57 protein-coding genes and 1 riboswitch are annotated in these 57671 nt (G+C 47.7%); of the genes, 2 read left to right on the top strand and 55 right to left on the bottom strand.

The features are described 5' to 3' along the window. Nucleotides 1-29: 29 nt before the first annotated feature. The 39 genes from spoIID to ACFQ0C_RS28120 form a co-directional block, all read right to left on the bottom strand. Entirely contained in the window at nt 30-1064 is a 1035-nt protein-coding gene (gene spoIID, locus ACFQ0C_RS28310; RefSeq protein ID WP_379371667.1) for a stage II sporulation protein D, read from the bottom strand. A gap of 153 nt (nt 1065-1217) precedes the next feature. Continuing rightward, the gene (murA, locus tag ACFQ0C_RS28305) at nt 1218-2546 is read right to left on the bottom strand and encodes a UDP-N-acetylglucosamine 1-carboxyvinyltransferase (RefSeq protein WP_379371899.1); all 1329 of its coding nucleotides are present in this window, start codon (nt 2544-2546) and stop codon (nt 1218-1220) included. 180 nt (nt 2547-2726) lie between these two features. Then, nucleotides 2727-2978, bottom strand: coding sequence for a DUF1146 family protein (locus ACFQ0C_RS28300; protein WP_258213927.1), 252 nt, complete (start codon nt 2976-2978; stop codon nt 2727-2729). A gap of 30 nt (nt 2979-3008) precedes the next feature. Next, on the bottom strand, nt 3009-5543 hold the full coding sequence (locus ACFQ0C_RS28295) for a S8 family peptidase (protein ID WP_379371665.1): 2535 nt from the start codon (nt 5541-5543) through the stop codon (nt 3009-3011). Between the two features lie 478 nt (nt 5544-6021). Beyond that, nucleotides 6022-7497, bottom strand: coding sequence for an NADH-quinone oxidoreductase subunit N (locus tag ACFQ0C_RS28290; protein WP_379371897.1), 1476 nt, complete (start codon nt 7495-7497; stop codon nt 6022-6024). A gap of 43 nt (nt 7498-7540) precedes the next feature. Beyond that, nucleotides 7541-9175: a complex I subunit 4 family protein gene (locus tag ACFQ0C_RS28285; RefSeq protein WP_379371663.1), complete on the bottom strand. Its 1635-nt coding sequence runs from the start codon at nt 9173-9175 to the stop codon at nt 7541-7543. Further along, the gene (gene nuoL, locus ACFQ0C_RS28280) at nt 9165-11048 is read right to left on the bottom strand and encodes an NADH-quinone oxidoreductase subunit L (RefSeq protein ID WP_379371661.1); all 1884 of its coding nucleotides are present in this window, start codon (nt 11046-11048) and stop codon (nt 9165-9167) included. Before nuoL ends, ACFQ0C_RS28285 begins: the two co-directional genes overlap by 11 nt. Before the next feature lie 35 nt (nt 11049-11083). Next, nucleotides 11084-11401: an NADH-quinone oxidoreductase subunit NuoK gene (gene nuoK, locus ACFQ0C_RS28275; RefSeq protein ID WP_258213923.1), complete on the bottom strand. Its 318-nt coding sequence runs from the start codon at nt 11399-11401 to the stop codon at nt 11084-11086. After that, nucleotides 11398-11922 (bottom strand): NADH-quinone oxidoreductase subunit J, encoded by a 525-nt coding sequence (locus ACFQ0C_RS28270; protein ID WP_258213922.1) that lies wholly within the window; start codon nt 11920-11922, stop codon nt 11398-11400. Before ACFQ0C_RS28270 ends, nuoK begins: the two co-directional genes overlap by 4 nt. A gap of 1 nt (nt 11923) precedes the next feature. After that, entirely contained in the window at nt 11924-12367 is a 444-nt protein-coding gene (gene nuoI / locus ACFQ0C_RS28265) for an NADH-quinone oxidoreductase subunit NuoI (RefSeq protein WP_379371658.1), read from the bottom strand. Nucleotides 12368-12434: 67 nt separating this feature from the next. Next, the gene (gene nuoH / locus ACFQ0C_RS28260; protein ID WP_258213920.1) at nt 12435-13466 is read right to left on the bottom strand and encodes an NADH-quinone oxidoreductase subunit NuoH; all 1032 of its coding nucleotides are present in this window, start codon (nt 13464-13466) and stop codon (nt 12435-12437) included. Then, entirely contained in the window at nt 13466-14566 is a 1101-nt protein-coding gene (locus ACFQ0C_RS28255) for an NADH-quinone oxidoreductase subunit D (protein WP_258213919.1), read from the bottom strand. The genes nuoH and ACFQ0C_RS28255 overlap by 1 nt, the downstream gene beginning before the upstream one ends. Before the next feature lie 6 nt (nt 14567-14572). Next, nucleotides 14573-15310, bottom strand: coding sequence for an NADH-quinone oxidoreductase subunit C (locus ACFQ0C_RS28250; protein WP_379371655.1), 738 nt, complete (start codon nt 15308-15310; stop codon nt 14573-14575). Further along, nucleotides 15307-15825, bottom strand: a complete 519-nt coding sequence (locus ACFQ0C_RS28245) for a NuoB/complex I 20 kDa subunit family protein (RefSeq protein WP_258213917.1) — start codon at nt 15823-15825, stop codon at nt 15307-15309. Before ACFQ0C_RS28245 ends, ACFQ0C_RS28250 begins: the two co-directional genes overlap by 4 nt. Beyond that, entirely contained in the window at nt 15810-16175 is a 366-nt protein-coding gene (locus ACFQ0C_RS28240) for an NADH-quinone oxidoreductase subunit A (protein WP_258213916.1), read from the bottom strand. The genes ACFQ0C_RS28245 and ACFQ0C_RS28240 overlap by 16 nt, the downstream gene beginning before the upstream one ends. A gap of 335 nt (nt 16176-16510) precedes the next feature. Next, nucleotides 16511-16912 carry a F0F1 ATP synthase subunit epsilon gene (locus ACFQ0C_RS28235; protein WP_258213915.1) on the bottom strand — a complete coding sequence of 134 codons (402 nt, stop codon included), beginning with the start codon at nt 16910-16912 and terminating at the stop codon, nt 16511-16513. Nucleotides 16913-17052: 140 nt separating this feature from the next. Further along, nucleotides 17053-18459: a F0F1 ATP synthase subunit beta gene (gene atpD / locus ACFQ0C_RS28230; protein ID WP_379371652.1), complete on the bottom strand. Its 1407-nt coding sequence runs from the start codon at nt 18457-18459 to the stop codon at nt 17053-17055. 102 nt (nt 18460-18561) lie between these two features. Next, a complete protein-coding gene (gene atpG, locus ACFQ0C_RS28225; protein WP_258213913.1) occupies nt 18562-19419 on the bottom strand; it encodes an ATP synthase F1 subunit gamma in 858 nt (285 codons plus the stop codon). 147 nt (nt 19420-19566) lie between these two features. After that, nucleotides 19567-21084 (bottom strand): F0F1 ATP synthase subunit alpha, encoded by a 1518-nt coding sequence (gene atpA, locus ACFQ0C_RS28220; RefSeq protein WP_258213912.1) that lies wholly within the window; start codon nt 21082-21084, stop codon nt 19567-19569. 16 nt (nt 21085-21100) lie between these two features. Then, on the bottom strand, nt 21101-21652 hold the full coding sequence (locus ACFQ0C_RS28215; RefSeq protein ID WP_258213911.1) for a F0F1 ATP synthase subunit delta: 552 nt from the start codon (nt 21650-21652) through the stop codon (nt 21101-21103). Beyond that, the gene (gene atpF / locus ACFQ0C_RS28210; RefSeq protein WP_258213910.1) at nt 21649-22134 is read right to left on the bottom strand and encodes a F0F1 ATP synthase subunit B; all 486 of its coding nucleotides are present in this window, start codon (nt 22132-22134) and stop codon (nt 21649-21651) included. Before atpF ends, ACFQ0C_RS28215 begins: the two co-directional genes overlap by 4 nt. A gap of 80 nt (nt 22135-22214) precedes the next feature. After that, a complete protein-coding gene (gene atpE, locus ACFQ0C_RS28205) occupies nt 22215-22439 on the bottom strand; it encodes a F0F1 ATP synthase subunit C (protein ID WP_028550954.1) in 225 nt (74 codons plus the stop codon). 80 nt (nt 22440-22519) lie between these two features. Then, the gene (atpB, locus tag ACFQ0C_RS28200) at nt 22520-23218 is read right to left on the bottom strand and encodes a F0F1 ATP synthase subunit A (protein ID WP_258213909.1); all 699 of its coding nucleotides are present in this window, start codon (nt 23216-23218) and stop codon (nt 22520-22522) included. Between the two features lie 33 nt (nt 23219-23251). Then, nucleotides 23252-23647, bottom strand: coding sequence for an ATP synthase subunit I (locus tag ACFQ0C_RS28195; RefSeq protein WP_258213908.1), 396 nt, complete (start codon nt 23645-23647; stop codon nt 23252-23254). Continuing rightward, nucleotides 23647-23868: an AtpZ/AtpI family protein gene (locus ACFQ0C_RS28190; RefSeq protein WP_258213907.1), complete on the bottom strand. Its 222-nt coding sequence runs from the start codon at nt 23866-23868 to the stop codon at nt 23647-23649. Before ACFQ0C_RS28190 ends, ACFQ0C_RS28195 begins: the two co-directional genes overlap by 1 nt. A gap of 175 nt (nt 23869-24043) precedes the next feature. Beyond that, a complete protein-coding gene (wecB, locus tag ACFQ0C_RS28185) occupies nt 24044-25192 on the bottom strand; it encodes a non-hydrolyzing UDP-N-acetylglucosamine 2-epimerase (protein ID WP_379371647.1) in 1149 nt (382 codons plus the stop codon). Nucleotides 25193-25250: 58 nt separating this feature from the next. Next, a complete protein-coding gene (gene upp / locus ACFQ0C_RS28180; protein ID WP_258213905.1) occupies nt 25251-25880 on the bottom strand; it encodes a uracil phosphoribosyltransferase in 630 nt (209 codons plus the stop codon). 79 nt (nt 25881-25959) lie between these two features. Further along, nucleotides 25960-26811 (bottom strand): DUF72 domain-containing protein, encoded by an 852-nt coding sequence (locus ACFQ0C_RS28175; RefSeq protein WP_379371644.1) that lies wholly within the window; start codon nt 26809-26811, stop codon nt 25960-25962. Nucleotides 26812-26906: 95 nt separating this feature from the next. After that, nucleotides 26907-28154: a serine hydroxymethyltransferase gene (gene glyA / locus ACFQ0C_RS28170; protein WP_379371642.1), complete on the bottom strand. Its 1248-nt coding sequence runs from the start codon at nt 28152-28154 to the stop codon at nt 26907-26909. Nucleotides 28155-28239: 85 nt separating this feature from the next. Then, nucleotides 28240-28890, bottom strand: coding sequence for a TIGR01440 family protein (locus tag ACFQ0C_RS28165; protein WP_379371640.1), 651 nt, complete (start codon nt 28888-28890; stop codon nt 28240-28242). Between the two features lie 30 nt (nt 28891-28920). Continuing rightward, nucleotides 28921-29379 (bottom strand): ribose 5-phosphate isomerase B, encoded by a 459-nt coding sequence (rpiB, locus tag ACFQ0C_RS28160; protein ID WP_258213902.1) that lies wholly within the window; start codon nt 29377-29379, stop codon nt 28921-28923. A gap of 98 nt (nt 29380-29477) precedes the next feature. After that, a riboswitch (ZMP/ZTP riboswitch) is annotated at nt 29478-29558 on the bottom strand. A gap of 204 nt (nt 29559-29762) precedes the next feature. Then, entirely contained in the window at nt 29763-30335 is a 573-nt protein-coding gene (locus tag ACFQ0C_RS28155) for a low molecular weight protein arginine phosphatase (protein WP_258213901.1), read from the bottom strand. 181 nt (nt 30336-30516) lie between these two features. After that, entirely contained in the window at nt 30517-31080 is a 564-nt protein-coding gene (locus tag ACFQ0C_RS28150) for a manganese efflux pump MntP (protein ID WP_379371637.1), read from the bottom strand. Between the two features lie 137 nt (nt 31081-31217). Then, complete coding sequence (locus ACFQ0C_RS28145) at nt 31218-32294, bottom strand: L-threonylcarbamoyladenylate synthase (RefSeq protein WP_379371635.1); 1077 nt, start codon at nt 32292-32294, stop codon at nt 31218-31220. Nucleotides 32295-32350: 56 nt separating this feature from the next. Next, on the bottom strand, nt 32351-33151 hold the full coding sequence (gene spoIIR, locus ACFQ0C_RS28140; RefSeq protein WP_379371633.1) for a stage II sporulation protein R: 801 nt from the start codon (nt 33149-33151) through the stop codon (nt 32351-32353). A 124-nt stretch (nt 33152-33275) separates the two neighbouring features. Beyond that, the gene (prmC, locus tag ACFQ0C_RS28135) at nt 33276-34202 is read right to left on the bottom strand and encodes a peptide chain release factor N(5)-glutamine methyltransferase (RefSeq protein WP_379371631.1); all 927 of its coding nucleotides are present in this window, start codon (nt 34200-34202) and stop codon (nt 33276-33278) included. A gap of 4 nt (nt 34203-34206) precedes the next feature. Further along, entirely contained in the window at nt 34207-35280 is a 1074-nt protein-coding gene (prfA, locus tag ACFQ0C_RS28130) for a peptide chain release factor 1 (protein ID WP_258213896.1), read from the bottom strand. A 183-nt stretch (nt 35281-35463) separates the two neighbouring features. Then, a complete protein-coding gene (gene ychF / locus ACFQ0C_RS28125) occupies nt 35464-36564 on the bottom strand; it encodes a redox-regulated ATPase YchF (RefSeq protein WP_258213895.1) in 1101 nt (366 codons plus the stop codon). 225 nt (nt 36565-36789) lie between these two features. Then, the gene (locus tag ACFQ0C_RS28120) at nt 36790-37248 is read right to left on the bottom strand and encodes an Lrp/AsnC family transcriptional regulator (protein WP_379371628.1); all 459 of its coding nucleotides are present in this window, start codon (nt 37246-37248) and stop codon (nt 36790-36792) included. 178 nt (nt 37249-37426) lie between these two features. Here ACFQ0C_RS28120 and ACFQ0C_RS28115 point away from each other — a divergent pair, with 178 nt between their 5' ends. Beyond that, entirely contained in the window at nt 37427-38596 is a 1170-nt protein-coding gene (locus tag ACFQ0C_RS28115; RefSeq protein ID WP_379371895.1) for a serine hydrolase domain-containing protein, read from the top strand. A gap of 176 nt (nt 38597-38772) precedes the next feature. After that, nucleotides 38773-39981 carry an MFS transporter gene (locus ACFQ0C_RS28110; RefSeq protein ID WP_379371626.1) on the top strand — a complete coding sequence of 403 codons (1209 nt, stop codon included), beginning with the start codon at nt 38773-38775 and terminating at the stop codon, nt 39979-39981. A 103-nt stretch (nt 39982-40084) separates the two neighbouring features. Here the strand turns inward: ACFQ0C_RS28110 and dmpG are convergent, their stop codons facing one another. The 16 genes from dmpG to ACFQ0C_RS28030 form a co-directional block, all read right to left on the bottom strand. After that, complete coding sequence (gene dmpG / locus ACFQ0C_RS28105) at nt 40085-41098, bottom strand: 4-hydroxy-2-oxovalerate aldolase (RefSeq protein ID WP_379371893.1); 1014 nt, start codon at nt 41096-41098, stop codon at nt 40085-40087. Then, nucleotides 41098-41997 carry an acetaldehyde dehydrogenase (acetylating) gene (locus ACFQ0C_RS28100; protein ID WP_379371624.1) on the bottom strand — a complete coding sequence of 300 codons (900 nt, stop codon included), beginning with the start codon at nt 41995-41997 and terminating at the stop codon, nt 41098-41100. Before ACFQ0C_RS28100 ends, dmpG begins: the two co-directional genes overlap by 1 nt. 26 nt (nt 41998-42023) lie before the next feature. Further along, nucleotides 42024-43202: a UxaA family hydrolase gene (locus ACFQ0C_RS28095; protein WP_379371891.1), complete on the bottom strand. Its 1179-nt coding sequence runs from the start codon at nt 43200-43202 to the stop codon at nt 42024-42026. Continuing rightward, a complete protein-coding gene (locus tag ACFQ0C_RS28090) occupies nt 43186-43497 on the bottom strand; it encodes a UxaA family hydrolase (RefSeq protein ID WP_379371622.1) in 312 nt (103 codons plus the stop codon). The genes ACFQ0C_RS28095 and ACFQ0C_RS28090 overlap by 17 nt, the downstream gene beginning before the upstream one ends. Nucleotides 43498-43569: 72 nt before the next feature. Beyond that, entirely contained in the window at nt 43570-44535 is a 966-nt protein-coding gene (locus tag ACFQ0C_RS28085; protein WP_258213891.1) for a sugar phosphate isomerase/epimerase family protein, read from the bottom strand. 37 nt (nt 44536-44572) lie between these two features. Further along, nucleotides 44573-45751: a Gfo/Idh/MocA family protein gene (locus ACFQ0C_RS28080; RefSeq protein WP_379371620.1), complete on the bottom strand. Its 1179-nt coding sequence runs from the start codon at nt 45749-45751 to the stop codon at nt 44573-44575. After that, on the bottom strand, nt 45745-46770 hold the full coding sequence (locus tag ACFQ0C_RS28075; protein WP_379371618.1) for a Gfo/Idh/MocA family protein: 1026 nt from the start codon (nt 46768-46770) through the stop codon (nt 45745-45747). The genes ACFQ0C_RS28080 and ACFQ0C_RS28075 overlap by 7 nt, the downstream gene beginning before the upstream one ends. A gap of 88 nt (nt 46771-46858) precedes the next feature. Further along, nucleotides 46859-48109 carry a nickel pincer cofactor-dependent isomerase, group 22 gene (locus ACFQ0C_RS28070; protein ID WP_379371616.1) on the bottom strand — a complete coding sequence of 417 codons (1251 nt, stop codon included), beginning with the start codon at nt 48107-48109 and terminating at the stop codon, nt 46859-46861. Between the two features lie 19 nt (nt 48110-48128). Then, entirely contained in the window at nt 48129-49121 is a 993-nt protein-coding gene (locus ACFQ0C_RS28065; RefSeq protein WP_258213887.1) for a PdxA family dehydrogenase, read from the bottom strand. Nucleotides 49122-49176: 55 nt separating this feature from the next. After that, nucleotides 49177-50199 carry a Gfo/Idh/MocA family protein gene (locus ACFQ0C_RS28060; RefSeq protein WP_379371614.1) on the bottom strand — a complete coding sequence of 341 codons (1023 nt, stop codon included), beginning with the start codon at nt 50197-50199 and terminating at the stop codon, nt 49177-49179. Nucleotides 50200-50233: 34 nt separating this feature from the next. Then, nucleotides 50234-51064, bottom strand: a complete 831-nt coding sequence (locus ACFQ0C_RS28055) for a carbohydrate ABC transporter permease (protein WP_258213885.1) — start codon at nt 51062-51064, stop codon at nt 50234-50236. Further along, nucleotides 51064-51942 carry a carbohydrate ABC transporter permease gene (locus ACFQ0C_RS28050; RefSeq protein ID WP_379371612.1) on the bottom strand — a complete coding sequence of 293 codons (879 nt, stop codon included), beginning with the start codon at nt 51940-51942 and terminating at the stop codon, nt 51064-51066. The genes ACFQ0C_RS28055 and ACFQ0C_RS28050 overlap by 1 nt, the downstream gene beginning before the upstream one ends. Before the next feature lie 95 nt (nt 51943-52037). Beyond that, nucleotides 52038-53318, bottom strand: a complete 1281-nt coding sequence (locus ACFQ0C_RS28045) for an ABC transporter substrate-binding protein (RefSeq protein WP_379371610.1) — start codon at nt 53316-53318, stop codon at nt 52038-52040. A gap of 100 nt (nt 53319-53418) precedes the next feature. Further along, a complete protein-coding gene (locus ACFQ0C_RS28040; RefSeq protein ID WP_379371608.1) occupies nt 53419-54993 on the bottom strand; it encodes a response regulator transcription factor in 1575 nt (524 codons plus the stop codon). 2 nt (nt 54994-54995) lie between these two features. After that, a complete protein-coding gene (locus ACFQ0C_RS28035) occupies nt 54996-56741 on the bottom strand; it encodes a sensor histidine kinase (RefSeq protein ID WP_379371605.1) in 1746 nt (581 codons plus the stop codon). 213 nt (nt 56742-56954) lie between these two features. Continuing rightward, complete coding sequence (locus ACFQ0C_RS28030; RefSeq protein WP_379371603.1) at nt 56955-57668, bottom strand: PilZ domain-containing protein; 714 nt, start codon at nt 57666-57668, stop codon at nt 56955-56957. Nucleotides 57669-57671 lie beyond the last annotated feature (3 nt).

The raw sequence follows: 57671 nt of genomic DNA, 5'->3' as shown, positions 1-57671 counted from the left end.
GCATAAACAGCTTATTTTTTTAGAAACTTTTATTTTTTTACTAGGTTCGATGCTCTATCTATTTCAATACCGGTATAATAGTACTTCACAATCTGCTCCGCGGTTTTCCCTTCCTTCGCCATTCCATTGGCTCCCCATTGACTCATACCAACCCCATGCCCGTAGCCGAAGGTAGTAATTTGAAGGTCTGAGCCCTTCCAGCTCCATTGAAACTGAGAGGAATTCAAGCCAAGCCGCTCACGGACCTCGCGACCTGTAAACGTTTTGCCTCCAACAACCATTTTCTTGATACGGTGGCCTTGTGTCATCTCCAGTACCTTTAACCCATTGCTGCTGTTTGTAGAGACAGGAAGGACTCCTGTGGTCCCTAGCTTCCGCTGCAGGTCCTTAAACGGAACCGTAATAGTCTCCTTATATCTTGGAGAAAGCTTAATATCCCAAGGACTCGGAACGCTTCGCAAATAAGGAATGTATTCATTCCAATAATCCTCGGAATTTTCCGTAAATCCATTGCTTGTTGAAAAAAAGTTGGCTTGGATCGGCTTATCCTTGTAGGTCAGTATCAAATCTTTCGTTTCGTTCACTGCATGGTCCAGCTTGTCCGAATTCGCCTTATACGCTTCAGGGCCCCAACGTTTCTTCAAGTCCTCGTTTGTTACATACGCTTGATGAGCTACGGTATCGGTAACCCAAGCGCCTACAACCGGTACATTACTGGAGTCCTGCTCTATCATTCGTCGAATGATATAAGTCCTTGCTGCTATCGCCTGAGCCTTCATCGCTTCCAGCTCAAACTCTATCGGCATTTCTGCCGCGAGCACGCCTCGGACATACTGCTCCAGAAGCAGCATTTCTACCTTCTTTTGCTTGGACATATAAACGGGGATTTGAAAAGCAGGCTGCTCCGCCAGTTGGCTCTGCTGCAAGCCTGGCGGGGGCAGTACACCTACAGATGAAGGATCACGTGGATTGCTTTTTACAAGAATGGAAGGAACGATCACTACTACGGCAACAAAACTGGACAGGCATATTGCTGCCCATCGAATTGCTTTCTTTTTGTCCATATTGGTTCCTCCGTCTTTCTGTCGGCGCTAGATTCCATAATGACAGGTAACATCATCATATGAGCCAAAAAGATAGAATAGAACCCGGACATAGAAAAGAGGAGACTCTCTATCATGCAGAGAATCTCCTCTTCGTTTGGAATGATCAAGCTCCTAAGCCATGCTCGGACTTACGGCGAAGATTGATATAGTTGCTTCCTCTTCTTCTTCCTCGGCAACTACCTCCATGGACATACGTTGAATATCCGCTCCCAGCAATCTAAGCTTGTTCGCAATATCCACGTAACCCCGGTCGATATGATGTGTACCCGTGACCTCGGTCTCACCTTCAGCTGCAAGCGCAGCTAAAATCAATGCAGCTCCTGCGCGCAGATCTGTTGCACATACTTTAGCCCCACGCAGTCTGCTGCCTCCGCTAATAACGGCCGTTCGACCATCAACCTTGATCTGAGCATTCATATTGACCAGCTGCTCGACATGCATAAAACGGTTTTCGAATACCGTTTCTGTTACAATACCGGTGCCATCTGCCGTTAACAGCAGCGCCATCATCTGAGACTGCATATCGGTAGGAAATCCGGGATACGGCAGCGTCTTCACATCAACCGTACGCAGCGGCTTGTCTGTATATACACGTAGTCCATTCTCATCTTCCTCGATCTGCACGCCCATTTCCTGCATCTTGGAAATAACCGGACGCAAATGATCGCCAATAGCTCCTTCAATATAAACATCGCTATTAGTGATTGCTGCAGCAATCATGTAAGTACCTGCTTCGATCCGATCCGGTATAACCGTATGTACAGTTCCGCCCAGCTTTTCGACGCCTTCGATGCGAATCAATCCGGTTCCAGCCCCGCGAACTTTGGCACCCATAGCATTCAAATAGTTCGCTAAATCGACAATTTCCGGTTCTTTCGCCGCATTTTCAATGGTGGTAGTCCCTTCAGCGAGCGATGCAGCCATCATTATATTTTCCGTCGCGCCAACACTAGCAACATCCAAATAAATTTTGGCACCTTTGAGCCTGCCATTGATCCTGGCCTCAATGTAACCGTGGCCTAACTCAATTTCGGCCCCCATCGCCTCAAAACCTTTGAGATGCTGGTCGATAGGACGAGTTCCAATAGCACATCCACCCGGAAGCGAGATTCTAGCCTGACCCATACGGGTCAATAAAGGTCCCATCACAAGAAAGGAAGCCCTCATTTTCCGGACTAATTCGTATGACGCCTCGCATGTCTGGATATTTTGAGCGTTGACACGTATCGTTTCATTCTTATATTCAACTTCAATACCTAAGCTTTCTAAAACTTTATTAATTACAATGACGTCATCCAATGGAGGTGCATCATAAATCATGCTTTCTCCGTCTGAACCCAATATAGAGGCGGCAATAATTGGAAGCACTGCATTTTTTGCGCCATGTATTTTAACTCTGCCTGACAACCTTTGGCCGCCGCGGACGATAATTTTGCTCATCATGGTCCCCCTCCGCGCTGTATTCTTTGCACACTGTAACAGTTTAGCATTGAACCTTCAGCATGTAAATTTTCATTTTGTGAAAAACCGGTCACGATAGTATTCGGAGCTAACACAAGGATTTACAACGGTCGTACTATCCATTGTTGACAATATTCACCTTGGTTATTCTGAAATCACTTAAAACATCCCTGGAAGCCAAGTTGACCAATGAAAATAATCAATAACAAAGCGAGCAACCTGATAGCCCAAGGCAATAGAAAGCAAGATTTGAAGCAGCTTGCTTTGCACGCTTCTCGGACGCTTCAGTATTTTTTCCAGATGAATCTCTTGAAGCGCCCACCAGGAGCAGCCTATGCATATCAATACGATGACTATATTCAACAATCCATTCATGCCCATGGAAGTACTCATTTGTTCTGCATAATCCATTCATTTATCCCTACTTTCTTTATTAAAAGGTTATGGCGTCATTTGGGCAAGCATAGTCACAAACTCAGCCCTCGTGGCTTGCTGGTCAGGGCGAAACGTTCCATCCGCATATCCCCCAATCCAACCTTCGGCCTTCAACTGCTTCAAAATACCAACGCCCCAGTAATTATTATCCACATCCGTAAAAGGGACGTCTCCCCGTTGTTTACCCGTTTTATTCAAGCTGCGCGCAAACATGGAGATCATTTCCATACGGCTGACCGGCTGATCGGGTGCAAATGACTGATCTGGATAGCCGTCAATAATTCCGCTTTGTGCTGCCCTGGCAATGTGAACGAAGGCCCAATGCTTCGGTGAAAGATCTGTATAAGCGATATTCTTTTGCTTAGTAAGGTTAAACGCCCGGCTCAAGATGGTAGTCGCTTCTGCTCGGGTTATCGTCTGATTAGGACGAAATGTATAATCGTCATACCCTTCTATAGCTTTATTCCCGCTCATTTCCAGAATGCTGTCCTGCGCCCAGTGTCCCCGAATATCTGTAAAATTACCCATTAGCGGCTTGGCGCTCACTTTAAATTGATACAGATTTCGATCAAATGCCTGATTCGCAGTTAACTTTACGTAATAGGTGCCTGCCGGCAGCCGTTGTTGAAGCTGAACCGCATTCCATCCATCTGTATTTGTCATAGACCGCATACTTCCGTCATACAAGTACATGTACATGGTAACGTCATCCGGAATGTCCGTCAGGTTGATTTGAACCAGACTATCCTCCAAGACCTTGAATTGAAACCAATCCTGATCATCCAACTTATCTATGAGGCCATAATACGCTGTTTCCAGCGAAACTGTCGTAGCTTGATAGGATCGATTATTCGGTTCATTCGGGTCTATTTGTTTAACGTCATAGTCTATAGTCAATGTATACTCTCCCGTCACCGGGAACTGATACTCTTTCACATTCGATACTCGAATATAATAGCTTCCTGGAAACACTTCAGGTAATATCAACGATTCTGTAATCCCATCATCGCCTTCGTCCACCGTATAAGATTTCTCCCCCTGCTTTTGTACAAACAGAACAGGATCGATCCTGGCAGTATCTACACTTAAACTTATGCTAAGAGATCCTGATTGCTTTATAGGCAGTTCAAACCAATCCTGATCACCTATTTGATGAAAGGTCCCCTTGAGGATCTGGCTCCTGGACGGTAATACATAGGCGCTGTATTGACGGTCGTTATCCTCGAATTGATCCCGGTAAATATCAAAAGAAGTGGTTAGCTTGTAGAGTACCTCTTGCTTAAAATTGCGGTTGGCTAGCTGCAGCTGCACATAACTTCGACCTTTACTCACCTGAACGCTTGCTGGCTGCCCCGGCTTGGCCGTTAGACTGGAGAAAGTACCCTTTGCATCGGTGTGCTGGATGGCTACTTGCTGCCCTTCCGGAATGTCAAAGGTGAAGTTAACCTTACCGTTGTATGGAGCATCAAAGTAATACCAGTCTTGATCTGCGCCATCCGTAAAAGAGGCAGAAATCATTTTGCTGACAGAGATTGATTTGGCTTGATCTTTACGATTATTAGGTTCGTACATATCGGCTAAAGGCATTTCCTTTAAAGCGCGGTCTGCCCGCAGCAAGCCATAACCGGTAGAGCTGTCCCATCCGGGCGCCTCCAGATCATCAGCGGTTTGCCTTAGAAGCTGGCGTATTTGATAAGCTTTCATGCCCGGGTATTTGCTCCAAGCCAATGCAGCGACAGCCGCAACCTGAGGCGCAGCCATAGAGGTGCCATCCTTATATTCATAGGAGCCTCCCCTTGCAGTGGTAAACACATCCCACGGTGCAACCAGGTCAATCTCCGGGCCTGTATTGGAACGTGAATCCGCGGTATTTCCTGTCGTCATACCTCCTACGGCAAGCACTGTTGGGTATGCGGCAGGATATTTCACCCTGTTCCCCTCATTGCCGGTTGCGGCAACTAACAGTACATCTTTTTCCTCTGCATACTGCACCACATCATTCATGTAATTGGAATATTTATTCAAGCCAAGTGACAAAACAACGATTTTGGCCCCATGGTCAACAGCATATCGAATGCCTTCACCTAGTTTAGCTTCTCCTCCGGATCCATCAGCTTCCAACGCTTTAACAGGCATAATTCGGGCTTTCCACAATATCCCCGAAACACCCCTGTCGTTATTCCCGACAGCACCCACGACGCCTGCGACATTCGTCCCATGGCCGTTATCATCCTGAGGTGGACGGCTTGGATTAATTAAGTTAACACCGCTCACCAGGTTCGGCTTAAGATCCGGGTGGTTTAAATCGACTCCAGTATCTACAATGGCTATAGTTATATTGGTGTTGCCTGTTGCAACGTCCCAAGCATCATTTACATGAATTTGCTCTAAATATGTTTGCTTGGGGACAAACGGATCGTCGGCAGCCGCTGCTATAACGGTCGGACTCTTCGCATAAATAGACCCTAAAAAAGCCATGAAAACGATAATTCCTGCAACCCCATAACGTATGAAATGATGAATGATCTTTTTATACTGCATTGTCCATGATCCTTTACGCTAAATTAGGAGTAGCCTTATACTGTTCGATAAAACCTTACCATTTCCCTGCAAAAGATAAATAGAAAGTACGTAGTAAAAAGTGGAAGTTTTATGAACAAACTCGGGTGGACAGCAGCTATCTTCTATTTTCTCCCTATCTATTACCCATTTACAAGATCATTACACATGAACTGCCCTTTATTTCTTTTTTCATCTGCTTGTTCGATCTACATTTGTACGTTGGGTGGAACCCCGAAAACTTATAATTTCTTGTCCATTAAAAAAAGCTCAGCGGTCTGCAATTTGCAGATCACTGAGCTTTTTTCATACATTACCTAGCCACCTAGGAATCGGTCTGATGCCTCTCCAACACCTAATTTTCAATTTGTAGGGTGGGGAAGAGGTTGCCTTCCATCAGTTTCCCGAAATAACCGTAACTGCGAATACATATTCGCTTTCTGCTTCTTTTGTCTGTCTTCTATCCAAAAAAGAACAAGTCCTGCGTTAAGGAGAAGATACGTTCAATCCAACTCAGCACCAGCTGCGGTACAATACCCAGCAGCACGCTGATCCCCGCACATAACCACAAGGTTATTCCCAATGGCAGCGGCACATTAATCTCACGCGATTCAAAATCGCTGCGCATAAACATTTGCCTAATAAAACCAAAATAGTAGTAGAAGGAGACTACGCTTGTTCCGATCATGATAGCCGCTAACCAGTAATTGTGAGTCTGCAGCGTTCCGAGCATAATGTACAGCTTTCCGAAAAAGCCGCCCGACAACGGTAGTCCCGCAAGCGATAGAACGAGCAGTACCGTAGCTACCGCAGTACCTGGAGCACGATAATAAAGACCTGCCAGCCCGCTTATCTGCTCATCTCCTGTAGAATGCTCAATAATCATCAGTACAGCGAAAATCCCGATGTTCATAAACAAGTAAGCAATCAGATAAAAAGCGAACTCCGAAAAGTTGGAGAAATGCACCATCGAAAATTGAGTGGCGATCGGTACAAGTAAATATCCAGAATTAGCGATACCTGAGTAGGCCAGAAGTCTCTTCAGATTAGTTTGGCGCAGTGCTATAAAGTTACCGAGCACCATTGCCAAAGCAGCAACTACCATTAGAGAGAGCAATACATCCTTATGAACAGGAAGCTCCATTAATTGTCCGATTCCAAATACACCGTAAAGGATGCGGAACATAACGGCGAATGCTGCAGCCTTGGAGACGACAGCTAGAAACGCAGTAACCGGCGTTGCTGAGCCCTGATACACATCGGGTGCCCACATGTGAAACGGAGCCGCCGCAATTTTAAAGCAGAAGCCCGCTAACAGGAGGAAGAAAGACAAGTAGATGAACGGCAATACCGCTTCCGCATTTTGGCCTATGACTGTATTGATTACTGATATGTTTGTGGAGCCGGATATACCGTACAGAAAGGACATTCCGTATAAAATTATTGCCGAGGAAATACCTCCCAGCACAATGTACTTGAACGCTCCCTCGTTAGACCGGTGATCTTTCTTACGCATAGCCACCAGGATGTAGGAGGTAATGCTTAAGAGCTCCAAACCAACGAAAAGAGTAATCAAGTCTCCCGAGGAAGCCATGATCATACCGCCTAGCGTTGCCGGAAGCAGCAGGTAATAAAATTCCCCAATATGCGGAATTTCATCTTTCTTCAAGGAACCGATGCTCATAAAAGTGACGAAGCCTGCACCGGTCAACAAGACAAGCTTAATAATATTTCCGAAATCATCAATTCGATAGCTTAAATTAAGCAGCTGCTTTGTTTCTACCGGGTTGAGATAGCTTACCACAAAAAGTCCGGATACTACGATACTAACCAGCGAAAGCCAGCCTAGCAGAGTACGGTTCGTTTGCTTCGGCAGCAGCAGGTCTAGCAATGACAACACCACAGCAGCTATAACCAGAGTCAGCTCCGGCGCCATATATCCGAGATCGCTCCATTGGAGACGTAGTTGTTCCACCGGTCTAACCTCCTATTTTAGCGACGCTTTTGATGAATTGATCAAAGCTGCTCACAGTTTGATGTAAAGGATCCGTCAATACTGCCGGATAAATCCCAAGCACGATAATAAAAGCTACTAACGTTATCATTGGTATGGCTTCTATCAGCCTTGCGTCCTTCATAACTTCTGATGGAGCTTTGAGCGGTCCATAGGTTATGCTGAGTACCCCGCGCAATACATATATCGCTGTTAAAATTACACCTAAGGTACCAATGACCGTTAATACTTTTGCTGTTTCGAACAAGCCAACGAAAGCCAGGAACTCGCTCACAAAGCCAGACAAGCCTGGGAGCCCCAGCGACGCCATCCCTGATACGAGCAGGATGCCCGAGATAAAAGGAATGCTTTTGGCCAAACCGCCAATTTCGTCCAGCATCGTGGTCTGCGTTCTTTCATAGATGGCACCCACTAACAAAAACATAAGCGCTGAGATTAGCCCATGAGATACCAATTGGAAGACAGCGCCTTCCATACCTACTGTGTTAAAAGCAGCAAGCCCCAGCAAAACGATCCCCATATGGCTAATACTGGAGTAAGCTAGTACCAGCTTGAAGTCTTTTTGCACCAAAGCAAGTACAGCTCCGTACAAAATATTAATAACTCCCAATATCGCAAGCACTGTAGCCCATTGCGTGGCCTGCTGAGGGAAGAGCAGGATGCCGAACCGAATCATACCGTACGCACCCATTTTCAGCAAAATCCCCGAGTGGATCATAACAACGGAAGTTGGAGCCTCCGTATGCACTTTAAGCATCCAGGTGTGAAAGGGGAATATCGGAAGCTTAATGCCGAAAGCTACCAGCAGCATAATGAACAGCGTCCATTTCATAGCATCGCTAAGGTAAAATGGGCTAGGCCCCTCTCCCAAAGTGCTCTGGTTAACGAAAGAAGCTTGACCTTGGAATAAATTTTCCATAATCAGATGCAAGTTGCCGCTATAATAAAGCGATGTTCCGGCATCGTTGGAAATTTGTCCGAACCCTGCCGTACTAATGAGAATCAAGAAAGCTACCAGCATAATAGCAGAACCAATTCCATTATAAATCAAGAATTTGTTTGCCGCTCGTTCACGCTCAATGAAGCCCCAAATTCCAATTAGGAAAAACATCGGAACAAGCGTCACTTCGAAGAATACGAAGAACAAGAATAAATCCTGAGCCATGAACACGCCGAACATTCCCGTTTCTAACAGCAAGAACAAGATATAATAAGACTTCCATCTCTTCTTGATGTAGACAGACGCCAGAGCAGCCATAGTGCTGACCAGAGCGGTTAGAAATACAAGCGGCAAGGATAGACCATCCACAGCCATCACATATTTGAATTCAAAAAAGAAGGACGTCAATTGATTCAATCCGCCAGCTTCATGATTGAGCGGTATTTGAATCCAACCCAGCTCCTCGGAGAACTGCGGTCCTGGAAGCTGATGATTGAATGAGGCATACAGCCATGCTGATAATGCCAACGGAATCAGTGTTGCGATGATTGCGATAGTTTTAATCCATTGTCCTTGATGCTTAGGCATAAACATCAGTACTAGCACACCCAGCAGTGGAGAGAAGGCAATCAGTGACAAAATATGTATATTATCCGGCATTGATAAATCTCCTTCCCGCTAAAGCCAACACCAATATGAGCAGCCCGAGCAGCATGACTAATCCATACGTTTGCACTTGGCCGTTCTGCAATCTTGAGCCTAGACGTCCAATCCCTACTACCGAGAAGCTAATCAGCCGGACGACCCCGTCTACAACGAAGGTATCAAACAGGTGAAGCACTTCGCCTAGTCCTTTTAGCGGCTTTACGATTACTGCATCATAAAACTCATCGATATAATATTTACGATTAAGCAAGCGGTACAGCCATGGTGCAGGACCTGATACCAAATCGCTTGGAATGGTTCGCTTGATGTAAACCAAATAACCAAGCCCAATGCCCAGTAGGCCTGCGAGTGTTGACAGTATCATCACGACTAGATTCGCATGCTCCTCTTGCGTATGCCCTGTCAGCCAAGTACCTAGCCATGGACTAAATGGTGTGAACACAAAGCCCGCAACAACGGCAAGAACCGCCAATACTACAAGCGGAATCGTCATCGTAGCTGGTGACTCATGAACATGGGCTTGGTGCCGTGGTTTCCCAAAGAAAACTAGGAAAAACAGTCTGGACATGTAGAATGCGGTGAAAAAAGCAGCTACAAGCCCCACCCAGAACAACAACTGATTATGCGTATAAGCCTCCGCTAAAATCGCATCCTTGGACCAAAAGCCTGAAAATGGCGGAATTCCGGATAATGCCAGAGTACCTATTCCGAATGTCCACGCCGTAATCTTCATTTTACTGCCGACACCACCCATTTCATGAATATTCTGAGTGTGTACAGCATGAATAACGCTGCCTGCTCCCAAGAACAGCAGTGCTTTAAAGAACGCATGAGTAAATAGGTGGAAAATACCCGCCGTATAAGCAACCGTCGTACCTATTCCCAAAGCCATCATCATATACCCAAGCTGGCTTACCGTAGAATAAGCAAGAATTCGCTTAATGTCATTTTGTGAAGTACCGATTGTTGCCGCAAAGATTGCTGTGAAGCCCCCGATACAAGCTACAACAGTAAGCGCCGTCGGTGATGCTTGAAAAACATCAAACGTACGTGCCACCAAATACACACCAGCCGCAACCATTGTTGCTGCGTGGATCAGAGCACTGATTGGCGTCGGGCCTTCCATTGCATCCGGCAGCCATGTGTGCAGTGGGAATTGACCCGATTTTCCTGCAGCCCCTACAAAAATAAGAATAGCAATTAAGGTTGCAAGGCCTCCTGAAATTTTGCCGGTTGTAAACGCATTATGAATGGAGCTGAAGTCCATCGCATGATTGGGCATTGCCCAGAACAACAGCAAGATCGCGATTAAAAGCCCTACATCTCCAATCCTCGTTACAATAAAAGCTTTCTTGGCAGCGGCGCGCGCCTCCGGTTTCGCATACCAGAAGCCCACCAATAAGAAGGAACACACACCAACAAGCTCCCAGAAAATGTACAGCTCCACGAGGTTTTCGGATATTACCAATCCTAACATCGAGAAGGTAAACAAGGCTATGTATGCAAAAAATACATTAATGCGCTCGTCATCCTGCATGTAACCTTTGGAATACAGATTAACCAGCAAGCTAACCAACGTAACAATTACGAGCATTAAGGCGTTCAAATTGGTAATCTCAAAGCCCAAGTTCAAGGAAGCCGAGCCCAGCTTGAGCCAAGTGAGCTTATTCCAAGTATAATCTTCGATATGCCCGCCCAACCGCTCAATAAAAATGAGCATAGCTACAATAAAAGAAGCAAACATAGCGATTATGCTTATGTAGGAGCCTGCCTCTTTTAATTGACGTCCCATTGCCGTCAGGATCAAGAACGATAGCAATGGAAATAAAGGTATAAGCCAGGCATACTGCGAGTAGGCCGATATCATGAATTTATGTCCTCCTTCAAGCTTGCGTAAGCTGGCTATCGTTTTAACGAATCCATTTCATTCACGTCAGTCGTTCCTTTATTCCGGTACAGCGTAATTAGAATCGCAATGCCGACAGCTACTTCCGCAGCGGCGACTGTAATGTTGAACAAGGAGAAAATCTGACCTGTCAGTCCCGGGTTAACACCGAGCTTGGAGAAAGCTATAAGATTCAAGTTTACCGCGTTAAGCATCAATTCAATAGATAGAAGCACGATAACCGCATTCTTTTTGGATAATGCTCCATAGAGCCCAATGCAGAACAAAATGGCAGCAAGCGTTAAATAAGGAGTTGCTAATCCGGACAAGGTCAATCCTCCTCTCTCTTCGCGATAACAATTGCACCAATGAAGGCTACTGTCAGCAGAACCGACATTAATTCAAATGGAATAACATGCTGGTTAAACAGCAGCTTGCCGATCTCCATTGTATTATCCTCCGGCGCTTTGAACTCTCCCGTAGGCAAAGTCGCCGTCTGAATCACGTAGAAGATAATTCCGAATAAACCAGCGGCCCCGATAAAAAGCAGTGTATTGTACACGGGACGCTTAGGTTCTTCTTCCTCCCCTTGATGCTTCGTCATCATAATCCCGAAGATCATCAGAATCGAAATCGCGCCAGCATAAATCAGCACCTGTACAAAAGCCACAAATTCAGCGTCTAATATGACGTACAAGCCTGCCATGCTTATAAACGTCAATGCTAACGCCACTACCATGTGCACCACTTTAGTAAAGCTTAACATAAAGATAGCGCCACCGATGGCCAGTAATGCAAACACGAAAAACGCAATATTTTCGCCGCTGGACATGAAAGCTCCAATATTAGCTAACATCTTACTTGGCCCCACCTTTCGGAAGCGCTGAGTTATTTTCTTTCCGTATATTCGCAGTATTTCCGCTTAGCCATTCCATATTTTTGAACAAATCATCACGGCTGTACGTACTCAATTCGAAGTTATTGGTCATTACAATAGCTTCCGTCGGACAAACCTCCGTGCACAGGTCACATAATATGCATAACTCAAAATTGATATCGTATGTGTCGATAACCTTGCCCTTTTTCTCGGGGTCGGGATTCGCTTTTCCTGTCAAGGTAATACATTCCGTCGGACATATACGCGCACACTGGTTACACACAATGCACTTATCCGGGTCAAAGTACTGAATACCCCGGAAACGGTCCGGCATTTGTATAGGTACGTCTGGATATGCGTAGGTCACTTTTTTCTGGGTCATGCTTTTGAGGGTAACACCGAGACCTTTGACTATACCTTTCATGTTTTCTCTCCCTTTCCCAAGCATTATTTACAGTGCAACCATTACTTCAGATGAGCGATGCGGATTGTCATTTTAAAAAGTAAACGGACAGCATCGGTCCAATGCTCATATAAATCGCTGTAACAAAAATATTAATCAACGACAACGGAAGCAGAACCTTCCATCCGAAACCCATCAGTTGGTCAACACGTATTCTAGGTAATGTGGCGCGAATCCAGAACAAGAAAAATACGATCGCTGAAAATTTCAGCAGGAACCATACTAGCCCTGGTATAAAATCAAGGAACGGGAACGGCGAATGCCAGCTACCCAAAAATAAAGTGGTCGTTAGCCCTGCTATCGCAAATACATATACATACTCCGCCAGCATAAAGAATGCAAAGCGAAAGCCGCTATACTCTACATGGTAACCTGCAACCAACTCCGACTCGGCCTCAGGCAAGTCAAATGGCGTCCGGTTAAGCTCGGATACCCCTGCTATTACGAATACAACAAATCCGATGATTTGGGGAAGGAAGTTCCAATGCCAGAATCCTCCTGCTTGCGCATTTGCAATGACGTTAAGGTTCAGGCTTCCCGTAGTCATGATAACCCCTATAACCGAAATAACCAGTGGAATTTCATAGCTGATCATCTGTGCCGCGGAACGCATCCCGCCTATTAAGGCATATTTATTATTGGAAGCCCATCCGCCTAGAATAATACCTATCGTTGAAATGCCAGATAGTGCAACATAATAGAGCAAGCCTGCGTTCATATTCGTACTGATCAAGCTTTGGCTAAAAGGTATAACGGCAATAACCGCAAAGGCCGGAATAAAAGTAATAATCGGAGCCAGCATAAACAGCTCTCTTTCCGCCTTCTTAGGAATCGTATCCTCTTTAATTAGAAGCTTGGTAACGTCCGCCACACTTTGCAACAGCCCCAGTGGCCCAACCCGGTTCGGTCCGATACGCATCTGCATCCATCCGATAACTTTACGTTCGAAGTAGATCGCATACGTAACAAAACCTAATACGACCAACAACATTACTACGCCCCATGCGAAAAATATACCGAAATTCATCCATGTTAACTGCTCCTGCAAAAAGCCACCCATCAGCAGTCCACCTCCCCGACGACAATATCAATGCCTCCGAGTATTGTAATCATGTTCGTCATCGTTTCTCCGACCAGCAGCTTCGGTAAAATTTGCAAATTGACAAACGAAGGTCTACGGAACTTCAAGCGATACGGCTTATCTTTCCCTTTGGAAACGATGTAACAGCCTATCTCGCCGCGCGGCGATTCAATACGTGCATAAACTTCGCCCTCAGGCGCCCGAAGCACACGAGGCACTTTGCCCATCGTCTCTCCCTCAGCCGGGAACTGTTCGACTGCTTGCTCGAGTATACGCAAGGATTGTCTCATTTCTTCAAAGCGAAGCAAGTAACGCTCGTAGCAATCGCCATTCACACCTACTGGCACATCAAAATCGAAGCGGCTGTACAAGCTGTATGGCTGATCCTTCCGGATATCCCAATTGACTCCAGTACAACGTAGGTTGGCGCCACTTAAGCCATAAGCAATTGCCGTTTCCGCATCGTACTTTCCGATTCCTCTAATCCTTGCCAAAAATATTTCATTCCCGCTAACCAAATTGGTATACTCGTCTAATTTGCTGCGCATATACGGTACGAACTTGCGAACCTTCTCAATCCAGCCTTCCGGTGCATCCCATTTCACTCCGCCTACGCGCATGTAATTATAAGTTAGGCGTGCGCCACACAGCTCATTGAATAGATCAATAATGATTTCCCTGTCGCGGAAGGCGAATAGAAACGGGCTCATGGCACCGATATCTAATAAATATGTACCCCACCATACCAAATGACTCGCGACTCGTTGCAGTTCCATGACAATTAAACGCAAAAAGTCGGCGCGCTCTGGAATTTCCAAGCCCATCAGCTTCTCAACTGCATGAACGAGCACGTAATTATTCGTCATAGCGGATACATAATCCATACGGTCCGTGTAAGGAATAATTTGTGTGTAATTTAAATTTTCAGCTAGCTTTTCAGTTCCTCTGTGCAAATAGCCCATGACAGGATCCGCATGCGTGATGATTTCTCCATCCAGCTTGACCACAATCCGAAATACTCCATGAGTACTAGGATGCTGAGGCCCTACGTTCAATAACAGTTCTTCAGTTCTTATCAAGAGACTCTACACCTCCGGGTCAAGCGGTTCATAGTCTTTGCGCAAAGGATGGCCGACCCAATCGTCAGACATCATGATTCTTCTCAAGTCCGGATGTCCCGGGAAATCAATACCTAATAAATCGTAAATTTCCCGCTCATTCCAATCGGCTGTCTGCCATACGGATGTCACGGATGGAACGCTTGGAGCCTCGCGATCCGTTTTAATTTTGACGCAATATTCATGCTTGGTCTCCAGTGACAGCAAATGGTATACAACTTCCATATAAGTCTCATAATCGACACCTGTTACATTTCGCAAGTAATTTAACTTTAGTTCACTATGGCTCTTGAGGAGCTCGGCTGTTTCAAACCAGCTTTCGTTCTTAAGCACGACGCAAGGCAGGTGAGCATCTTTTTCATTGATGAAAGCTTCCTGAACCGTGTCGTCTCCCATAGCTTCTTTAATAAGCTTCACGAAATAATCCAGCCTCGGCTGAAGTGGTGAAGGTTCTTTCGGAGCAGCATCCTCTTCGACTTCAGGCTTCTTTGCTCTTGCACTGGCCCTTGCCGCACGCGCTTCCGCAGCGGCCTTGGCCTTAGCTTCCTTCTCTTCATCCGTAGGCACTGCTTTATCGGCAGCAGGCGGTGCAGCCTGCTCCGTTCCTGCAGCAGCAGACTTTTCTTCAACGGAAGGTGCAGCCGCAGTTTCGGCTGTTACCTCAGTCGGCTGCTGAGAGTCGTCCTTTTTTGATTCTTCGCTCATCGATTGGTCACCTGCTTACCGGTTTTCGCTTCATAACGAATTTTTTCCTGAAGCTTGTTAATCCCATAGATCAGTGCAGCCGGATTTGGCGGACAGCCTGGAATATAGACATCGACCGGCACAACCTGATCGACTCCCTTAACTACTGCATAAGATTTAACATAAGGCCCGCCCGCGGTAGCACAGGATCCCATAGCGATTACCCATTTAGGCTCTGGCATTTGGTCATACAGACGTCTAAGCAACGGCGCCATCTTCTTCGTAACGGTACCAGCAACAATCATTACGTCTGATTGCCGCGGTGAGGTCCGGAATATGACTCCGAATCTGTCTAAATCATAGTGGGAGCCCCCAGTGCCCATCATCTCTATGGCACAGCAAGCCAAACCGAACGTTAATGGCCACAATGAGTTGCTTCTTGCCCAACCCTTAACCTGCTCCAACGTGGTCATAAATACATTACGCTCTAGTTCTTGTCGTTCTTCAGGGGAAATTGACTCTAGATTGAAGTCCATTGCAGCACCTTCTTTTTCCAAGCGTAGATTAGTCCAACCACTAAAAGCCCCACAAATATACACATCTCAACAAGCGCAAACAAGCCGAGTTGCTTATATGCAACGGCCCACGGATACAAAAATACAGTTTCAACATCGAATATTACGAACATCAAAGCAAACAAATAATAACGGATATTAAACCGCACATGGCTATCGCCAACAGGCTCATTACCGCTTTCATAGGTGGTGTATTTCTCTTCCACTGGCTTGTGAGGACGTAGTAGACGTCCAAATGTAAGCGCTACGATGGGAAGCAATACGCCCAAGATGAGAAAAATGGATACGACCACGTAATTGTTCATGTACATCGTGAACGAATCTCCTCCCATAATATTGAAGAATATGTTCTGTACTCGAGATGTGATGATGGGTTTTGGTGAGGAGAAGGCAATACCCTGTAAGCTTGAAAACGTGTAAGCGTGCCCAAGTTACATTTGCTCATATTTCCTGGATGAACAAACCCTATTCAATCACACATCTTAAGTTATTTATACCTCCACAATTATATCAAAAGGCCGTTGGAGTGTCTAATATTTCCTTTAATAACAAATGTCTCAACCCAAGCATGCGAGCTTATATTTTCTATTCAAAGAAAAAAGACGAAGGAACCTGAGTTCCCTCGTCATTTCTTCTGTTCCAAAGCTTATTTTCTCCCAGAAACTTCAATCCGATTCACAGCTTTTAATAAAGCTAACTCGGCGCGTTTGAGATCCGTTTCACTCTGTTTCGATGCTATCCGCTTTTCAGCACGAGATTTCGCCTCTTTGGCGCGATCAACATCTATTTGTTCCGGTAGCTCGGCGCTTTCCGCCAGAATAACCACTTTATCCTTGCGGACTTCCATAAATCCACCGTTCACCGCGATATAATGTGCTTGACCGTTCTGTTTCACGATAACCGGTGCGACTTTTAATGGAGTAACTAAAGGAATGTGGTTCGGCAGAATACCAAGCTCTCCTTCTGATCCCTTTACACTAATCATGTTCACCTGTTCGGCGTACACTTTACGTTCAGGGGTAACAATCTCCAGTAGGAAAGTACTCACTTGGACTCCTCCTAAGAGCTTTCGTTAGAAAGCTTAACTTCGTAAGCATTTGCTGAGCTTTCCATAAGGAAAGCCTGCATGGTGTAAGCATAAGTTCGCCGGACATTCGCGCAGAACGGCCGGCGACCTGATTCTATATATTACATTGTTTTTGCTTTCTCAATAGCTTGTTCGATTGCACCTACGTTATGGAATGCTGGTTCAGGAAGGTTGTCATGCTTGCCTTCAAGAATTTCTTTGAAGCTGCGAACCGTTTCTTTGATTGGTACGAATAGACCAGGAATACCGTTAAACGCCTCTGCCACGTGAAGCGGTTGGGCAAAGAACAATTGAATACGTCTAGCGCGGTAAACCGTTTGTTTGTCTTCCTCGGACAACTCGTCCATACCAAGGATCGCGATAATATCAAGCAGCTCTTTATAGCGCTGCAAAGTTTTCTTAACACCTTGTGCTACTGCGTAGTGCTCTTCGCCAACAACTTCCGGAGTCAAAATACGGGAAGAAGAAGCAAGTGGATCAACCGCCGGGAAAATACCCATAGCTGCGATACCACGCTCCAAGTTCGTCGTTGCATCCAAGTGGGCAAACGCCGTAGCAGGAGCCGGATCCGTATAGTCATCCGCAGGAACGTAGATCGCTTGAATCGACGTTACGGAACCTTTTTTCGTTGATGTGATACGCTCTTGCAATTGACCCATCTCAGTTGCCAGCGTTGGCTGGTAACCTACCGCGGAAGGCATACGGCCAAGAAGCGCGGATACCTCGGAGCCCGCTTGTGTAAAGCGGAAGATGTTATCGATAAACAATAGCACGTCACGGCCTTCTTCATCACGGAAATATTCCGCCATAGTCAGACCCGACAAAGCTACACGAAGACGAGCGCCTGGAGGTTCGTTCATTTGACCGAAAACCATCGCTGTTTTTTCAATAACGCCGGACTCTTTCATCTCATGATACAAGTCATTACCTTCACGTGTTCTCTCACCAACACCGGCAAATACGGAGATACCGCCGTGCTCGGATGCGATATTGTGAATCAATTCTTGCATCGTTACGGTTTTACCTACACCGGCACCACCGAACAAACCAATTTTACCACCTTTAACATAAGGAGCCATCAAGTCGATAACCTTGATACCTGTTTCCAAAATTTCCGCTTGCGTCGACAAGTTCTCGAACGCAGGTGCGCTTTTGTGAATAGGGCTCGTCAAAGTGCGGTCCACTTCTGTATTACCGTCAATTGGATTACCCAATACGTTAAATACACGACCAAGTGTAGCTGCACCTACAGGTACAGAAATAGCTGCCCCTGTATCTACTGCTTCCGTACCACGCACCAAACCGTCAGTTGTCGACATAGCTACGCAACGAACTAGATTGTCGCCCAAATGTACCGCAGCTTCAACTGTTAGTTGAATATCTTGTTCGCCAGCTTTTTCAGCTTTTCTTTCAATTTTAATCGCATTTAAAATTTCAGGTAAGTGTCCACGTTCAAACTCAATGTCGACAACCGGACCTGTTATATTAACAACGCGTCCTTTGCTCACTGTTTTCTCCTCCTTCGAGTTTTGCTTTAAGCAAAACTACCTTCGTAAGCGATACTATGCTCATTTCATGAATATAGCCGCTTCGTAAGCGATTCTCAGATCTTAGCTTTGTGCGTTCGCACCGGCAACAATCTCCGAAATTTCCTGTGTGATGGAAGCCTGACGAGCCCGGTTGTAAACCAGAGTCAACGAGCTAATCATCTTCGTCGCATTTTTCGTAGCATTGTTCATAGCCGTCATTCTCGCACCGAACTCACTAGCTTTGCCTTCCAATACCGCGCTATAGATCAATGTTTCTGCATATTTAGGCAGCAGCACTTCAAGTACTCCTTCTGCTGAAGGTTCATACTCATAGTTAGATACTGCTGTTCCACCCATATCTGCCATTGGTAAAAGCTGCTTTAACGTTGGTTCTTGAGTGATTGCATTAACAAATCTGTTATAAACCAGATACAGCTTGTCGTAAGAACCATCCTCGAACTTTTTCACTGCAGAAGCAGCTATTGCTTTTATATCCGAGAAGCTAGGGGAATCCGGAATACCAGTTACCTCTTCAACAATTGCAATATTACGATTGCGGAAGTAGTCTCTGCCTTTACGCCCGATTACAAAAATCGCATATTCACTAGGTGATTTGTGATTTTCTTTGATCTCCTGCATTACTCTGCGAAGTACGTTGGCATTGTAACCGCCAGCCAACCCCCGGTCTGAAGTAACCACGAGATAACCCGTCTTCTTAACCTCGCGAGTTTGCAGCATTGGATGCTTAACACCCTTAGTTCCTGCTGCAATGCTGCCTACCACTTCCTTCAGCTTATCGGCATAAGGACGTGCAGCCTCAGCGGATGCTTGGGCTCTTCTTAGCCTCGATGCAGCCACCATTTCCATTGCCTTGGTGATTTGCTTCGTGTTCTGTACGGACTTGATTTGGCGCTTAATTTCGCGCATCCCTTTTGCCATGCTTGCTCACCTCTCTCTCGAAGCTTTTCTGCTTAGAAAAGCCTTCACTCGAAAAGCCTGATAAATAACTAATCCCTTATATTCCACTATATGAACCTCGAGCTTCTAAACAAAGAAGCTCGAGGTCTTTAATTAATACTATTTGGCTTATTCTGCTGATGTTGCGAAGCTTTTTTGGAATTGCGCAATCGCGTCTTTCAAAGCTTTCTCATTATCCGCAGTCAAATCTTTCGTGTCGCGGATGCTTTGGAAAATTTCAGGACGGTTGGAATCCAGGAATGCCAAGAATTCAGCTTCGAAACGACGAATATCCTGTACAGGAGTTTCGTCCAAATGTCCTCTTACAACCGTATAGATGGAAACTACTTGTTTCTCAACGGATAGCGGTTGGTGAACACCTTGTTTCAAAATTTCCAATGTACGCAAACCACGGTTCAAACGAGTTTGCGTTGCTTTATCCAAATCGGAACCGAACGCTGCGAATGCAGCTAACTCACGGTATTGAGCAAGGTCAGTCTTGAGCGTACCGGCAACCTTTTTCATCGCTTTAATTTGAGCGGAGCTACCTACCCGGGATACGGAGATACCGACGTTAACCGCCGGACGTTGACCGGAATAGAACAGGTCGGACTCCAAGAAGATTTGACCATCCGTAATCGAGATTACGTTTGTCGGAATATAAGCTGATACGTCCCCAGCTTGTGTTTCGATGAACGGAAGCGCCGTAATAGAACCGCCGCCGAGCTCATCGCTCAGTTTAGCTGAACGCTCCAGCAAACGGGAATGCAAGTAGAAAACGTCCCCTGGATAAGCTTCCCGACCCGGTGGGCGACGAAGCAACAAGGACAACTCACGGTATGCAGCCGCTTGTTTGGACAAGTCATCGTAGATGATTAGAACGTGCTCGCCTTTATACATGAAGTATTCACCCATTGCGCAGCCTGCATAAGGAGCAAGCCATAGCATTGGAGCAGGCTCGGAAGCACTCGCCGTTACGACGATTGTATAATCCATAGCTCCAGCACGACGCAAGGTTTCAACCACGTTAACTACAGTGGATTGCTTTTGACCGATAGCAACGTAAATACATTTCACGCCGTTACCTTTTTGGTTGATGATGGTGTCAATAGCAATCGCTGTTTTACCAGTTTGACGGTCACCGATGATCAACTCACGTTGACCACGACCAACTGGAATCATTGCGTCAATTGCTTTAATTCCTGTTTGCATAGGTTCGAAAACGGATTTACGAGCCATAACACCAGGTGCCGGAGATTCAACAGGACGAGAACTCGTCGTGTTAAGCGGGCCGTTGCCGTCAACCGGTTGACCAAGCGCATTAACTACGCGTCCGATCAATTCTTCACCTACAGGTACTTCCATAATGCGGCCAGTACGTTTCACTTGGTCGCCTTCACGAATATCCGTGAAAGGTCCCAAAATAACGATACCTACGTTGCTTTCTTCCAAGTTAAAGGCGTATCCCAATACGCCGTTCGGAAACTCAAGTAGTTCCCCTGCCATAACATTCTCAAGACCGTGTGCACGGGCAACCCCGTCACCGACTGTAATGACCGTACCTACGTCCACTACTTGAATGTCCGATTTATATTGTTCAATCTGCTGTTTAATCAGCGTGCTGATTTCTTCCGGTCTGATACTCAACTTTCCTCACCCCTATCTACAGTGCTTGAGTTTGATTCAACGTTTTTTCTAACCGCTCAAGCTTGCCGGACAAGCTTCCGTCATACAGACGGTCGCCGATGCGGACTTTAATTCCGCCAAGCAAGCTTTTATCGAGAACCGATACAACACGGATTTGTTTACCTGTTAAATTGCTGAACGTTGCAGAAATGTGACTTAGATCCGCTTCAGACAATTCCACCGGTGTGTAAACAGTCGCTTGTGCTTGGCCAAGAGCATCACTTGCAATCGTAACATAATAATTCACGAGTGCTTCCAGTAAGTCTTCTCTACCTTTTTCGACAAGAAGCAGCAGGGTGTTGAACGTGATCTCCGAAAGCTGACTTTCGAAGACATTTTTCAACAACGCTGTTTTTGATTCCGCACCAAGCCCCGGATGTTTGATTAGTTTCTCAAAGTCCGTATTATCCTGCATTACTGAAACTACGGCTTTCAATTCTTCTTCAACCGCAGCGATCTTATTTTGCTCTTGAGCGAGCTCAAACAGAGCTCTCGCATATCTTTTGGCTACAACGGTATCCTGGCTCATTGATTGCCTCCTACCTCTTTCAGGTAATGCTCAACCAACTGTTCCTGGGACTTCTCATCAATTTGCTTCTCAATAATTTTGGAAGCAATCAGCACGGACATCGCGCTGACTTGACTGCGAAGGGCGGCAACCGCCTTATTTTTCTCACTTTCGATATCACGAATCGCTTCTTCTTTCACGCGAGTCGCCTCTACGCGAGCTGCAGCAATAATGTCATCAGCTTGCTTGGAGCTTGTTTGTTTAGCTTGTTCAATAATATCATGTGCTTCTTTACGAGTTGCCTGTAGAGCTTGTTTTTGCTCCTCTAACAGTTGCTCGGATTGTTTACGGTTATTTTCAGCTGTTTGAATTTGATCCTTAACAAGCTGTCTGCGTTTTTCCATCATTCCAAACAAAGGACCGAACGCAAGTTTTTGCAGCAAAAGGTACAAAATCAAGAAGGCTATGATTTGAATAAAAAACGTTGTCCATTCAATATGCAAGTAACGTCACTCCCTTCTGATAACGTGGGCAAAACGAAGGCGTGGAGGCTACTGCGCCATCCCCGCCAAACGAATTATTCTTAAGCTTGGCCCATCAAGATGAACGCAAGAACCAAAGCTACAACGGGCATAGCCTCAACCAAACCTACACCGATAAACATAGTTGTTTGCAAAGTACCACGAAGTTCAGGCTGACGGGAAATACCTTCCAAAGCGCGACCTACGATCAAACCGTTACCAATACCTGCACCAAGTGCTCCCAAACCGAATACGATTGCTGCTGCTACTAATGCTAAAGCTCCCATTGAGAAAATCCTCCCTTAATTTCGTAAAGTTTTTTGTATTTATAAAGTGACTCGAGACTACCCGAGGTAAGTCTTGCTTTTTAGTGACCCTCTTCGTGGATCAATGTTTGTGAAATATAAACCATCGTCAGCATCGTAAATACGAATGCTTGAATCGCACCTACGAACACACTGAAGCCCTGCCATACAAACAGAGGTGCAATTCCAAACCAGCTTGCCCCCAAGATGACAGAAATCATTATTTCACCTGCATAAATATTACCGTATAGACGAAAAGCAAGTGTCAGCGGCTTAGATACCACTTCAATTAAATGCAGTGGAAGCATAGCCCCTTTGTACTCGAAGTAATGAGCAAAGTAATGCTTCGTATTTCGAGTTATACCTAAGTAGTGGCTAAGTCCAATAACGATAACAGTAAGACCGCCTGTTACAGCAATATCCGCCGTCGGCGATTTCCACCAGGAAACGTGATCTGAAGTAACGATTGAGAACGGAAGTCCTAACATGTTGCCAATAAAAATGTACATGATAAGCGTTAGCCCTAACGCGATAAACGGTTTTCCATGCTTAGAACCAATAGTGCTTCCTACGATTCCTTCCACAAACTCTACAACCCACTCCATAAAGTTTTGCAGCTTCGACGGATTCGTAACGGACCCCTTACTAGCTCCGGATATGGCAAGTATTAATACAAAAATACTGGTCACTGCGATCATAAGAAGTGCTGACAGATCGAAGTGGAGACCAAATAACTCTATCCCCGGTACCTTATGTTCCATGTTTTCCCTTTTCACCCCTTTCCACGAATGGATTTACTTCTTGGATCTTTTAATAGAAAGAATACCCAATACGAGTGTTGCCAATTGAGCGAAAAAGTATCCGGCAATGGTTGTGGGTAAAGCGATATGCTCCGGATACCGGACCGCAATAAGCCCAGCCAAGCCCGCAATTGCCGCCCTAGTCAGAAAGCCTATGGTTGCCTTACGAGGAACCTGTTGCTCAAGTGAAGCTTTGATAACTTTTTCGGAAAGCCTGAGTATTTTCCATGCAAGATACCTCGCATTAATCATACTGGCAATCGAGCCCAGCATTAACCCTGCAGAATAGGGTCGAAAATCCTCGAAAATTGCCCAAGACACCAGACAAAAGGATAAGAAGAAAAGAAAGACATTTTGAACCGTTTTCAGATGGGCCGAAAAATCATCCATCATAGCCCTCCGTATTGCTTGATCATAAAATAAATGCTAATAATAGCTGACACAAGCCCCAACAGAAAGCCTCCTAGCAGCCACAACTGACCGCCTAGCATATGGCTTAACCAATCTCCGAGCCAATACCCGGCCAGTAAGCATACGACAAGGTCGATACCGATAGCGCTCGTTAATGCAGCGGCTTTCCATGGATTATCATTGCGGTTTGGCTGTTTCATAGACACCCTCCTGATAATCCTCACTTATTGTAACGAAGCAACGCGATGTTTGTCAATTGTGGTTCTCTCCAAACAACTGTGTATGAAAATCTCAAAAAACGCTGTCACATCAACGTTTTTTTCACTTTCAAACCAAACAGTGTAACTGTATGCTATGACGTTTGTCATAGGATTGTCACGGTTGGAACGGATCCGGTCTTGAAGCACCCTTTCCGAAATGGAAAAGGATGGCTTGAACGATACGTTCAGACGCTTTTCCGTCTCCGTACGGGTTCGCCGATTGGCTCATTTTTTCGTACAAGGAGGCGTCGGTTAGCAGCGTGCGAGCACGCTCAAACACATGATCTTCATCCGTCCCTACAAGCTCCAATGTGCCTGCATCAATACCTTCAGGACGCTCCGTTGTTTCCCGAAGCACCAGCACCGGAACCCCAAACGAAGGAGCTTCTTCCTGCAAGCCTCCGGAGTCGGTCAGAATCATATGTGTATGCGGGTACAGATTGTGCAAATCAACAACATCCAGCGGGTCAATCAATTTAATGCGTGGATGTCCATCCAGATATTCGTATGCCGGGCCTTTCACAGCCGGGCTTGGGTGAACAGGATACACGATGGCGATGTCTTCAAACTCATCGGCCAACCGCTTGACTGCACGGAAAACCTGACGGTGCGGTTCGCCCTGAGATTCCCGGCGATGCGCCGTCATCAGAATCAGGCGTTTGCCTTTTGCCCATTCGAGCACAGGATGCGAGTAGTTCTCTCGAACTGTATAAGACAGCAGATCGACAGCCGTATTCCCTGTAATGAAGATGCCCTCTTCAGGCTTATTCTCCCTGCGGAGGTTGTCCGCCGATAAAGCTGTCGGCGAGAAGTGAAGATCGCTCATAACACCTGTCAATTGACGGTTCATTTCTTCGGGATATGGAGACATCTTGTTCCAGGTACGAAGCCCCGCTTCCACATGTCCGATTTTTATTTGCAAAATAAATGCGGCATAGCTGGCGAGAAATGTCGTCGAGGTATCGCCGTGAACCAGAATCAAATCCGGCTTCGCTTCTTTCAATACCGGATTAAGTCCCTGCAGAACGCGAACCGAAACCTCACTTAATGTTTGCCCGTCCTTCATAACATCCAGATCATATTGCGGTTTAATTTCGAAAAATTCGAGCACCGTGTCGAGCAGCTGCCTGTGCTGTGCCGTTACGCAAACGATCGATTCGATCTGATCCGAGTGCTTTTCCAACTCTTTAACAAGCGGAGCCATCTTCGTTGCTTCTGGCCGTGTGCCGAAGATCGTTAAGACTTTAATCTTGTTTGTATTCAAAGTCCCTCTTCCCCCCTACTTCATAATCATTTGAACAGTAAGTTATACGGCACTTTCACTACTTGGTTCCGAACAAGCGGTCTCCCGCGTCACCCAAACCAGGTATGATGTAACCGTGGTCATCCAAATAGTCGTCTATAGCTGCCACATATATATCCACGTCCGGGTGCTCTTTTTGTACCGCTTGAATGCCTTCGGGAGCTGCAATCAAACACATCAGCTTCAGCTGTGTGCAGTTCCTCGCCTTTAACGCAGCAATTGCCGCATTGGCCGAACCGCCAGTGGCGAGCATCGGATCAATAACAATTAATTCCCGCTCCTGTACATCGGTAGGCAGCTTGGCATAATATTCAATAGGCTGCAAGGTTTCCGGATCGCGATACAATCCGATATGCCCTACTTTAGCTGCCGGCACGAGGTTCAATATCCCGTCAACCATGCCAAGACCCGCGCGCAGAATAGGAATTAGTCCGAGCATTCGCCCCGAAATCACCTTGCACTCAGCTGTAGCGACAGGGGTTTTAACCTGCACCTTTTGCAAAGGAATATCTCTTGTAATCTCATATGCCATCAGTGTTGCCACTTCATCAACAAGCTCGCGAAAATCTTTGGTTGTTGTGGCTTCATCCCGTATGTAAGTCAGCTTATGCTGAATAAGCGGGTGGTCACACACATATACTTTTCCCATTATTCATTCCCCTTTACGCCAAATCTTATGTATTATACCACAATTGTCCTTTGTTATCCTAGCAAGTTTCAAAACCGAATTATTCGAATAGTTCCAGCTGGCGCGGGGCAAGCCCTTCGGGATTCATCCCTAGAAGCTTCATGAGCTCCTTGGCATTCTCAGCAGCATCGCCACCCGAGTTATTGTTAAAAATAACGTAGAGCTCTTCGGTCTGCTCACTAAGACGCAGCAGGTTATCTCTCCACTCTGTAAGCTCCTGCTCGTTATATCGATACAAGTACCGTGTTGCTCTCCAATTGGGATTGCCATTCTGATTCCATCCGGCAGCATTCCTGCCATGCATACGAACGATAGTCTGCCTCGGGCTTGTTGGAACAAGCACAGTAGGCACTGATCCAATACCAGCTTGAGGTTCGTCACAAATACTGTGAACCCATTGCTCTCGGTGCATGAAGGCAAGCGTCTTCTCTCTTGTTTCTTCGGTAAACCAGCTTTGATTCCGAAATTCGAGGGCAACCGGATAGTTTTTCATGCGCTCCCTTACACCTCGAAGTATATCCACATTGCTTCGTGAGCAGTCAAACCAGGGTGGATATTGAAACAGCACAGCTTTTAACTTCCCGCTCTCCTTAACTGGACGAATCGACTCACAAAAAGCCTTGTACATCGAATCATCATCAGTGAACGGGTTTTTCCCTCTCAGATGTCCTGTCATACCTTGATAAGCTTTGACAACAAAGGAAAAATCCTGCGCTGTTTCATTCACCCAACGGCTGAATGTCTTCTCCTGCAGCACTGCATAAAAAGAACTATCCACTTCAACTACGGAAAAATGCCTGCTATATACCTTCAATTTATCCTCTGGCTTGACGGCACCCTTCTCATAAAGCCCATCATGATCTCCCCATCCTGCTAAACCGATACATATCATAGTCACACCCTCCTTAGCCGTGTATCCTTCTCTCTCCTGTTCTCTGTAGAAAAAAGCCGACGCATTTGCGCCGGCCCTATTTATTACAACGTCAATTAATAACTCAAACCAGGATACAGCGGGAATTGAGCTGTCAAATCCTTAACCATGCCGCGTACTTTTTCATGTACAGCTTCATCGGATGGATTCTTTAATGTCAACGCGATGATTTTGGCAATGACTTTCATCGCTTCTTGATCCATGCCACGGGAAGTTGCAGCAGGCGTACCAATACGAATGCCGCTTGTAATCATTGGCTTAGCTGGATCAAAAGGAATAGCGTTTTTGTTCACAGTAACGCCTACTTCATCCAACAAATGCTCAGCGTCTTTTCCACTGATGTTCAAGTTGCGAAGGTCAATCAGCATTAAATGGTTGTCAGTACCGCCGGATACCAGATTAATGCCTTCTGCTGTCAATGCCTCGGACAAAGTTTTAGCGTTATTCACAACATTTTGTGCATACGTTTTGAATTCCGGCTGCAAAGCTTCACCGAAGGAAACCGCTTTGGCTGCAATAACATGCATCAAAGGACCGCCTTGAGTACCCGGGAACACAGCTTTATCAATAGCAGCTGCCCACGGCTTGCGGCACAGAATCATACCGCCGCGAGGACCGCGAAGCGTTTTGTGTGTAGTTGTTGTTACAAAATGTGCGTATGGAACCGGGTTCGGGTGCAAGCCTGCTGCAACAAGACCGGCAATATGGGCCATATCAACAAACAACAAGGCGCCTACATCATTAGCGATGGAAGCCAAAGCTTCAAAATCGATAGTACGAGGGTATGCGCTCGCGCCTGCCACGATCATACGAGGCTTATGCTTGAATGCCAATTTGCGAACTTCATTATAATCGATATGAGCATCGCTTTCTCTAACGCCATATGCAACAAAGTTATACAAGATACCGGATGCATTCACTGGGCTTCCGTGGGTTAAGTGACCGCCATGCGCAAGGTTCATACCTAGAACCGTATCGCCAGGCTGCAAAGCTGCCAGATATACCGCCATGTTCGCTTGCGCGCCTGAATGGGGCTGTACGTTCGCGTGCTCAGCACCGAACAATTCTTTGGCACGGTCACGAGCAATATCTTCAACGATATCAACATGCTCACAACCGCCATAGTAACGCTTGCCTGGGTAGCCTTCGGCATATTTATTAGTTAACACCGTACCCATTGCTTGTAACACAGCTTCACTCACGAAGTTTTCGGAAGCGATTAATTCAATTTTGTCCCGTTGACGACCAATCTCCAAATTCATAGCCTCAACGATTTTAGGATCTTGCTTACGTAATTGTTCCACAATAAATTCCTCCTTAGGATGTAAACTTGATTATATTTGAATTGTATAAGTACGTTACTCGGATCCAGATACTCAACTGTAAGAGTCAACTGCAAGTATCGATATTCGTAGCACTACCCGAATGGGCCTTCGAATCTTCAGCAACCGCTGTGTAGACAGCTCGAGCCCCACCGATTAGTTTCGGTCTTGTATAAGCCATCTGTACAGCAGCATGGCCAATCATACGGATGGAAGGACGTACCGGAACGGCTACAGGCTTCAGATGCATACCTATCAGAGTCCCACCGATATCCACTCCTGCATGCGCCTGTATCGATTCCACCACGCAAGCCTGTTGAAGGTTTTTATAGGCATAGGATGCCATTGATCCCCCTGCCCGTGGTACCGGAACAACAGATACCTGCTCCAAGCGGTACTCTCGCATTGCTTCCCGCTCCACAACCAATGCCCGATTCAGATGCTCACAGCATTGAAAAGCGGGGTAAAACCCAAACTCGGCTCGCACGGCCTCGACAGCGGCGAACAGGTGCGAAGCCACCTCTTCCGTGCCGGAGGTGCCAATATGCTGACCCAACACCTCACTTGTGCTTGTCCCAATAACAACAAGCTGCCCCGCTTCAAGCTTTCCGACGTGAGCTAGCTCACGCAGTACTTGCTCGGCCAAAGGTCGGATTTGGCTCAAATCCAATCCAATTGCCTGATCCATAGTGCTGGCTGATTGATCTGTCTGGCTCATTGACTCCACCTCTTTCATCGGGCTGCCCGATTACGGATGAATCGCGTATTTATCTTCCAACGCTTTTACCTTGCCAATGCGGTTACGGTGACGCTCTCCATTAGAGAACTCCGTTTCCAGCCATATTTTCACGATTTCCTGTGCAACGCCGGGTCCAACCACACGTTCCCCCATGGCCAACACATTCGTATCGTTATGCTCTCTGGTCGCTTTTGCGGAGAATAAATCATGTACCAACGCACAGCGGATACCCGGAACTTTATTGGCAGCAATCGTCATCCCGATGCCGGTTCCGCAAATAAGAAATCCTTTGTCTGCTGCACCGGATACAACCTGATCGCATACAGCGATCGCATAGTCCGGATAATCAACGGAATCTGTACAATTACAGCCAAGATCCGACACTTGATGACCCAATGACTCAATAAATCCAATCAACTCATCTTTTAAACGAACTCCTGCGTGATCTGCTCCAATTGCAATTTTCAAAGCGATTCGCCTCCTGATTGTTGTTGATTTCATTATAACCGAAATCTGTCGGAAAAACGAAAAAAGAGCATACTGCGTGCTATGTACAGCACAACAATGCTCTTTGCCCAGGCGACCGGCCGTATGTCCCGATGCTCCACTGTGGTTAATCCCACTCGTCGCCAGTTACATCGGGTCCCTCTATATAAGCTATATCATAGCGGAAATAACTTTCTCTGTAAAGCCCAAAAATATTCGTGAAACGACCGGTAAATACGCCGAAACTCATCCCGTCACGTTGTTACATACTAACCCCCACGGAGCCTGCAACTAACCTTTCGCAGCCCGGAAAGATCGATGAAATCATGAAATAATGCACATCGCCGTTCACCTTAAACAAGAAGTTAGCTTAACTTACGAATCAGCTTGACCAAACAGCCCTCTATCTCTTCGGCACACTGCCGATACAGCATCACCGAGCCGCCAAAAGGGTCCGCAATATCATAATCGGGAAGCCCACGCTCCAACAGCTGTAACCTTGCACGCTCTTCCTCAGTCACTGGCTGAGACAATGCCCGCTTCACTTCAAGCTCTGCAACCAGACTCTCCAGCTCGACCAGCCGGTCTGCCGCTTCCGAGTCATCTACGAATTCTTTTAACGTGTAAATTTTATCGACGAACTGAGGAAACCGCTGAATAGCATGCTGCTTATGACCGGATGTCATTGTAAGCACCACATCGGCCCAATCGAGCAGCGCTCCCTTTAAGGAGGAAGAGGTCAACGATTCGTTAAAGCCTTTTTCCTTCAAAATGGCTGCCGCATTCCCGGATACGGGTGACCCATCATAGGCCGCCACTCCCGCCGAACGGACCTCTATATGCTGCAAACCGTGTTCTTCCAACATTCGGCGCAGTATTCCTTCCGCCATCGGACTACGGCAGGTGTTGCCGGTACAAACGAACAAAATTCGATTCATCGGAAATCCCTGCCTTCTTCATCAAGATGGGCTGCAATGAGCCTCACCCTTATTGTACCTCAAATGAATTGTTTTATGGAATCCTCAGCAATTTTTATGTGAGATCTTCTTAGACTGCTTGTTCAAGAGTGATGCAGATTGAGGCGGCAGTTCGTAGTCAAAATGCAATTTTGAACGGCCCCTATAGCAGAAAGTTGATTCCAAATGCCAGCAGGATCACACCACCCAGAGCCTCGCCATATTCACCTACCCAATGTCCTACCTTGCGGCCCAACATCAATCCGAATATCGACATTAACCCGCCAACCGCACCAAACAATATTACGGTCAAAATCATATCCCCTGCAAACATGCCGAGAGATACTCCTACGGAAAACGAGTCAACGCTAACGCTGAGAGCAAATAAAACCATTCCCCATGTCGTCTTGTGATCTATGGAGATTGCATGTTCACCTTTTAAAGAGCTGTACACCATATGTACACCAAGAAGCACAAGAAGAATACCGCCGGCCTTCGTAGCTACTCCTCCCAGAAGCAAACCTACATAGCCCCCAGTAAGCATACCCGCCAAAGGCATGACCATATGAAACAACGCAATCAGGAGGCTAAGCTTTATGATATGCAGCTTGCGTATTCCCCTCATCCCGATCCCAATTCCGAGTGATAGCGCGTCCAGCCCCAAGGCGACAGCCATTATCAACAGAGTAATCAGTTGGCCTATTATCAACGGCGATGCCCACTCCATCTTCCCCTCTACCCCCTGTCCCATTCCTAATCAACATATGCGGACAAGGAGGTAAACATACCTGAGATGGCGTTCGGAAAATGAGTGCATGCAGAACACAAGCCAATTATAACGGCTTTTCTTTGGCAAAAGTCAGCTTATACATGAATGACACGATCACCGGCTGCTTTGCGAAGCCGGTTCATAATAGCGGCCCCGAGCCCTGTTTCGGGGCATGCTTCGGCAACGATGAAGCCAACGCCAGCTTCATCGAAACCACGCAGCGCGGCGTACAACTCGTGCGCCACGCTTTCCAGGTCGCCAAGGCTGCCGCAGGCGACGACATGGTCCGCGCGCAGCGCATCAGCGTGCTCGCGATACGTGAGCACGCCTGTGCGTTCGCCGCGCGCGCGGGCTTCATCGAGCTCGCGCTGCAAGCGAGCGAGCACCCGTTCAGGGGCATCGCCCTGAACGAGGGTCATTACGCCGCGCGGCGCGTAATGCGTGTACTTCATGCCCGGCGCACGCGGCGCCTTGGCGGGTTCATGGTGCGCGGAGGCCTCGCGCACCTCTGCTTCAGGCAGCACCCGGCGCAGCTGGGCTGCCGTGACGCCCCCGGGCCGCAGGACGTGGAGTACGCCTCCGCCTCCGCTGCCAGCGGCTGCAGGGATGTACTCCACGACCGTCGACTCGAGCCCGACGCCTGTCGGCCCTCCATCGACGATGCCGTCGATACGGCCGCCCAGATCCTCCAACACATGCGCAGCAAGTGTTGGGCTCGGTCTACCCGAGCGATTGGCGCTCGGGGCGGCTACGGGACAGCCCGCAGCGGCAATGAGCTGCAGCGCCACGGGATGGTCGGGCATGCGCAGCCCGACTGTGCTGAGCCCCGCGGTCACCACCTCGGAAAGCGCGCCGGGCAAGACTGGCAGCACTACAGTCAAGGGCCCGGGCCAGAAGGCGTCCAACAAACGCGAAACGGCCTCATCGGGAGGAGCGGCCAGCTCTTCGATTTGAGACCGATTGGCTATATGTACAATTAACGGATTATCCGATGGTCTTCCTTTAGCTGAAAAAATCTTCATTACCGCGTCAGTTTGTCGTGCATCCGCACCCAGTCCATAGACGGTTTCAGTAGGGAAAGCAACAACACCGCCTTCGCGAAGCACCCTTGCTGCCTCTGCTAATTCCGCTGGCTGCGGCGAAACTGCCGAAACCTTCCAATTCACTGTCATCTTCAAAGCCCCATCCTTGTCATGAAATAGACTTTATGAACCCTCATTATTAGGCATTAGGCGAATAAAGAACCTAATTTTTTCAACATGTCCCAAAGAAAGAATCGGACTTCCGGCTGCTCAGCTGACGCTTGGATTCCATTAACAGCTTGTGCTTGACCGTCTTTTCCGCTTGCTTTGGCCGTTGCTTTTTTATCTATTGCGCCATCTGCTGCTTCTGTTTTATTTCCCTTGCCCGTTTGCATTTTTTTATCCTGTGATGAACTATTTTCTTTATTAACAGAAGCATTGAGCTCAGCGTCTGCAGCATTCGTTTTCTTAACAATCGCTTCCGAATTCACAAAGCATAGCGGGGGGAACAACACGCACCACCAATTTTGCCCTTCCGCCGTCCCAATGGATACACGAAGTGCTTCATAATCGCCTGCCGGGTATATTTGATTTCCATACATTTTGGCCGGAAAAGGAACTACTCCGAGCTCCGCCTCATAAGAATAGGAAAATCCATTCTGGCGCAGCGTTTTCCCTACCAATTCGTTTAACTCCGGCAAATGGTTGCGTACTATCACACGTGCTTCCTCAATACCTTGAGGCTCATCAACCCATTCGTTCATCTGTTCAACAATAGCATCGCGCACCTCGCGCTTGATCCATTGGTCGGCAGGCGAATCGGAATTGGCCAAAATACGCAGTCTAATCGATTGCTGTGGAATGACTTCGCCAGAGCCTTCTGAAGCTTGGTTTACCCCCGATGCCAAAACTACCCCTTGCTCACGATTCGCTTCCCAGCAAGTAATTAATAGAATAAGTGCAAAAATAATATAAACATAACGTTTCCATGAAGTCCGTTTTACCATAGCCAAGCCGCCTCTCCCGCATCGCTGCTAATCGATATCATAGTCCTAGTATGGTCCTATGCGAGAGAGTTTAAACCTAGCAATCTATTAAATTTAAAGGTTAATAAGTTAATAGATTGATTACTTATCTAGTATAACGAACAGCAATAACATGCCGTTCTATACCAGCCAAATCCGGTATAATCCGGATTTCATCCCATTCGGCGGCATCACTGAGCAGCTTCGCTACCGCCTGAGCTTGGCCAAGCCCCACCTCAAGCCCGACCAGCGCCGGCAGCGCCGGCAGCTCTTTGAGCTGTGCAGCCAACCGCCGGTACAGCACAAGCCCATCCGCCCCGCCATACAGCGCGGTGCGAGGTTCATGCAGCCGCACCTCAGGCTGTAGTCCCTCTTCATCCGCCTCCGGAATATACGGTGGATTAGACACCACTGCATCGAGCCGCAGTCCGCGCTCGATATAAGGCACGAGCAAGTCTCCTTCCATGAAGGCGACCCGCTCGCTAACCCCATGGCGCTCTGCATTCGCTCCAGCTACCGCCAGCGCAGCCGGCGAGATGTCGGAGCTCATGATGCGCCATTGCGGGCATTGCACGGCGAGGCTCACCGCGATCGCCCCGCTTCCTGCGCCGATGTCCGCGATCAGCGGGCCTGCTCCTGCCTCCCGCTCCTGATCTGCTCGGTTCTCTGCCAGTTCCGGCCACAGCCGTTTCCCGAGCAGCACCACCTGCTCTACCAGCAGCTCCGTCTCCGGCCGCGGGATCAGCACTGCAGGATTCACCGTAAAAGGGAGCCCATAAAACTCCTGCTCCCCGATAATATATTGTACCGGTTCCCCTGCTGCCTTACGCTTCAACAGCTGCTGCCACAGCTCCAATTGTTCTACGGGGAACATTTCTTGCCAACTTAAAAGCAGCTCGCTGCGCGTAAAACCAAGCACATGCTGTAAAAGCAAATCCGCACAGTTAGCCGCCTCCTGCACTTGATGCCCCTGCAAAAAAGAAGAAGCCTCAACATAGGCTTCACGTATCGTCAACTGCTGTTCAGCGGTCATCGGTTTATTCTTGATCTCCTTTATCCATCAAATCCGATTGCGCGGCAATCGTCAATGCGGAAACAATCTCTCCCATATCGCCGTTCAGAACAGCATCAAGTCGATGCAGCGTCAACCCAATACGGTGATCTGTTACCCGGCTTTGCGGGAAGTTGTAAGTCCGAATTCGTTCACTGCGGTCACCGGTACCGACCTTGCTTTTCCGGTCGCCGGCATATTTGGACATTTCCTCCTGCTGGAACTTGTCAAAAATCCGCGCCCGAAGCACCTGCAGTGCCTTGTCTTTATTGGAGTTCTGTGATTTGCCATCCTGACAGGTAGCAACAATGCCCGTCGGTACATGCGTTACACGAACCGCTGATTTGGTCGTATTAACGGACTGTCCGCCAGCACCGCTGGAACAAAACGTATCTACTCGAATGTCGCTATCGTGAATTTCGATATCGAATTCTTCCATCTCCGGCATAACAGCTACCGTTGAAGTTGAAGTATGGATTCTGCCGCCCGATTCCGTTGTAGGAATTCGTTGCACGCGATGCGCGCCACTTTCGTATTTCAGCTTACTGTATGCGCCTTTTCCGTTAACCATAAAAATAATCTCTTTAAATCCGCCCAAATCATTCATGTTAACATCCATGATTTCGGTCCGCCAGCCTTGTACGTCAGCATATTTGGTATACATACGGTAAAGGTCGGAGGCGAACAACGCCGCTTCATCTCCGCCAGCTGCTCCACGGATTTCCACGATTACGTTCTTGTCATCATTCGGATCCTTCGGCAGCATCAAAATATTAATGCGCGCCTCCAGCTCCTCCTTGCGCTGCGAAAGCTCATCAAGCTCCATTTTCACAAGCTCACGCATTTCGTCATCCAGCTTCTCATTTTGCATAGCTCGAGCGGCATCATGCTGCTCCACAACGCTCTTATATTCCGTGTAAGCTTCATAGGATTCCTGCAAGTCCGATTGCTCCTTGGAATATTCCCGCAGCTTTTTCGTATCGCTTGTAACATCGGGATCGCAAAGTAGCTCGCTTAGTTTTTCATAGCGGTCCGCCAGTGATTGTAATCTATCTAACACAATAATTCACCCCTTATACTGAAATTGGTGTTCGGAAATGCTCATCTCGCCGAGAAGGGCCGAGATGCTACCCGCAGGAAACGTGCTAACCCCTGCCGGGGCAACTCCGCCCTACGCTTTTAACCGACTGATTATGAATTCGTCTGCTCTAACTTGCAGATCTATTTTCATCCGAAAGCAACGCTATACGTTGAATCGGAAATGCATGACATCGCCATCTTTTACAACATATTCTTTACCTTCCAAACGAACCTGGCCTTTTTCCTTCGCTGCATTCATTGAACCGGCATTGACCAAGTCCTCATAGGCAACCACTTCCGCACGGATAAAACCACGTTCAAAATCTGTATGAATAACTCCCGCGGCTTGCGGGGCTTTCGTACCCATGCGAATCGTCCATGCCCGAACTTCCTGTACGCCTGCAGTAAAATAAGTGTACAACCCTAGCAGCTTATAGGCCGCTTTAATCAAACGATTCAAGCCGGATTCCTGTAGGCCCAGCTCCTCAAGGAACATTGCTTTGTCTTCGCCTTCCAGCTCGGCAATCTCCGACTCCACCTTCGCACTGATCGGAACTACTTCCGCACCTTCCAGTGCCGCGTACTCGCGCACTTTTAACACAAAAGGATTGTCTTCAGCGGATGCTACTTCTTCTTCGCTAACGTTGGCTGCATACAGCATCGGCTTCATCGTCAACAAATGCAGATCGCGAATCAAGAGCTTCTCATCTTCGCTCAAATCAACGCTGCGTGCAGGCTTATCGTTGTACAAAGCATCCTTCACGCGTTCCAGGCATTCGACTTCCGCCGCATACTTTTTGTCGCCGCCCTTCATATTTTTACGGGAACGGTCGATCCGCTTCTCAACTGACTCCACATCAGCCAAAATAAGCTCCAGATTAATCGTCTCGATATCACTAATGGGGTTGACCGTACCGGATACATGCGTAATATTCTCGTCTTGAAAGCAACGCACAACATGCACAATAGCGTCTACTTCTCTAATATGCGCAAGAAACTTGTTGCCAAGTCCTTCTCCCTTGCTGGCGCCCTTAACTATACCGGCGATATCAATGAATTCAAATGCGGTAGGCACTACACTTTTTGGAACCACAAGCTCAGTCAGCTTAACAAGCCGCTCGTCCGGTACCTCTACTACGCCTACATTCGGATCTATCGTGCAAAAAGGGTAGTTCGCCGATTCGGCGCCCGCTTGCGTAATTGCATTAAATAAAGTGGATTTTCCCACGTTCGGCAAACCCACGATCCCCGCTTTTAAAGCCATTTATAGGACAACTCCTTAGTAATCATTATTCAATATCCCTAAATAGGTATTATATCGCAAAAACAGGCCCGTTGTCACCTTTCTGTCTGTTTTTCACAACATTTACTATAGGTTATGCAAAAAACCAACTAACGCACGCGGCTATCTTATCCCAAGTGTTAAAAGTAAATAAAGTTGTAGACTGACTGGGTGCACCATTTTTTATATTGCTTTTACTACATCTATCTAATTCAGCCTATTTAAATTTACTTCTTCGAGTGAAGGTATAAGAAATTTATGATCGATTGGCGATGACATTACGATCAGAATCGTGTAGGTCCCGTATTTATCACATTGATTTCCGAACTCCTCAAGGGCTCGTGTGGATTCGGTCATTACTTTTAATAAGTAATTATGTTCTCCACTAATACGGTAACATTCGACCACATCGGGAGTTGAGCGGCAGAATTCTAGGAATGCGTTACAATCCCTTGAATGAAACAGCATGTAAGCAGCAGCGTTTTTTCCAATTTTTTCAGGAGAAATTATGGTGCGATACTCGCTGATGACCCCTTTTTCCTCCATACGCCTAACTCTTTCCGTTACTGCGGGTTGTGATAGACCAACACATTTCCCCAGCTCTGTCATTGAAATTCTCGCTTGGCTTTGTAGATGGAAAAGGATTTGCTTATCAACATGGTCCATTGAAATCGACTCCTTTAAATTCAAGGTATTGTCTATAAACTAGCTTGTAATTAATCGTTACATGGCCAATTTAACTTAGTTACCTTATGTAATCGATATAACTAATTTTATATAATAAACTTACAATAGTAAAGTGAATAAAGCTTTAACTATTCCGAAAGGATGAAGACTGTTGGGTATGTTGTATTCAAACAAAATGAATCACGAGTGTTTACCAGATCGCATCGATGAAGTAATCAATAGAACGCTTGCAGACAAGCGACTGGTTGGCGCTGTCATTAAAGTGGCAATAGATGGGGTATTGGTTTATAGCCGCGCTGCTGGTCTTGCAGACCGCGAGATGAACCGGCCCATGCGAGAAGATGCCTTATTCAGGCTTGCTTCGGTTAGCAAACCTATCGTTTCAACGGCTGCCCTAGTACTAGTTGCGCAAGGTCGTTTACAGTTGGACGACCGTGTTGATCGCTGGCTTCCAGAGTTTCGGCCACGTTTGCAGAACGGTGAGTTCGCGACATTGACGATTCGTCATCTGATGACGCACACCGCGGGTCTGACTTACCGCTTCTTTCAAGAAAAGAACGGTTCCTATCAACAAGCCGGGGTATCGGATGGCATGGATCAACCCGGGATCACTTTGGAAGAGAACCTGCGTCGTATTGCCTCTGTTCCGCTCCTCTATACGCCAGGCACCGAATGGAAATATTCCATTGCGACAGATGTGTTGGGAGCAGTAATTGCAAAAGTCACAGAAACACCGCTCAGCGAGGCTATACATTCATTGGTGACAAAGCCGATTGGCATGAGAGACACCGGTTTTATTGCAGTCGACCCAGAGCGACTGGCCACGGCCTACGCTAATGATGTTCTAGAGCCACGGCCTATGCATGATCCCGACAGCATTGCCTTTGTGGAGGGCACGGCGGGCTTCCGGCTGGCCCCTGGCCGGGCACTTGACGGCTCAGCCTATCCTTCTGGGGGGGCCGGCATGGTTGGTAGCGCAGGTGACTTTTTGAATCTGCTGGAAGCATTACGCAAGGGTGGTGCGCCCCTGCTCCCGGAGTCTCTGGTTCGAGAAATGACTACCAACCAGATCGGTGATCTGCCGATGGCTTTTTGGCCAGGGCGAAGCTTCGGCTTAGGGATTACGCTGCTCAAGGATCCTGTCGCCGCAGAAACTCCGGAATCCTCGGGTACATGGCGCATGGGCGGTACCTATGGTCATTCATGGTTCGTCGATCCTGAGCAGCGGCTTAGCGTTGTTGCGTTCACCAATACCGCACTGGAAGGCATGTCAGGTCAGTTTACTATTGACCTTTGTGAAGCCGTTTATGACAGGATCAAGAAATAGTAAACGAACACGAGAGCCTTGGTCCGACATGAACCGACGAAGGCTCTTGTGTAACACGATACTGAAGGAGTAGTTATTAGAATCTATAACAAAACCTAACTTAATTCTGTTAGTCATTAATCGCTTTGGCAATAGATCATATAATCTACAATTAATAAAAGAGAGGTACTTCTGAAATGAGTCTTAACACAACTTCTGCCACAAAAAGTGTCTCCAGCACCTTCTCTTCTGATCGTCTCCCGTGGGCTGGATTACTCGCCCTTGCAATGACAGGTTTTATCTGTATCCTTACCGAAACGATTCCCGCCGGTTTGTTACTCCAGATAGGTGAAGGGCTTGGAGTTTCGGAAGCTCTAGCGGGTCAACTCGTTACCTTGTACGCCCTTGGCTCACTATTGGCCGCGATTCCCTTAACGACCGCTACGCGCGGATGGCGGCGGCGACCACTGCTACTAGTGTGCATCCTTGGCTTTCTAGCATTCAACACCATCACCACTCTTTCTTCCAGCTATACGCTGACGCTGGCAGCTCGTTTCTTCGCGGGCGTATCCGCTGGTATATTATGGGGTATGATAGCAGGCTATGCCCGGCGCATGGTGCCGGAGTCGCTCAAGGGACGAGCTATGGCGGTGGCGATGGTCGGGACGCCTCTCGCCCTTGCACTCGGTGTCCCTGCCGGAACATTTCTTGGTGCCCTTGTGGGCTGGCGCTCTGTCTTTGGAATCATGTCGCTGTTGGCTCTGGTGCTGGTTGCTTGGGTGCTTTGTAAGCTACCGGACTATCCAGGAGAGGCCGCCGATAAGCAGCTCCCTCTCTATAAGGTCTTTGTTATTCCGGGGGTTAGGCCCGTACTATTTATAGTTCTGGCCTGGGTGCTAGCCCATAATATCCTTTATACCTATATTGCACCGTATCTTGAACAGGCTGGGCTTATCAAGCACGTTGACTTAGTACTGCTTATTTTCGGTATTACAGCGCTTGTTGGCATCTGGGTTATTGGTGTGTTGATCGACCGCAAACTACGGCCATTGGTTCTAATTAGCCTCACTGCTTTTGCCTTGGTGTCCGTCGTGCTAGGCATAAGTAGCAGCCAGCCCGTCGTAATCTACCTAGTGGTTGTTGTGTGGGGATTGACGTTCGGGGGTGCGGCAACTCTACTACAAACAGCAGTTGCTGAAGCTGCTGGCGAAAGTGCAAATGTGGCCCAGTCGATGCTGGTGACGGCATGGAACCTAGCCATCGGCGGTGGCGGTGTGATAGGCGGTATTCTTATCGAAACACTTGGTGTCAGCTCCTTCCCGTGGGCATTGTTTATTCTACTGATCCTTGCGCTACTAGTAGCGTGGCGCTCTAGAGAACACGGATTTCCTTCAAAAAGGCGCTGAGGGACGCTGGAAACAATAAAAAGACCGTTTCTTCCCTGGCCTAGAAGGCATGAAGGGACGAGAAACGGCCTTTTTTTGGGGGATCCAAACACTCAATCCCTGTTTATTTTTGTTTCGCCAATTCGGCGGCAACATCGACAATCATGTCTTCTTGGCCGCCGACCGCTTTGCGGCGTCCAAGTTCAATGAGAATGTTGCGCGGATCAACGCCAAAGCGTTTTCCGGCGCGCTCTGCGTGAAGCAGAAAGCTGGAATAGACGCCGGCAAAGCCCATCGCCAAGCTGCCTTTGTTGACCTCCGGTACGCGGTGCATAATCGGAGCAACGATGTCTTCGGCGAGATCCATCATTTTAAATAAATCGATGCCGAGATCGACGCCACGCCGCTCAAGCACAGCGAGCAACGCCTCCGTTTGCGTATTTCCCGAGCCCGCGCCGAGGCATCTAACGCTGCTGTCAATTCGGGTAGCGCCCTCCTGAATAGCGATGAGCGTATTCGCAACTGCAAGCGAGAGGTTATTGTGAGCGTGAAAGCCAATTTCGCAGGATAGGGCATTGCGCAGCGCGCGAACTCGCTCTTGAACTTGTTCGGGCAGCAAAGTGCCGGCCGAATCGGTTACATAGACGGCTTGAGCGCCGTAGCTCTCCATCAGCTTCGCCTGCTCCACCAACACATCGACAGGCGCGGAATGCGCCATCATTAGAAAGCCCAGCGCCTCCATGCCAAGCTCACGGGCAACCTGAATGTGCTGTGCCGATACGTCAGCTTCCGTGACATGCGTCGCTACCCGCACCAGCTTGGCTCCAAGCGAATGCGCCTGCTTCAGCTCCTGTACGGTGCCAATGCCGGGGATGAGCAGCACGGCAATTTTGGACTGCCTGCACTCCTCTACTGCAGCTTCGATCAGCTTCATTTCATCGACAAGCGAACGACCATACTGAAGCGTAGAGCCGCCCAATCCATCGCCGTGGCTGACCTCAATATAATGCATGCCTGCATCGTCCAATGCGCGTGTCACTGCCCGAACCTGCTCCACTGTAAATTGATGGGCGACAGCATGGCTGCCGTCCCTAAGACATACTTCCGTTACACGTACCGGTACTGTATTGTTGGGCATCACTTCAAGCTCACTCCTTCCCCGTCTGATGCTAAAGATAGCTTATGACACGCGAACTGCTCTCCGATCCGCACTGCGGCAGCGGTCATGATATCGAGGTTGCCTGCATACGGCTCGAAATAGTCGCCAGCTCCTTCAACCTCCAGGAGAATCGTTACTTTTTCTTCATCGAACAAAACATCCTGCTTCAGCCGGTAACCCGGCACATATTGCTTAACTTGATCTACCATATTGTGAACCGCCCGGGTGATCGCTTCTTGATTCATATTCCGAACTTCGCAGTACACCGTGTTTCTCATCATAATCGGCGGGTTTGCCGGATTTAATATAATCAGAGCTTTTCCGCAATCTGCGCCCCCAACCTCCTCCAACCCGCGACGGGTCGTTGACGTAAATTCGTCGATGTTAGCCCGGGTACCGGGCCCGGCGCTTTTACTGGAAATGGTGGCAACGATTTCTGCATAAGCGACATCTGCCACCTGATTAATCGCATAGACGATCGGAATCGTCGCTTGGCCGCCGCATGTGATCATATTGACGTTAGGTGCGTCCAGATGGTCCATGAAATTAACGGCAGGGCTCAAAAAAGGCCCGCGGGCAGCTGGAGTCAGATCGATCGCCATTTTGCCCAATTCCTTCAAAACCTTAGCATGCCGTACATGCGCTTTGGCTGAAGTCGCATCGAATACAATGTCGGCTATGTCGGGATTTTCGACTACAGCTTGAATTCCGTTAGCAAAGGTCGCATACCCTCTGGAAGCGGCTCTCTTCAACCCGTCCGACTCTGGATCGATGCCAATAACGGCAGTCAGCTCCAGAAAGTCGCTGCGCTCCAGCTTATACATTAAATCCGTACCTATATTTCCTGAGCCCAATATGGCTGCCTTGATCTTAGTCATGTACGTTCTCCTTTCTGCAGCGATCTTTAGAACGTAGGGCCGATTCGGTTAATTCCGAAGTCATATTGCTTCAAAATTTCCGCTTTCGTCCATTTACCGGTAGCGACCTGCAGCACTTCGTCGTAAATTCGCTGTCCTACGTCCTGCACTGATTCCTTGCCTTCAATGATCGTTCCGGCGTTCATATCCATATTGTCGGACATATTCTCGAACATCCGGGTGTTTGTAGCGATTTTGATAACGGGAGCAATCGGCGAGCCTGTCGGCGTTCCGCGTCCACTAGTGAATAAAACGACCTGCGCCCCGCCCGCAACCATGCCGGTGAGCTGTTCAATGTCTTGGCCCGGCGTGTCCATCCAGACTAAACCTTTCTTCGTCGGATTTTCCGCGTAATTGATCAGCTCCTGCAGCGGACGGGAACCAGCCTTCGCCGCAGCTCCGAGCGATTTTTCTTCGAGCGAGCTTAAACCGCCTTTAATGTTACCTGGAGTCGGATTGCCTGTACGGATATCGACACCCATGAATATAGCTTTCTGCTCCATCGCTTCAATAACTTCATAAACACGCTTGGCTACCTTGTCGTCCACCGCCCGGTCTGCAAGCAAATGCTCCGCTCCGATAATTTCCGATGTTTCCGCCAAAATTGCCGTACCCCCGCCGTCTACGATCATATCGCTGACAACGCCAACCGCCGGGTTCGCCGACAGGCCGGAGCAGGCATCGGAGCCGCCGCATTCCGTAGCGACGATCAGCTCGCTGATATCGCACTCTTCCCTGCGCTGCATGGATGCATCCTGAACCATCCGAGCCGCCACTTGCGCACCTCTGGCAATCGTCATTAAGGTGCCGCCATTGTCCTGAATCGAAACGAGCTCAACCGGCTTTCCCGTCCGTTTGGCAATTGCATCGGCCACGCTGCGCCCTTGATGCGTTTCGCAGCCAAGACCAAGCACAACGACTCCATACACATTCGGATTGCATCCGATGCCGACATACGTGCGGAAGGTTTGATCATAGTCAACGCCAACCTGAGCGCAGCCATGCTGATGAACAAATGATACCGTCCCCTGTACAAGCTCCGTAATGCGCATTGCGGATTGCGTAGCACAAACAATAGTAGGTAAAATCAAGACATGATTACGGACGCCTACCGTCCCATCCGAACGGCGATATCCCCAAAATTTCGTGTTAAGCTCCAACTCGATCACCTCTGCCTCTTTTTCCGTCTAAATTATGAACGTGCACATGCTCTCCCGGCTTGATAATGCGATTGGCCATGCCGATCACTTCGCCGTATTTCAGAATATCTTCCTCTTCGGCAATCGGATAGACGGCAAACTTATGGCCAAATGGAATCGGATCCAGCAAAGCAACGCTTAAGCTGAGACCCTCAACCAGCAGTTCCACCACAGTGCCCGCCGGAATATCTCCTAATGCTGTAGCGACGTTATCCATCTTTTTCATCATGATGGCCCGGTACGCGTTGTCTGAAGTCGTCAATTTTATCCCCCCAACTAAATGCCCTGAATGAAATGAACTCTCCCGAAGCAGTTGTATGTTTAGAGCAGCTATTTATCTAGCCCAATACATTTCTCCCGAATCCTCGGTGATCAACACATCTTTTAGAAAGTGAACCGCTTTGCTGAAGCCTTCCTGCGTCGACATCAGACCATCCTCGTGCTCGATGCTGATGGCACCGTCATAACCTACAGTTCGCAGTGCGCTGACGATTTCTTTCCACAATTCCGCCCCATGGCCGTAGCCGACTGTACGGAACGCCCATGAACGGTTCGCGATATCGCGGTACGATTTGGTATCAAGCACTCCGTTCAGGTCATTATTATGCTTGTAAATCGATGTATCTTTAGCGTGAAAATGATAAATCCGGCTGCCCAGATGCAAAATCGAAAGTACAGGGTCCATACCTTGCCAGAACAAATGGCTTGGATCAAAATTCACTCCGACGTTATCCCCCGCAGCCTCGCATAGCCTGATCGCCGTCTCCGTGTTGTAAACAACAAAGCCAGGATGAGGCTCAACCGCGATTTTAATGCCTTGCTCTCTGGCGAATTGCCCCATCTTCTCCCAGTAAGGAATCACCTTCTCCTCCCACTGCCAGGTCAATGTTTCCAGAAAATCAGTCGGCCAAGGACAAGTAATCCAGACGGAACGCTGCGATGTTTCTGATTCACCGGGACAGCCTGAAAAATTGACTACCGTGTCCACGCCCAGCTCCTTCGCCAAGAGGATCGAGTTGATAAAATCCTCATGATGCTCCTGCGCGATAGCCGCATTCGGATGCAGCGGATTGCCATGACAGCTTAATGCGCTGATCGTAAGCCCGTTTTGCTCGACCGCGCGTTTGATCTTATCGATCTCCTGCTGATTTCCAAGCACATCCTTCGGCTTCAAATGATGGTTGCCCACATAGCCGCCCGTAGCGATCTCCACGGATTGGATGCCCTGACTGGCTGCGTGCGCCAGCGCGTCTTCCAACGAACGGGTACGAAATAATTTTAGAAATACGCCTAGTTGCACAGCGCTCACTCTCCATTTCACTTTTTGCTTTTCAATACTAAAGCTCGTTCACCTTTACCCACCGTCGTTCCGATACAGACAGCTCTACGGCTTCCAGCACCTGCTGGCATTTGACTCCATCCGTGAAATTCGGCTCCGGTTGACGGTCCTCGTGGATGGCCTGCATCATTTCCAGCATTTCATGCACGAACGTATGCTCGTAGCCGATCGTATGACCTGGAGGCCACCATGCGTCCATGTAAGCGTGGGCCGGATCGGTCGCCAGCACCCGACGAAAGCCTTGAACATCGGCTGCATCATCTGTAAAATAAACCTCCAACTCGTTTAACCGCTCAAAATCGAATTTAATGGAGCCTTTGCTGCCGTTGATTTCAAAAGAGTTCGTACAGCGGTGGCCTGCGGCAAATCGGCTCGCCTCGAAGCTGCCCAAAGCGCCATTCCCAAATCGCGCCAAAAACAAAGTAGCATCGTCGACATCTACCTTCCCCCTAGGGGCATCTGCACTTCCTTTTGCGCTTAAACCGGTCATCGAAGTCGGCATCGGGCGGTCCTTGATGAAGGTTTCGCTCATCCCGACCACCTCAGACATGTCACCTACCAAATAGTGCGCCAAATCAATCAGATGCGCCCCCAAATCGCCATGTGAGCCGGACCCCGCAACATCCTTCTGCAATCTCCACACCAAAGGGAATTCCGGATCGAGAATCCAATCCTGTAAAAACCATGCGCGGAAATGATAAAGGGTACCCAGCCTGCCTTCGCTAATGATTTTTTTGGCTAATTGAACGGCCGGTGCAAAGCGGTAATTAAAGCCGACCATATGTTTAATTCCGGCTTCTTCCGCAGCTTCCAGCATCTCGCGGGAATCGGCTAAATTCAACGCCAATGGCTTTTCGCAAAAAATATGCTTGCCTGCTCTGGCTGCGGCCATGGCGATTTCTTTATGGGCATTGCTTGGAGCGTTAATATCGACAAGATCGATGTCGTCCCCGCTAAGCAGCTCGCGCCAATCCGTAACAAAGCCCTCCCAGCCAAATTGCTTGGCAGCCTGCTCGACACCTTCCCGATCTCTTCCGCAAATCAGCTTCATGACCGGAGCTGCCGGGACATTAGGAAAAAACATGTTGACCCGGCTGTAAGCATTACTGTGCGCCTTACCCATAAATTTATATCCGACCATGCCGACGTTAACTTGTTTTTTATTCATTTCTACCATAGGGCACCGTTCTCTTTATAAAAATCGTCCAGCTTCACTTTTTGCTGCTGCTCTGTCGATTGAATCGCTGCACACGTAAGCGCGAAGCTTCTAATGTTATCTGTAATGGTAGTGAGTGGCGCTGTGTTCGTGCGAATCGATTGAACAAAGTTATGAAGCGAAGACATTCTGTCCCCATACTGCGCTTCATCCAGCTCCACGGAAGCAGGCTCTGTGCCCTCCCCTTCTTTCCAGATCAATATTTCATCATCGATCATTTCTATGGCTCCGAGATCACCGCATACCCGGATGTTCCCGTTCCATGTCGTTTCTCTGCCCCGGTTGACCCAGCTACCGAAATAATTAACGCGGATATCGTCTTCGAATTGAATCATCGCTCCAGCCGTCGGATTGCCGTTAAACCAGCTCCAATGCGGCTTGAAGCTTTGCGCGTACACTTCCACGGGCTCTTTGCCAAGTACGTATCTCATAATGTCAAAATGATGCAAAGACATGTCTTCCAGCAGTATCTCGTGCATCTCGTTGCGCCAGCCGCCGACGTTGATCACTTTTCTGAAGTCATATTCGATGTATCCTACACGGCCGACTACTTCTTCCTTCAGCAATCTTTTCAACGTTTGGATGCATGGTCTCCAGCGGTAATTTTGGCTGATCATGACATGCTTGTCATATTTCTTGCTTTCCTCATACAGCTCGACAGCTTCATCAAATGTATGAGTCAAAGGCTTCTCCAGCACGACATGCAAGCCTAGCCGAAGCGCATCCATCGCGATTTTCTTATGCGTTTGGGGAGGGGTGACGATCAGCGCCATATCCGCCTGCACCGCTTGTACGGCACTTTCCAGACTGCTGAACAGCCGGGAGTCCGGCAGATTGGTAATCGACTTAGCTGTAGTGAGATTATCCGGCACGACATCGACGACAGCCACCAATTCCACCTGCTCGTATTCGCATAGCACTTTCATCCACGATTGTCCGAACCTGCCTGCTCCAACTTGTATGACCCGAATTTTATCCATGGTTATTCCTCCTAAGAGTTTTCGTAAGAAAACTTGCATCGTAAGCATCATCTGAGTTTTCGTAAGAAAACTTACTTCATAAGCTTATCTATATAAAAAATCCGTGCGCATCGAACTGCATTTCCTCTAACTCGCCAACGATTTCTACATGGCCCAACGCCTTAATTTCGGGAAGCAGTGCTTCCGATACATACAGATGCTCCAAATGCAGCGTATTCGATATGCGCATTACGCGAGCCTGCTCGGGATTGACCCCCCAGCTGCAGCGAAGCGCTGTACTCATCGCTTCACGGTCGTTCTCTAAGATGATCGGAATCATGGCACGTTGAAGAAATGTGCTAGTAATGACGTTTTCGTTTGTTTTAACATAATCGATTTTTTCAAATAGTCTGCGGGTCGTTAAATCGGCAAGGCCTATACCCAATGCATTGCCCCCACATTCCTCGCTCAAGTCTCCGGCAATGACGTATTTGATGACCGGAGACGCCGGTTCCTCAACGCCCAGGATGCGCATTCTGCCGATGATGTTCGTATCCATACCGGTTCCGCTAAAATTTTTGCCGATCTCATCAACATGCAGCACATCGAGCCGGTCGACAGGCAGCTTGGGCATTAACGACGCGGAAAACTTAAGAATTTCGCGTTCCCGCTCTTCGATCTGAGCCGTAGGGATGGCCTCGATCAGCGCGGTATGCTCATACGCATTTTCAACGATAGCAAGTCCACATAGGATTTTCGCTTTCTGCAGCACAACACGCGCTACCTCCGGCATAAAATCGCGAATACCTTCCACCCCGTAATTATGAATGGCGAGTGCCTGCTTATGTTTGCCGAGGCCAATCGCCGACATTTTCATTATCCCGCTTTCGATTCCGATAGGAGATTTGAAATCCGTATGCACCTTCACCCGTCCGATCAAAATAATGCCATCGCCTTCGGATGCATGCCGATCCACATAAACGGGAATGCCCCGCTCCGTCTCCCCGATCTGTACAACTTCCATCGACGAAAGAATCGGAGCACCGCAGTACTCTTCGGTGACTCCGAGACTCGCAAGCACCTTTACCTGACCTTCCGCCGTGGCCCCGCCATGGCTTCCCATGGCAGGGATAATGAACGGATCGGCGCCAAGCGATTTTAACTTCGCCACCGTCGCTTTGATGATCTTGTCAATATTCGCGATACCCCGGCTTCCTGCGGTTAATGCGATCCTCGCGCCAGGAATCACCTTCGATTCCAGATCGATGAGAGACAGCTGCTTCCAAACCTCTTCTTCGATATCTTCAACCGTTGGTCCGGTAAAATGCTGTCGCACTTGAACCATCCGTGGCAGTTTCATGCTGAAATCCCCTTTCGGATCAATATCCCGCCAATTTAACAGCCAATTTCATGGCATGCTCCATCGCACCCGGGTTAGCACGGCCTTGTCCTGCAATATCAAAAGCCGTTCCGTGTGCCGGTGTTGTAATAACAACAGGCAAGCCTCCGCTGACCGTAACCCCTTTGTTAAAGCCGAGCAGCTTCATCCCAGTCTGCGCCTGGTCATGATACATGCTGACCAAGCTATCAAAAGGCTGTGTATTTAACCGTAAAAAGATGGTGTCCGCCGGGAAAGGCCCATCCACGTTAATGCCTTGCTCCTGAGCTTCCTTAATCGCCGGTGTAATTTCCTCGATTTCTTCCATGCCAAGCAGACCGCTGTCGCCGGCATGCGGATTTAATGCCGCTACGACGATGCGCGGATTTTCAAAGCCGACCTTCGTTAACGTGTCGTGAGCAAAACGGATTATGCGGCCGACGCGTTCTTTTTTAATGAAATCGCTGACCTGCTTCAGCGGTATGTGGGACGTTACGCGAGTAAACCACAGATCGTCCATTACGTTAATTTCGCTAAAGCCTTCCTTGCAGTTCAGAAGCGATGCGAAGAAGTGCAGCTCATCCTGGAAATGATAGCCCCCGTTGTGCAAAGCTCCCTTGTTGATCGGCGCAAAGACGAAACCGTCCAAATGCTTATCCTGTGCCAGCTTGACGACGTACTCCAACGTTTCACCTGTTGCTTTGCCTGATACAGCCGATAATTGTCCAAGCGTATATTCATCCGGAGACAAGTTATTCAAATCGATAAAATATACATCGTCCACATTATCAATTTGCTCTGTGCTTTCAATTTTACGGTAAGGAAGGGTTTCGCCTGTTATAGATTGTCCTTGGCCTAGAACCCTTTCATCGCCAATAATGACCCATGTCGCCAGCTTGCGAATGTCAGCCATTTGCAGCGCTTTGACCGCTAATTCCGAGCCGATGCCTGTTGCATCCCCTAATGTTATGCCAAGAACCGGTTTTGTTTTCATCGTTATCAAGCTCCCTTATAAAAGTTGGAATTTTTTGTCCTTCAGCGTAATGCCGTTATTTTACCCGTACGATTTGCCCGGTTTCCGCCGATTTCAGCGCCGCAAGAATGACCTTGAGCGACTTCAAGCCTTCTTCACCGGAGATGGTGGGCTTAGTGTCCGCAGATATATGTCCGATAAATTCGCGAACGATGCCGCTTTCCGTCTGCTTTTCGTTTGTAGCCACTTTACCCATCTGGTGAAGCGTTCTTTCGCCGTTATTATGATCAACGATCACATTGTAGGTCGTGTCTTCGATTAGCCTCAAAATACCGTGTTCACAGTACAATGTGGTGCTGTTGTCTTCCTTGGCCTTGTAAGTCCAGCTAGCTGCAAGCGTCCCGATCACGCCGCTCTCGGTTTTGAGCACGCATACCGCGTTATCGTCAACGTCCGTGTTCTGCTTGTGCAGCGTACCGACAAACCCACCTACCTCGATAATTTCCTCTCCTAGCAAATACCGGAGCAGATCCGCCTTATGAACACCTAGGTCGCCCATAGCACCAATAAAGGCAAGCTCTTTTTTGAAAAACCAGCCTTCCGCGCCCTCGATGCTCCATGTCTCCGGACCGCCGTGGCCAAACGCGCTGCGGAATGTGAGAACACGTCCAAGGACGCCGCTTGCCAAAATCTCTTTTGCTTTTCTATGAGGCAGCATGAGTCGCTGATTATGCCCGATCATAAGCCATTTGCCGGCTTTCTCCGCAGCTGCGATCATCGCTTCCCCTTCCTCAGCCGATACCGCCATCGGCTTTTCGCACAATACGTGCTTGCCCGCCTCCAATGCGGCAATACTGATCGGCGCGTGCAGCGCATTAGGCGTACACACGCTCACGGCGTCCAAGCCTTCGTGCCGCAGCAGCTCGCGGTAATCCGTATAGGCTGCAGCTCCGTACAGGGTCGCCATTTCGTTAGCCCGCTCTTCATTCGGGTCGCAGAAAGCCGCAATTTCCACGTTCGGAAGCAAAGCGTATTCCGGTAAATGTCTTTTTCTCGCAATCGAGCCACAGCCGATTACGCCAATTTTCAAAGTTGTCATGTAGTTGCCTCCATCTGTTCGGTTCCGTCTAGCCCTAGCCTTTTACAGCACCGGCCGTAATGCCTTGAATAATGTACCTTTGCATAGCCAGGAAAAAAGCAATAACCGGAAGGATCGCCATCGTCAAAGCCGCCAGCGCCAAATTCCATTGGTTCGCATATTCCCCGAAATAAACGTAGGTTGCAAGAGGAATGGTACGATTCGCTTTGGACGTTAGCATAATAAACGGCAGCAGGAAGTCATTCCATATCCATAACGTATGCAAAATCGCAATCGTAGTCGTAATCGGTGCCAGCAGTGGCAGCAAAATCCTGAAGAACACACCGACCGTCCCGCAGCCGTCTATCGTAGCCGCTTCTTCCAACTCAACGGGAATTCCTTTTACAAATCCATGGTATAGAAATAAAGCGAGCGGTACGCCAAATCCGAGATACATAATAATCATGCCGTGCAGCGAGTTAATCAGATGAAAATCCTTCGCTACTTTTACAAGTGGAATCATCATCGTTTGAAATGGAATAACCAAGGACGATAAGATGACCATAAAAATGATGTTGCTCCATATCCCCGGATTACGCACGAGCTGATAAGCAGCAGCCGAACTAATCAGCAATATGCCTACTACGCTGCCTACTGTAATAATGAGCGAGTTCATAAAAACGCCCGGAAATTGAATCTGACTCCACACCGTTGTGAAATTTTCGAACTGCCAGACGCTTGGCAGCGATGATGTCGATGCGAGCACCTCGTCATACCTTTTAAATGCATTGATGAATGTTAAATACAGTGGAATAAAAAATAGAATGCCAAGCAAAATCATCACCAGCTCGATCACGAGCTTGCCGGAATCATAACGATCCTTCATTACATTTCCACCTCCTTGCGTTTCAGCAAGAACACTTGAATGACTGTAACCGAGGCCAATATGAGGAAAAACACAACGGACTTGGCCGATGCGTACGTATATTCATTTTTCGTAAAAGCGTCCAAATAAATATGCAGCGCGAGCGATTCCGTCGATCCAAAGGGTCCCCCGTGGGTCAGGACAAAGTTCAGATCGAATACTTTAAAGCCATGAGAAATAGCAAGGAACAAACAAACTGTGATCGCCGGCATTATCAGAGGAATAATAATGGACCGCAGCCTATGCCAACGGTTGGCGCCATCGATTTGCGCTGCTTCCAATAAATCGCTTGGAATACCTTGAAGCGCTGCAAGATAAATAATCATCAAGTACCCTGCATAGTGCCAGACGTTCACCAGAACAAGCGCCCAGAACGCATAATCCGGCAAGCTGAGCCAGTTTTTCTCGAAAATCGAAATGCCCGTTAAACTTGCAATTTGCGGAAACCCCCGCGTAATAATAAACTGCCAAATAAAACCGATAATAAGCGAGCCGATAACATGAGGCAGGAAGAAGACGGTTCTTAACGCGTTTTTCGTCTTGAGCGCCATATTAAGCACAAATGCTAGGGCAAATCCGGCCAAGTTGACCAAAATCGTACTGACCACTACATATTTAATCGTAAATACAAATGATTTTATATGGTCGATGTCATGCAGCAGACGCTTGTAATTGCTTAATCCGGCCCACTTGATATCACGGCTGATTCCGTTCCAATCCTGGAAGGAGAAGATAATCGCCCTAAAAAAGGGCAGCATGATAAACAGGGCGAAAAAAAGGACGGCCGGAGAGACAAAGGCGATATATATCCATATTTTTCTTGTTTTGCTTCGTGACATGATGGCTCTCCTTTCCTTTGTTACACACAATCAGCCAATGCACCGTTTCCGGAACAGTCGGGAAGCGACGCATTGGCTGATCCATTGAATGTCAATTATTTTTTCACAGCAGTATTCCACATTTTTTGTACTTCTTCGATCGCTTGATCCTTATTCAGCTGTCCGCCGACATAAGCTTGCAGCGGTTTCGTGAATTGAGCGTCCATTCCAGCCGGCCATAGCAAGTAAGACCATGGAATCGTCTGTTTTTTCTCCAAATACACGTTCATATCAGCAGCCAGAGGTCCCAATTCGTTCGTTGCTTTCAAATCCGTGAAGCCCGGAATGAAATGCATTTGATCTACTAAATGCTTCTGGCCGTTCTTGTGAAGCCACACGAGGAATTTTTTCGCTTCCTCTACTTGCTTGGAATCTTTATTAATGACATAGTAAGCCGGGATGCCTACCGGAAGCTTCGTATCGTTCGGATCGTCAGTAAGCGGAACCGCGAACAGCCCAATGTTCAGATTCGGATTAACCTTTTTGATCAAGTCGATAGTCCAAACCCCTTGCTGCATCATCGCTGTTTTGCCTGACGAGAAGTCTGCAACCTGGTTATCGTAGCTGATGCCTACCGATTCAACGCCTTTACCATATTTGACCGTCATATCGAGCACTTCAAAGAAATTTTTCATCAAAGGAACATCTTGTACCTTGGCCGTTCCAGCGCTAATTTTTGCAATCATTTCTGTTGAATCCGGCATATAAGCAAATGGTAAATTAAACAAGTTGCGGCCTAAAATGAAATTCTCTTTATACCCTTCCGCATAGGAAGCAATTCCGGCAGCTTTTAGCTTCTCGTTTGCCTGCTTCAGTTCGGTGATCGTCACCGGAATTTTATCGATACCCGCTTTTTTGAAAAGGTCTTTATTGTAAACAAACCCGTATCCTTCCATTGCCGATGGGAAGCCTAATTTTTTCCCCTTCACTGTCATGCCCGGCAATGCCGACGGATCTACCTTGCTCATCCACGGCTCGTTGGACAAATCAAGCAGCCTGTCGCTCCAATCTTGAACGCCGCTGTAGCTTTTGGCGAAAAAGATGTCCGGCTCATCCCCGGAAGCAAATCTTGTTTTGAGCATCGTATCCAGATCACGCACAACTTGGGCATCGATCGTAACATTCGGATTTTCCTTGGTGTAATCGGCTGCCATTTGCTTGACTTGCTCCGTAACCTCTACTTTATTTTGAATCAGCTTTAGTGTAACCTTCGGCGCTTCTTTCCCACCTTGCGGCGCTGGCGCGCTTGATTTTGGCGCTTCCTGACCTCCAGCACAGCCTGCCAGAATAGAAACCGTCAATACTGCCACGCTCGTCATCGACATCCACTTTTTCATTTGGGACCCTCCTAAAGTGCTTCTAATTGTTGTTGCTATACAAGTATTGTAGAGAATTAAACCGTTTACAGGCATGGAATATACTCGCTGAAAAAAGGAATTATTTAATCTCATGCTCCTTGCGGTATGGAAACGGGGACAGGCCCACTTGTTTTTTGAACACCTTGCTGAAATAATTTTCATCCTCGTAGCCGAGCTGATTGGCAATGTCTGCGATCGAAAGAGCGGTACCCTTCAAGAGCGCCTTCGCTTTTTCCATTTTCAAATCGGTCAAATACGCAACGATCGTCGTATGATACACTTCTTTAAACCTTTTGGAAATGTACTGCGGGCTAAAATGAAAATGCTCGGCTAACCATGTCAATGACGTATCCTCATGAAAATGCTTGTCCAAATAGTCTTTGATTTGCTCGATGCCGCGACCGGTTGATGCATGAGGGTTCATGGAATCGATCACCAAATGAACTTGATGAATGAGCATCTGCTCCCACTCATCCAGATCGTTGATCCACAACGGTAAAAAAGGAGTCTGCGCATCGCCCCTCTGATCCTGCGCCAGCTGCTTCCAGCGGCCGAGCAGCAAGTTAGCCTCCATCGTGCAAACCTGAAGCTCCTTCAGCTGCAGCTTGCCCTTTTGTCTTAAAGCGTTTACATGCTTGCTAAGAATATCTGTGGCGAACGGCTTGTTGCCCGTTTCGATCGCCTTTTGCAGCAAAAACTGCTGATTCATCAATGCCGGCAGCTCGGCAGACGTTATCCCTGGCGTGTGCGTCTCATCAGACAGTACATCGCCGTTCAACAACGCATTCCTTGCTTCGCCGATTACCGAAGGAAGACGCGGAAGATCGGAGACCCCGGCGCCAGTCCCGATCAGCACCTCCAATTTCAGCGTTTGCTGCAGCGCCCGCTTCAGCCGCTCCAAGTAAAACTTGTAATCCGCCTCGCTAGGACCGTAGGCTCCCCCTTGTAGCAGCAGCAACCATTGGTAGTCATCCAGCCTGCATATATAATGTCCGGTTTGATGGCCAATGGCGTATTGAGCAATATTTCGAAAAGCAAAAGAGAACAGCTCATCATCCATCATAAAACGCTGATCCAGCACCCTCATCCGGTTTTTTGGAAGGATCAGCGCGATTTTGAGGGCATGCCCGGGCATACCGTATTTCTCAAAAATTCTCCTCACCGAAGACGATAGCTGTGTTTCACCGCGGAAATACGAAGCAAGCTTCTTCTCATCCAGCATCTCATCGGCTTTGCGCACCACATACTCCCGCTCCGCATCCGTCTGCCTTGTCTCCGACTGTTCCTTCCAAGCCTGAACTGCCTTCTGCAGCGCATCCTCAACGTCTTTTCTACGGAAAGGCTTTAATATATAATCGATGCCGTTGGCTTTGATCGTAGCCCGTGTATATTCAAAATCATCATACCCGCTGATGACGATCACGTGGGTGTCGAGCCCTTCCTCACGAATTTTTTGAAGCAGCTCTATTCCGTTCATAACCGGCATTTTCATATCACAGAACATGACTGCAGGCTTGTAATTTTTCAAGCTTTCGAGCGCCTGTATGCCATTCTCGGCCATGTATCTATCAGTAACGCCAAATTTCTCCCAATCAACGGACAAATCGATTCCTTCTCTTACATGTGCTTCGTCATCTACAATCAACACTTTCATTACTATGATTCCTCCTGAATGGGAATGATGAAAGCAATCTCTGTTTTTTCATAAGGCTTGCTGCTAATTTGCCACGTAAAAGAATCGCCATATTTAAGCCGCAGCCGCTGCAGCACATTAATTAATCCAATACCTCCGGCATCCTGCTTGTAGGCTTGCGGTTCGGCAAATCGCAGCTTTACCTGTTCAATTTCGTTATAATCCATTCCCTTACCGTTATCGATAATCCGTATCGTGAGCGTGCGGTCCAGATGAATGTCCAGATGAACGGTCCCCGCACCCAGCCCGTTTTCAATTCCATGAATGATGCTGTTTTCAACTAAAGGCTGAAGAATCATTTTCGGGACCATCACCTTCAGCGCAGCCGGCTCGCATTCAATGCTGTAAAACAACTTGCTCTTGAAACGGCTTTCCTGAAGGGAAAGATAATGCTCAATATGCTCGATTTCCTTTTGCAAATAGACGGTTTCGGTATGGAAATCCATACTATATCTCAAAATCGCCCCGAGCTGCGATATTTTATCGCTAATTTCATCCACCCTGTGGCGGAGCGCGATCGTTCCGATAGATTGCAGCGTATTGTATAGAAAATGGGGGTTAATTTGCGCTTGCAGCATCTTGAGCTGAGCTGTGGAAATCTCGATGCGCTGCTGATACTCCCGGAAAATCATGTCTTTCAAATTACGTACCATCGTCTGAAAACGAAGTTCTAGTATACCAATCTCGTCTTCTCTTGTCTTAAACTGCTCCACGTCGAATTGACCGATTTCCACCCGGGTCATATTGCGGATAAGCCGTTTAATCGGTGCGATAGTGGAGTATGATAAGATGAACGTAAACAAAATGATAACAGCGAACGCAATAATCTGGATCGCCATAGACTGGTCCAGCGTCCGCCGAGCAGCTTGATTAATAAAATCCGAAGGAATGAATTTAATCATCGTCAGTGGAACATTGAGATATTGGTCAGCTACCGTGATGAATACGCCCTTTTTCCCATCCAATTGCCCGTACCAGTAACCTTGCCGATCCCCGGTCATTCTCAAATCGGGCTTCTCATCCTCCAGCATATTCCGAATATCCGGCAAACCGCTGGATGTATAAAGAAGCTCCTTGTTATTGTTCATGAACAAAAAAACGGTTTCATGACTCGGGTCCAACAGCTGCCTGCCAAGACGCTCAATCTCATCCAAAGAAAAATAAATCGACAGCAGCCCCAGTACGTTAGGCTTCGGATAATCGATCATCTTTTTGTTAATTGTCAAAAACCGCTCGCCGTTCACCTGCTTCATTTCATATTCGGGCACACTCGTCCAATCTTCCTTGCGTTCAGTGGGGAGCACCTGTCTCGGGACCGCACTGAATACGGAATAGTTGAATTTGGTGTATTTCTGTCCGCTCATCCCGCTGTAGAAATTGACCAGCTTAATCTCCGACCGACTTGAAAACAAATAAGAAAGCTGACGGTCGATATACGTATCCTGATCAAAGCTTGGTTTCTCCAGCCAAAGATAGCTGAGCATGTTAGGGTCATAATACCAGGACACCGACAGCTGATTGAGCTCCTGCAAATATTTTTTCATATTTTCCATGCCAATGTTCATCGTTTTCTGGTTCAGCTCGATCATGTTCTCCTGCAGCGAAGCGGAAGTAGACCGGTATGAAATCAGGTTGGAGCATATAAAAGGAATCGCCGTAGCCAGCAGCGTCCACACCAGCAATTTGACAAACAAGCTGCGCTTGTACATCCGGTTCACCTTTCCTATCCATCCGATTTTATTTAGAAGTGTTTGACCATTATAACAAATTTGGATTCTTAGAAATAAGGTAATATTTGATAGCAAAAAAGGATTATTTTAATGTGCAGCAAGAGGTTATGAAAGGTAAAGCCGCCCGCCGGTTCAAACTTATCTTAAAAAACAAAAAAACCGCCCTTAGGCGGATGTCATTATATATATTCTCTATTTGAACGCTCGCTTAAGCTCTCTTAATTCCTTCTCTTTAAAATACGACTCCACTTGCATTTTCAGCACAAATGCACGGATGGAGGTAGCTTTTTCTGATTCCATATCCACATACCTCGCGCCATAATAGTAACCTTCAAATAAAGTTTCTCGCCGTATGATTTCAGCCACAACGGGCAGCTTAAAGCCCAAATCCAATTCAACCTCAATCGCGAAAGCTCTGCTGAGGTCGAAGTCATCATCATTCAAGGCGAATCCAATCCCGCTAACGCTTATATTTTGAACGGTTAGACCTATGGTGTCCGTCAGATTTTGTTTTTCATCGGTATGGAGCCAGGTAACTGCGTGCAATGAGCCTTTTTGGTTAACCTGAACTCTCGGGCTCTCCCGCTTCTCCACGAACCGACGTTGATTTTGAGGAGGGTTAATGATGATCAGAGCTCCATTATGCTTTGCCACTATTGTAGACAAGAAGGTATAAATGCCTCCTGGTGAGTACACGGTTATTTTCACAGAATCCCCAAGGTTAAAAACCTTATATTCGGGTATTTCCACTTCGATAATATCACCTTCAGCATAAGTAAGAAGTCCGGTTGATACAAACCCATCTTTTTCAACAACGGTTCGGCTGTGAATCAATATTCCTGCAGGACTTTTATACTTCTCATCTTTGTAGTCATAATTTAGGCTCGCAGCTGCAGATCTAGTCATCTT

It is taken from the genome of Paenibacillus sp. GCM10027630 (assembly GCF_042676305.1).
GTDB lineage: Bacteria > Bacillota > Bacilli > Paenibacillales > NBRC-103111 > Paenibacillus_S.
The sequence above is the reverse complement of the archived record's forward strand: the minus strand, read 5'-3'. Positions and strand labels throughout refer to the sequence as shown.

Bases quoted from the DNA above. Each gene is read 5' to 3' on its own strand.
- murA (WP_379371899.1), bottom strand. From the start codon at position 2,546: ATGAGCAAAATTATCGTCCGCGGCGGCCAAAGGTTGTCAGGCAGAGTT.
- ACFQ0C_RS28195 (WP_258213908.1), bottom strand. From the start codon at position 23,647: ATGGATGATTTTTCGGCCCATCTGAAAACGGTTCAAAATGTCTTTCTT.
- ACFQ0C_RS28040 (WP_379371608.1), bottom strand. From the start codon at position 54,993: ATGAAAGTGTTGATTGTAGATGACGAAGCACATGTAAGAGAAGGAATC.
- ACFQ0C_RS28065 (WP_258213887.1), bottom strand. From the start codon at position 49,121: ATGAAAACAAAACCGGTTCTTGGCATAACATTAGGGGATGCAACAGGC.
- ACFQ0C_RS28215 (WP_258213911.1), bottom strand. From the start codon at position 21,652: ATGAGCCAGGATACCGTTGTAGCCAAAAGATATGCGAGAGCTCTGTTT.
- ACFQ0C_RS28060 (WP_379371614.1), bottom strand. From the start codon at position 50,199: ATGACAACTTTGAAAATTGGCGTAATCGGCTGTGGCTCGATTGCGAGA.
- nuoL (WP_379371661.1), bottom strand. From the start codon at position 11,048: ATGATATCGGCCTACTCGCAGTATGCCTGGCTTATACCTTTATTTCCA.
- prmC (WP_379371631.1), bottom strand. From the start codon at position 34,202: ATGACCGCTGAACAGCAGTTGACGATACGTGAAGCCTATGTTGAGGCT.
- ACFQ0C_RS28285 (WP_379371663.1), bottom strand. From the start codon at position 9,175: ATGCCGGATAATATACATATTTTGTCACTGATTGCCTTCTCTCCACTG.
- upp (WP_258213905.1), bottom strand. From the start codon at position 25,880: ATGGGAAAAGTATATGTGTGTGACCACCCGCTTATTCAGCATAAGCTG.
- atpB (WP_258213909.1), bottom strand. From the start codon at position 23,218: ATGGAACATAAGGTACCGGGGATAGAGTTATTTGGTCTCCACTTCGAT.
- ACFQ0C_RS28100 (WP_379371624.1), bottom strand. From the start codon at position 41,997: ATGACTAAGATCAAGGCAGCCATATTGGGCTCAGGAAATATAGGTACG.
- ACFQ0C_RS28300 (WP_258213927.1), bottom strand. From the start codon at position 2,978: ATGGATTATGCAGAACAAATGAGTACTTCCATGGGCATGAATGGATTG.
- ACFQ0C_RS28080 (WP_379371620.1), bottom strand. From the start codon at position 45,751: ATGGTAGAAATGAATAAAAAACAAGTTAACGTCGGCATGGTCGGATAT.
- ACFQ0C_RS28175 (WP_379371644.1), bottom strand. From the start codon at position 26,811: ATGATATGTATCGGTTTAGCAGGATGGGGAGATCATGATGGGCTTTAT.
- ACFQ0C_RS28245 (WP_258213917.1), bottom strand. From the start codon at position 15,825: ATGGACTTCAATCTAGAGTCAATTTCCCCTGAAGAACGACAAGAACTA.
- ACFQ0C_RS28250 (WP_379371655.1), bottom strand. From the start codon at position 15,310: ATGAGCGAAGAATCAAAAAAGGACGACTCTCAGCAGCCGACTGAGGTA.
- ACFQ0C_RS28075 (WP_379371618.1), bottom strand. From the start codon at position 46,770: ATGGATAAAATTCGGGTCATACAAGTTGGAGCAGGCAGGTTCGGACAA.
- ACFQ0C_RS28035 (WP_379371605.1), bottom strand. From the start codon at position 56,741: ATGTACAAGCGCAGCTTGTTTGTCAAATTGCTGGTGTGGACGCTGCTG.
- ACFQ0C_RS28145 (WP_379371635.1), bottom strand. From the start codon at position 32,294: ATGACAGTGAATTGGAAGGTTTCGGCAGTTTCGCCGCAGCCAGCGGAA.
- ACFQ0C_RS28045 (WP_379371610.1), bottom strand. From the start codon at position 53,318: ATGAAAAAGTGGATGTCGATGACGAGCGTGGCAGTATTGACGGTTTCT.
- ACFQ0C_RS28050 (WP_379371612.1), bottom strand. From the start codon at position 51,942: ATGTCACGAAGCAAAACAAGAAAAATATGGATATATATCGCCTTTGTC.
- nuoI (WP_379371658.1), bottom strand. From the start codon at position 12,367: ATGAAAGGTATAGTCAAAGGTCTCGGTGTTACCCTCAAAAGCATGACC.
- ACFQ0C_RS28110 (WP_379371626.1), top strand. From the start codon at position 38,773: ATGAGTCTTAACACAACTTCTGCCACAAAAAGTGTCTCCAGCACCTTC.
- ychF (WP_258213895.1), bottom strand. From the start codon at position 36,564: ATGGCTTTAAAAGCGGGGATCGTGGGTTTGCCGAACGTGGGAAAATCC.
- atpG (WP_258213913.1), bottom strand. From the start codon at position 19,419: ATGGCAAAAGGGATGCGCGAAATTAAGCGCCAAATCAAGTCCGTACAG.
- ACFQ0C_RS28030 (WP_379371603.1), bottom strand. From the start codon at position 57,668: ATGACTAGATCTGCAGCTGCGAGCCTAAATTATGACTACAAAGATGAG.
- ACFQ0C_RS28270 (WP_258213922.1), bottom strand. From the start codon at position 11,922: ATGTTAGCTAATATTGGAGCTTTCATGTCCAGCGGCGAAAATATTGCG.
- ACFQ0C_RS28290 (WP_379371897.1), bottom strand. From the start codon at position 7,497: ATGGCGCCGGAGCTGACTCTGGTTATAGCTGCTGTGGTGTTGTCATTG.
- ACFQ0C_RS28295 (WP_379371665.1), bottom strand. From the start codon at position 5,543: ATGCAGTATAAAAAGATCATTCATCATTTCATACGTTATGGGGTTGCA.
- ACFQ0C_RS28150 (WP_379371637.1), bottom strand. From the start codon at position 31,080: ATGGAGTGGGCATCGCCGTTGATAATAGGCCAACTGATTACTCTGTTG.
- ACFQ0C_RS28240 (WP_258213916.1), bottom strand. From the start codon at position 16,175: ATGTACATGAACAATTACGTGGTCGTATCCATTTTTCTCATCTTGGGC.
- ACFQ0C_RS28165 (WP_379371640.1), bottom strand. From the start codon at position 28,890: ATGAGCCAGACAGATCAATCAGCCAGCACTATGGATCAGGCAATTGGA.
- nuoH (WP_258213920.1), bottom strand. From the start codon at position 13,466: ATGGGTGGCTTTTTGCAGGAGCAGTTAACATGGATGAATTTCGGTATA.
- spoIIR (WP_379371633.1), bottom strand. From the start codon at position 33,151: ATGGTAAAACGGACTTCATGGAAACGTTATGTTTATATTATTTTTGCA.
- ACFQ0C_RS28055 (WP_258213885.1), bottom strand. From the start codon at position 51,064: ATGAAGGATCGTTATGATTCCGGCAAGCTCGTGATCGAGCTGGTGATG.
- atpE (WP_028550954.1), bottom strand. From the start codon at position 22,439: ATGGGAGCTTTAGCATTAGTAGCAGCAGCAATCGTATTCGGTTTGGGA.
- ACFQ0C_RS28115 (WP_379371895.1), top strand. From the start codon at position 37,427: ATGTTGTATTCAAACAAAATGAATCACGAGTGTTTACCAGATCGCATC.
- spoIID (WP_379371667.1), bottom strand. From the start codon at position 1,064: ATGGACAAAAAGAAAGCAATTCGATGGGCAGCAATATGCCTGTCCAGT.
- ACFQ0C_RS28070 (WP_379371616.1), bottom strand. From the start codon at position 48,109: ATGAAACTGCCACGGATGGTTCAAGTGCGACAGCATTTTACCGGACCA.
- dmpG (WP_379371893.1), bottom strand. From the start codon at position 41,098: ATGCCCAACAATACAGTACCGGTACGTGTAACGGAAGTATGTCTTAGG.
- ACFQ0C_RS28190 (WP_258213907.1), bottom strand. From the start codon at position 23,868: ATGAAACAGCCAAACCGCAATGATAATCCATGGAAAGCCGCTGCATTA.
- ACFQ0C_RS28155 (WP_258213901.1), bottom strand. From the start codon at position 30,335: ATGAATCGAATTTTGTTCGTTTGTACCGGCAACACCTGCCGTAGTCCG.
- ACFQ0C_RS28120 (WP_379371628.1), bottom strand. From the start codon at position 37,248: ATGGACCATGTTGATAAGCAAATCCTTTTCCATCTACAAAGCCAAGCG.